This is a genomic window from Nocardioides marmorisolisilvae, from assembly GCF_031656915.1.
Classification (GTDB): Bacteria; Actinomycetota; Actinomycetes; order Propionibacteriales; family Nocardioidaceae; genus Marmoricola; species Marmoricola terrisoli.
Genome location: NZ_CP134227.1, coordinates 3,458,540 through 3,516,210 on the forward strand (window position 1 = coordinate 3,458,540; position 57,671 = coordinate 3,516,210).

Annotated in this window: 46 protein-coding genes (2 of these 46 running past the window's edge); 28 read left to right on the plus strand and 18 right to left on the minus strand. The window is 71.4% G+C overall.

Annotation, left to right across the window (positions count from 1 at the left end; genetic code table 11):
• Together Q9R13_RS16685 and Q9R13_RS16690 are read right to left on the minus strand one after the other, a co-directional pair.
• Positions 1 to 774: the 5' portion of an oxidoreductase gene (locus Q9R13_RS16685; protein WP_310962298.1), read on the minus strand. The gene continues 63 nt to the left of window position 1, outside the view; only the first 774 of its 837 coding nucleotides appear in the window; the start codon lies at positions 772 to 774; its stop codon lies off the left edge, out of view.
• 48 nt (positions 775 to 822) lie between these two features.
• Entirely contained in the window at positions 823 to 2,379 is a 1,557-nt protein-coding gene (locus tag Q9R13_RS16690; protein WP_310962299.1) for an FMN-binding glutamate synthase family protein, read from the minus strand.
• 83 nt (positions 2,380 to 2,462) lie between these two features.
• On the opposite strand from Q9R13_RS16690, the gene Q9R13_RS16695 reads away from it, so the two are divergent.
• The 3 genes from Q9R13_RS16695 to Q9R13_RS16705 all read left to right on the plus strand — a co-directional run bounded on the left by Q9R13_RS16695 (position 2,463) and on the right by Q9R13_RS16705 (position 6,338).
• Positions 2,463 to 3,746, plus strand: coding sequence for an alpha/beta fold hydrolase (locus tag Q9R13_RS16695; RefSeq protein ID WP_310962300.1), 1,284 nt, complete (start codon positions 2,463 to 2,465; stop codon positions 3,744 to 3,746).
• Positions 3,746 to 4,612, plus strand: coding sequence for an SGNH/GDSL hydrolase family protein (locus Q9R13_RS16700; protein ID WP_310962301.1), 867 nt, complete (start codon positions 3,746 to 3,748; stop codon positions 4,610 to 4,612). The genes Q9R13_RS16695 and Q9R13_RS16700 overlap by 1 nt, the downstream gene beginning before the upstream one ends.
• Before the next feature lie 76 nt (positions 4,613 to 4,688).
• Positions 4,689 to 6,338, plus strand: a complete 1,650-nt coding sequence (locus Q9R13_RS16705; RefSeq protein ID WP_310962302.1) for a serine/threonine-protein kinase — start codon at positions 4,689 to 4,691, stop codon at positions 6,336 to 6,338.
• A gap of 226 nt (positions 6,339 to 6,564) precedes the next feature.
• Here the strand turns inward: Q9R13_RS16705 and Q9R13_RS16710 are convergent, their stop codons facing one another.
• Complete coding sequence (locus tag Q9R13_RS16710; RefSeq protein ID WP_310962303.1) at positions 6,565 to 8,313, minus strand: hypothetical protein; 1,749 nt, start codon at positions 8,311 to 8,313, stop codon at positions 6,565 to 6,567.
• A gap of 218 nt (positions 8,314 to 8,531) precedes the next feature.
• On the opposite strand from Q9R13_RS16710, the gene ligD reads away from it, so the two are divergent.
• A complete protein-coding gene (gene ligD / locus Q9R13_RS16715) occupies positions 8,532 to 10,205 on the plus strand; it encodes a non-homologous end-joining DNA ligase LigD (protein WP_310962304.1) in 1,674 nt (557 codons plus the stop codon).
• Positions 10,206 to 10,221: 16 nt separating this feature from the next.
• Entirely contained in the window at positions 10,222 to 10,941 is a 720-nt protein-coding gene (locus Q9R13_RS16720) for a uracil-DNA glycosylase (RefSeq protein WP_310962305.1), read from the plus strand.
• Positions 10,942 to 11,002: 61 nt separating this feature from the next.
• Here Q9R13_RS16720 and Q9R13_RS16725 read toward each other — a convergent pair whose 3' ends face one another.
• Positions 11,003 to 12,442 (minus strand): MFS transporter, encoded by a 1,440-nt coding sequence (locus Q9R13_RS16725; RefSeq protein WP_310962306.1) that lies wholly within the window; start codon positions 12,440 to 12,442, stop codon positions 11,003 to 11,005.
• Between the two features lie 168 nt (positions 12,443 to 12,610).
• Here Q9R13_RS16725 and Q9R13_RS16730 point away from each other — a divergent pair, with 168 nt between their 5' ends.
• From Q9R13_RS16730 to Q9R13_RS16790, 13 genes are all read left to right on the plus strand, one after another.
• The gene (locus tag Q9R13_RS16730) at positions 12,611 to 13,180 is read left to right on the plus strand and encodes a TetR/AcrR family transcriptional regulator (RefSeq protein ID WP_310962307.1); all 570 of its coding nucleotides are present in this window, start codon (positions 12,611 to 12,613) and stop codon (positions 13,178 to 13,180) included.
• Positions 13,181 to 13,281: 101 nt separating this feature from the next.
• Positions 13,282 to 14,142: an ATP-grasp domain-containing protein gene (locus tag Q9R13_RS16735; protein ID WP_310962308.1), complete on the plus strand. Its 861-nt coding sequence runs from the start codon at positions 13,282 to 13,284 to the stop codon at positions 14,140 to 14,142.
• 127 nt (positions 14,143 to 14,269) lie between these two features.
• Positions 14,270 to 15,901: a chaperonin GroEL gene (gene groL, locus Q9R13_RS16740; RefSeq protein WP_310962309.1), complete on the plus strand. Its 1,632-nt coding sequence runs from the start codon at positions 14,270 to 14,272 to the stop codon at positions 15,899 to 15,901.
• A 126-nt stretch (positions 15,902 to 16,027) separates the two neighbouring features.
• Positions 16,028 to 16,549, plus strand: a complete 522-nt coding sequence (locus Q9R13_RS16745; RefSeq protein ID WP_310962310.1) for a hypothetical protein — start codon at positions 16,028 to 16,030, stop codon at positions 16,547 to 16,549.
• 20 nt (positions 16,550 to 16,569) lie between these two features.
• Complete coding sequence (locus Q9R13_RS16750) at positions 16,570 to 17,118, plus strand: nucleotidyltransferase family protein (RefSeq protein ID WP_310962311.1); 549 nt, start codon at positions 16,570 to 16,572, stop codon at positions 17,116 to 17,118.
• 116 nt (positions 17,119 to 17,234) lie between these two features.
• Positions 17,235 to 18,128 carry an AAA family ATPase gene (locus tag Q9R13_RS16755; RefSeq protein ID WP_310962312.1) on the plus strand — a complete coding sequence of 298 codons (894 nt, stop codon included), beginning with the start codon at positions 17,235 to 17,237 and terminating at the stop codon, positions 18,126 to 18,128.
• Positions 18,125 to 19,225 (plus strand): vWA domain-containing protein, encoded by a 1,101-nt coding sequence (locus Q9R13_RS16760; RefSeq protein WP_310962313.1) that lies wholly within the window; start codon positions 18,125 to 18,127, stop codon positions 19,223 to 19,225. Before Q9R13_RS16755 ends, Q9R13_RS16760 begins: the two co-directional genes overlap by 4 nt.
• Positions 19,218 to 20,366, plus strand: coding sequence for an XdhC/CoxI family protein (locus Q9R13_RS16765; RefSeq protein WP_310962314.1), 1,149 nt, complete (start codon positions 19,218 to 19,220; stop codon positions 20,364 to 20,366). The genes Q9R13_RS16760 and Q9R13_RS16765 overlap by 8 nt, the downstream gene beginning before the upstream one ends.
• A 68-nt stretch (positions 20,367 to 20,434) precedes the next feature.
• Complete coding sequence (locus Q9R13_RS16770) at positions 20,435 to 21,691, plus strand: transcriptional regulator (RefSeq protein WP_310962315.1); 1,257 nt, start codon at positions 20,435 to 20,437, stop codon at positions 21,689 to 21,691.
• A 121-nt stretch (positions 21,692 to 21,812) separates the two neighbouring features.
• Entirely contained in the window at positions 21,813 to 22,295 is a 483-nt protein-coding gene (locus Q9R13_RS16775) for a (2Fe-2S)-binding protein (protein ID WP_310962316.1), read from the plus strand.
• Positions 22,292 to 24,763, plus strand: a complete 2,472-nt coding sequence (locus Q9R13_RS16780; protein WP_310962317.1) for a xanthine dehydrogenase family protein molybdopterin-binding subunit — start codon at positions 22,292 to 22,294, stop codon at positions 24,761 to 24,763. The genes Q9R13_RS16775 and Q9R13_RS16780 overlap by 4 nt, the downstream gene beginning before the upstream one ends.
• Complete coding sequence (locus Q9R13_RS16785; protein WP_310962318.1) at positions 24,760 to 25,614, plus strand: FAD binding domain-containing protein; 855 nt, start codon at positions 24,760 to 24,762, stop codon at positions 25,612 to 25,614. Before Q9R13_RS16780 ends, Q9R13_RS16785 begins: the two co-directional genes overlap by 4 nt.
• A gap of 9 nt (positions 25,615 to 25,623) precedes the next feature.
• Positions 25,624 to 26,352, plus strand: a complete 729-nt coding sequence (locus Q9R13_RS16790) for an SRPBCC family protein (RefSeq protein ID WP_310962319.1) — start codon at positions 25,624 to 25,626, stop codon at positions 26,350 to 26,352.
• 156 nt (positions 26,353 to 26,508) lie between these two features.
• On the opposite strand, the gene Q9R13_RS16795 is transcribed toward Q9R13_RS16790, so the two are convergent.
• From Q9R13_RS16795 to Q9R13_RS16805, 3 genes are all read right to left on the minus strand, one after another.
• Positions 26,509 to 27,828, minus strand: coding sequence for a S53 family peptidase (locus Q9R13_RS16795; protein WP_310962320.1), 1,320 nt, complete (start codon positions 27,826 to 27,828; stop codon positions 26,509 to 26,511).
• A 159-nt stretch (positions 27,829 to 27,987) separates the two neighbouring features.
• The gene (locus Q9R13_RS16800; protein ID WP_310962321.1) at positions 27,988 to 30,471 is read right to left on the minus strand and encodes an ExeM/NucH family extracellular endonuclease; all 2,484 of its coding nucleotides are present in this window, start codon (positions 30,469 to 30,471) and stop codon (positions 27,988 to 27,990) included.
• Between the two features lie 109 nt (positions 30,472 to 30,580).
• Positions 30,581 to 31,213, minus strand: a complete 633-nt coding sequence (locus tag Q9R13_RS16805; RefSeq protein WP_310962322.1) for an alpha-ketoglutarate-dependent dioxygenase AlkB — start codon at positions 31,211 to 31,213, stop codon at positions 30,581 to 30,583.
• Positions 31,214 to 31,323: 110 nt separating this feature from the next.
• Between Q9R13_RS16805 and Q9R13_RS16810 the strand changes: the two genes are divergently transcribed.
• A complete protein-coding gene (locus Q9R13_RS16810) occupies positions 31,324 to 34,860 on the plus strand; it encodes an ABC transporter ATP-binding protein (RefSeq protein ID WP_310962323.1) in 3,537 nt (1,178 codons plus the stop codon).
• A 30-nt stretch (positions 34,861 to 34,890) separates the two neighbouring features.
• Here the strand turns inward: Q9R13_RS16810 and Q9R13_RS16815 are convergent, their stop codons facing one another.
• Both Q9R13_RS16815 and Q9R13_RS16820 read right to left on the minus strand, forming a co-directional pair.
• Positions 34,891 to 35,391, minus strand: a complete 501-nt coding sequence (locus Q9R13_RS16815; protein WP_310962324.1) for a DUF4234 domain-containing protein — start codon at positions 35,389 to 35,391, stop codon at positions 34,891 to 34,893.
• 132 nt (positions 35,392 to 35,523) lie between these two features.
• Positions 35,524 to 36,861 (minus strand): MFS transporter, encoded by a 1,338-nt coding sequence (locus tag Q9R13_RS16820; protein WP_310962325.1) that lies wholly within the window; start codon positions 36,859 to 36,861, stop codon positions 35,524 to 35,526.
• An 84-nt stretch (positions 36,862 to 36,945) separates the two neighbouring features.
• On the opposite strand from Q9R13_RS16820, the gene Q9R13_RS16825 reads away from it, so the two are divergent.
• Complete coding sequence (locus Q9R13_RS16825) at positions 36,946 to 37,725, plus strand: GntR family transcriptional regulator (RefSeq protein WP_310962326.1); 780 nt, start codon at positions 36,946 to 36,948, stop codon at positions 37,723 to 37,725.
• Between the two features lie 5 nt (positions 37,726 to 37,730).
• Here Q9R13_RS16825 and Q9R13_RS16830 read toward each other — a convergent pair whose 3' ends face one another.
• Complete coding sequence (locus tag Q9R13_RS16830; protein WP_310962327.1) at positions 37,731 to 38,084, minus strand: hypothetical protein; 354 nt, start codon at positions 38,082 to 38,084, stop codon at positions 37,731 to 37,733.
• A 1-nt stretch (position 38,085) separates the two neighbouring features.
• On the opposite strand from Q9R13_RS16830, the gene Q9R13_RS16835 reads away from it, so the two are divergent.
• A complete protein-coding gene (locus tag Q9R13_RS16835) occupies positions 38,086 to 38,838 on the plus strand; it encodes a copper homeostasis protein CutC (protein ID WP_310962328.1) in 753 nt (250 codons plus the stop codon).
• A gap of 124 nt (positions 38,839 to 38,962) precedes the next feature.
• Positions 38,963 to 40,585 (plus strand): alpha/beta hydrolase, encoded by a 1,623-nt coding sequence (locus Q9R13_RS16840; RefSeq protein WP_310962329.1) that lies wholly within the window; start codon positions 38,963 to 38,965, stop codon positions 40,583 to 40,585.
• Between the two features lie 35 nt (positions 40,586 to 40,620).
• Here the strand turns inward: Q9R13_RS16840 and Q9R13_RS16845 are convergent, their stop codons facing one another.
• On the minus strand, positions 40,621 to 42,261 hold the full coding sequence (locus Q9R13_RS16845; protein WP_310962330.1) for a DNA repair helicase XPB: 1,641 nt from the start codon (positions 42,259 to 42,261) through the stop codon (positions 40,621 to 40,623).
• 58 nt (positions 42,262 to 42,319) lie between these two features.
• Here Q9R13_RS16845 and Q9R13_RS16850 point away from each other — a divergent pair, with 58 nt between their 5' ends.
• Positions 42,320 to 42,856, plus strand: a complete 537-nt coding sequence (locus Q9R13_RS16850; protein ID WP_310962331.1) for a DinB family protein — start codon at positions 42,320 to 42,322, stop codon at positions 42,854 to 42,856.
• 254 nt (positions 42,857 to 43,110) lie between these two features.
• On the opposite strand, the gene Q9R13_RS16855 is transcribed toward Q9R13_RS16850, so the two are convergent.
• The 3 genes from Q9R13_RS16855 to Q9R13_RS16865 form a co-directional block, all read right to left on the minus strand.
• Positions 43,111 to 45,312: a helicase-associated domain-containing protein gene (locus Q9R13_RS16855; protein ID WP_310962332.1), complete on the minus strand. Its 2,202-nt coding sequence runs from the start codon at positions 45,310 to 45,312 to the stop codon at positions 43,111 to 43,113.
• Positions 45,313 to 45,403: 91 nt separating this feature from the next.
• Positions 45,404 to 46,156: a type 1 glutamine amidotransferase gene (locus Q9R13_RS16860; protein WP_310962333.1), complete on the minus strand. Its 753-nt coding sequence runs from the start codon at positions 46,154 to 46,156 to the stop codon at positions 45,404 to 45,406.
• On the minus strand, positions 46,153 to 47,400 hold the full coding sequence (locus Q9R13_RS16865; RefSeq protein ID WP_310962334.1) for a MurT ligase domain-containing protein: 1,248 nt from the start codon (positions 47,398 to 47,400) through the stop codon (positions 46,153 to 46,155). The genes Q9R13_RS16860 and Q9R13_RS16865 overlap by 4 nt, the downstream gene beginning before the upstream one ends.
• 68 nt (positions 47,401 to 47,468) lie before the next feature.
• Between Q9R13_RS16865 and Q9R13_RS16870 the strand changes: the two genes are divergently transcribed.
• Complete coding sequence (locus Q9R13_RS16870; protein WP_310962335.1) at positions 47,469 to 48,470, plus strand: ATP-binding cassette domain-containing protein; 1,002 nt, start codon at positions 47,469 to 47,471, stop codon at positions 48,468 to 48,470.
• Positions 48,470 to 49,279, plus strand: coding sequence for a hypothetical protein (locus Q9R13_RS16875; protein ID WP_310962336.1), 810 nt, complete (start codon positions 48,470 to 48,472; stop codon positions 49,277 to 49,279). Before Q9R13_RS16870 ends, Q9R13_RS16875 begins: the two co-directional genes overlap by 1 nt.
• Before the next feature lie 20 nt (positions 49,280 to 49,299).
• On the opposite strand, the gene Q9R13_RS16880 is transcribed toward Q9R13_RS16875, so the two are convergent.
• Together Q9R13_RS16880 and Q9R13_RS16885 are read right to left on the minus strand one after the other, a co-directional pair.
• Positions 49,300 to 49,767, minus strand: coding sequence for a hypothetical protein (locus tag Q9R13_RS16880; RefSeq protein ID WP_310962337.1), 468 nt, complete (start codon positions 49,765 to 49,767; stop codon positions 49,300 to 49,302).
• Positions 49,764 to 51,866: a CARDB domain-containing protein gene (locus tag Q9R13_RS16885; protein WP_310962338.1), complete on the minus strand. Its 2,103-nt coding sequence runs from the start codon at positions 51,864 to 51,866 to the stop codon at positions 49,764 to 49,766. Before Q9R13_RS16885 ends, Q9R13_RS16880 begins: the two co-directional genes overlap by 4 nt.
• 121 nt (positions 51,867 to 51,987) lie before the next feature.
• On the opposite strand from Q9R13_RS16885, the gene Q9R13_RS16890 reads away from it, so the two are divergent.
• From Q9R13_RS16890 to Q9R13_RS16900, 3 genes are all read left to right on the plus strand, one after another.
• Positions 51,988 to 53,631: an AMP-binding protein gene (locus Q9R13_RS16890; RefSeq protein ID WP_310962339.1), complete on the plus strand. Its 1,644-nt coding sequence runs from the start codon at positions 51,988 to 51,990 to the stop codon at positions 53,629 to 53,631.
• 83 nt (positions 53,632 to 53,714) lie between these two features.
• Positions 53,715 to 55,361 (plus strand): DUF885 domain-containing protein, encoded by a 1,647-nt coding sequence (locus Q9R13_RS16895; RefSeq protein ID WP_310962340.1) that lies wholly within the window; start codon positions 53,715 to 53,717, stop codon positions 55,359 to 55,361.
• A 125-nt stretch (positions 55,362 to 55,486) separates the two neighbouring features.
• Positions 55,487 to 55,882 carry a cold-shock protein gene (locus Q9R13_RS16900; RefSeq protein ID WP_310962341.1) on the plus strand — a complete coding sequence of 132 codons (396 nt, stop codon included), beginning with the start codon at positions 55,487 to 55,489 and terminating at the stop codon, positions 55,880 to 55,882.
• A 160-nt stretch (positions 55,883 to 56,042) separates the two neighbouring features.
• Here Q9R13_RS16900 and Q9R13_RS16905 read toward each other — a convergent pair whose 3' ends face one another.
• Together Q9R13_RS16905 and dapD are read right to left on the minus strand one after the other, a co-directional pair.
• Positions 56,043 to 56,885 (minus strand): hypothetical protein, encoded by an 843-nt coding sequence (locus tag Q9R13_RS16905; RefSeq protein WP_310962342.1) that lies wholly within the window; start codon positions 56,883 to 56,885, stop codon positions 56,043 to 56,045.
• A gap of 11 nt (positions 56,886 to 56,896) precedes the next feature.
• Positions 56,897 to 57,671: the 3' portion of a 2,3,4,5-tetrahydropyridine-2,6-dicarboxylate N-succinyltransferase gene (dapD, locus tag Q9R13_RS16910; protein ID WP_310962343.1), read on the minus strand. 212 nt of this gene lie beyond the right edge of the window; 775 of the gene's 987 nt are visible here — the last part of the coding sequence; its start codon lies off the right edge, out of view — the gene reads right to left on this strand; it ends in the stop codon at positions 56,897 to 56,899.

Consider the following 57,671-nt stretch of genomic DNA (forward strand, 5'->3'; position numbering starts at 1 on the left):
GCCGTTGGTGATCACGCTGGCGCCCTTGCCGACCCGGTAGCGCGAGAGCGGGTGGCTCGTGGTCGCTGCCTTGGCGATCTTGCGACCGACGACGTCGGGCGTCGAGGAGGTCGCTGGCCGGTCGATCCGCTTCATCACGTTGTAGGCGCGCTTGGCGTACGTCGCGTACGGCCCGTCGCCGCTGCGCTCGAGGAGCGAGTCGCGGGCGATGGTGTTCCACTCCGTGATGATCCCGGCGGGCTCGATGGTGATCACGTCGATCCCGAAGGGCTTCAGCTCGATCCGCAGGCTGTCGCTGAGGCCGTTCACGGCGAACTTCGTGGCGTGGTACCACGACCCGAACGGCTCGTAGAAATGTGCGCCGATCGAGGAGATGTTGATGATGCGCCCCGCCGCCTGCTCGCGCATATGCGGCGTGACCAGCTGGATCAGCCGGGCGAGGCCGAAGACGTTCACGTCGAACTGACGGCGGGCCTCGTCCATCGGCACGTCCTCGAGCGCGCCGTACGAGCCGTAGCCGGCGTTGTTGACCAGGACGTCGATGCGGCCCTGCTCATCGATGATCCGGCCGATGCCGGCGGTCATCGAGGTGTCGTCGGTGACGTCCATCGCGAAGGTGTGGACGCCGGCGTCGGCGAGATCCTGCATGCGATCGGTGCGACGTGCGACCGCGTAGACGGTGAAGCCCGCGCCGAGGAGCTCGCGAGCCGCGCACGCGCCGATCCCCGATGAGCCGCCGGTGACGAGGGCGACCTTGCCGTTGTGGGAAGTCATGGGTCTCCTTGGGTCTCGAGGCGCCCCGCTGGCGGCTCAGCCAGACGATCAGTTGTGTGGAGGAGTCTCGGAGGCGCCGGCAACGGGCCGCATCATCTCGCGGACGTCGTCACGGACCTCCTTGCCGAGCCTGCCCCAGGTCGGCTCGTAACCGTAGACCGATGCCAGCGACTGGGCCTGGTAGTCGCCGCAGAAGATGTCGACGTCGTCGGGGGTGATCAGGCCGGGGTGCGCGACCCCGACGGCCTCGGAGACCTTCAACAGCTCACGGCGCAGCGCCAGCACGTAGTTACCGCAGCGCACCGACTTCGACGCCGGGTCCAGGCCGTGCACGAGCCACGGATCCTGGGTGGCGACGCCGGTCGGGCAACGGTCGGTGTGGCAGCGCTGCGACTGGATGCAGCCGATGGAGAGCATCGCCTCGCGAGCCACGTTGACCATGTCGGCGCCGAGGGCGAAGGCCACCACTGCGTTGTCCGGCACCCCGCACTTGCCGGACCCGATGAAGGTCACCCGGTCGGTGAGCCCGGCCTTCGCGAACGTCCCGTACACACGGGAGAATCCCATCCGGAACGGCAGTGCGATCGAGTCGCTGAAGATGAGCGGCGAGGCACCGGTGCCTCCCTCGCCGCCGTCGACCGTGACGAAGTCGACGCCGCGCTCGCCCGACGCCATCAGCCGGACCAGCTCCTCCCAGAAGGTGATCTCACCGACGGCCGACTTGATGCCGACGGGCAGGCCGGTCTCGGCGGCGAGCATCTCGACGAAGTCCAGCATCGAGTCGACGTTGCTGAAGGCGGAGTGCCGCGACGGGGAGGCACAGTCCTGCCCCTCCTGGATGCCGCGGATCTCGGCGATCTCCTTGCTGACCTTCGCGGCCGGCAGGAGCCCGCCCAGACCGGGCTTGGCGCCCTGGGACAGCTTGATCTCGATCGCCCGGACCGGGGCGGACTCCACGACCTCCCTGAGCCGCGGCAGGCTGAACCGCCCGCTCTCGTCGCGGCAGCCGAAGTACGACGTACCGATCTGCAGGATCAGGTCACCACCCTGGCGGTGGTACGGCGACAGCCCACCCTCGCCGGTGTTGTGCATGCAGCCGGCCAGCTTCGCGCCGCCGTTGAGCGCCATGATCGCGTGGCTGGACATCGACCCGAAGCTCATCGCGGAGATGTTCACCACCGACCGGGGCCGGAACGCCTTCGCCCTGCCGCGCGGCCCGCCGAGCATCTTGGCGCTGGGCAGGTCGATGTCAGCAGCATGGTGGCCCAGCACCGGCGGCACCTCGTCGGCGAAGGTGCGGTGCTTGATGATCGCGTAGCCCGAGGTGTGCTCGGTGTCGTTGTCGGTGCCGAACCCGAAGTAGTTGTTCTCCAGCTTGGAGCTGGCGTAGATCCAGCGGCGCTGGTCCCGGCTGAACGGCCGCTCCTCGTCGTTGCCGGTCACGATGTACTGCCGTAGCTCGGGGCCGATCTCCTCCAGCCAGTAGCGCGCGTGCGCGAGGACCGGGTAGTTGCGCAACAGGGCGTGCTTCTTCTGCACCAGGTCGTGCACCGCCACCGCGCCGACGGCCGCGGCCGCCCCGCCCACCAGCTGCGTCATCCTCATGTGACCGTCATACCGACCTCGCGGGCTGCCGTCCACCACCCGGACCCGGTCCGTCGGTGGGGATTCGTTGGTAGTTTCGGCCCATGGACCTGCTGCCGAAGCCCGACCAGGTCGCGGCCGCGGCCAGCAACGTGGCGCACCTGATGCTGTACGGCGGCCTGGCCGACCTGCGGCCGATGCCGCGCACGCTCATCGACGAGGGGCCGCTGCGCGAGGTCTACCACTACCGTCCGGCCAAGCAGGTCAAGTCGACCGGTGACCCGGTCCTGCTGGTGACGCCACTGGCCGCGCCGTCGCTGTGCTTCGACCTGCGCCGGGGCTGCTCGCTGGTCGAGCACTTCGTCGAGCAAGGCCGCCCGACCTACCTCGTCGAGTACGGCGAGATCTCCTTCAAGGACCGCAACCTCGGGATGGAGCACTGGATCCGGGACGTCGTCCCCGAGGCGATCCGCGCGGTGCACGAGCACGGCGGCGGACGTCCGGTGCACGTGATCGGCTGGAGCCTGGGGGGCATCTTCGCCATCCTGGTGGCGGCGTCGCAGCCGAAGCTGCCGATCGCCTCGGTCACGGTCGTCGGGTCACCGTTCGACGTCACACAGGTGCCGCTGGTCGCACCGCTGCGACCGATCCTGCGGATCACCGACGGCGGCGTGGTGACCCCGATCTACCGGATGATGGGCGGCGCGCCCAAGCCGCTGGTGCGTCGGGCGTTCCAGCTCAGCTCCGGCACCAAGCTGCTCACCAAGCCGATCGCGAAGCTGCAGCATCTCGATGACCGGGAGTGGCTGGCGCAGATCCAGGCAGTCGACCGGTTCACTGCGAACATGATCGCCTACCCGGGCCGGACCTTCGGGCAGATGTACCACCGGATGGTGAAGAAGAACCAACTGCGCAACGGCGTGCTGGAGTACGACGGTCGCGAGATCCGGGTCGACTCGATCACGCTGCCGGTGCTGATCTTCGCCGGAAACACCGATGGCATCGCTCCGATCAACTCGGTCAAGGCGCTGGTGCGGCTGCTGCCCAACGCCCACGAGGTGCGCTTCGAGATCGTGCCGGGTGGTCATCTGGGGATGCTCACCGGCCGCGCGGCGCGGACCACCACCTGGGTGATCATGGACGAGTGGATCGAACAGCACTCCACGCCGGACGAGCCGGTGGGCAAGGGGAGCGCCCGCAAGCGGTCGGCGGCCAAGACCGCGAAGAAACCGGCGAAGAAGCCCGCGGCCAAGACCGCGAAGAAGCCGGCGAAGCGGGCCGTTGCTGCCGCGACGGCCGAGGTGGCTCCCCGTCGGACCGCGATCGGCTCCAACCCCGAGCGTCGCTTCGCCTCGGGGTCGTCCCGGAGCCTGGCCCCCAAGCGCTGATGCGTCGCGCGGTCCCGCTGTGGCTGCTCGGCCTGCTGCTCGTCCTCGTCTCCGGGTGTGGGGTGGACCAGCACCAGGCTCCGGCGCCCCGACCGACGTACCACCGCTACGTCGCGCTCGGTGACACCTTCACCGCGGCGCCGTACACGGGCACCACCAAGCGCGCCCACGGCTGCCACCGCTCGACCGCGAACTACCCGACCCAGCTCGCCGACGCGCTCGGCGCTCGGCTCACCGACGTCAGCTGTGACGGAGCGGACACCTCGTCGGTGCGCAAGCGACAGCACCTCGGCAAGCACCGGGTCGCGCCGCAGTTGGACGCGGTGCACCGCGACACCCAGCTGGTCACGATCAGTCTGGGCAGCAACGACGACAACCTGTTCACGCTCATCGGCAAGGCCTGCGGGCCCGCCGGAGCCGGCTGTCTGATGGAGCGCTACGAGCCGGCCCTGCTGCGGCTGATCGACCCGATCAGGCAGTCCCTCGATGACGCGATCAGGGCAGTACAGGACAAGGCGCCGGACGCACGCATCGTGGTCGTCGGCTACCCGCGACACGTCGCGGCGAAGCAGACCTGCAAGGCGCAGCCGAAGATGTCCAAGGCGGACCGCAAGGCGTGGCTCGAGGTCGACCAGGCGCTCGACCTCGCCGTGTCCCGCTCGGCCCGGGACACCGGTGCCGACTTCATCGACGTGTATGCCGCATCCAAGGGCCACGGCATCTGCGCCAAGGAGCCGTGGGTGCGCGGCGAGCGGACCCACAAGAAGCCCGGCAAGCACGGCGGGGTGGCCTTCGGCCCGACCGCCGCCGAGCAGTCCGCGGTCGCGGCGATGATCCGTTCCGAACTCAAGACGCAGAGCGACTGAACGCCCTAGACTCACCGATCCGGGGAGGACTTCGAGACGGGCGCGCAATCGCCTCCGAGCAGACGTCGAGGTGCAGATGGATCCCGAGCCCGGGGCAGTGCTTGGCCGTTACGAGATCATCCGGGAGATCGGTCGCGGCCCGATGGGTGTGGTCCATGCCTCCCGGCATGTCGACAGTGGCGAGACGGTCGCGCTGAAGCTGCTCCGTCCCGCCGTGCCGATCACCGATGAGGTGCGGCGGCGGATCCGCGACGAGCTCCGCGCGCTGGTCGCGCACGGGACGCCGCACCTGCTCGCCGCCCGGGAGTTCGGGATGCACCAGGGCCGGCTGTTCGTGGTCAGCCCGCTCAGCACAGCGGGCAGTCTCCAGCGTCGCCTCGACGAGCAGGGACCGCTCGCGCGCGGGGCGGCGATCATGCTCTGCCTGCGGGTGACCGACGCGTTGGCGATCGCGCACGACGCCGGGGTGGGTCACGGCGGTGTCAAGCCGACCAACGTGCTGCGCGGCACCAGCAACGGCCGCAGCCTCACCCAGCTCGCCGACTTCGGCGCGGTCCTGCGCAGCCAGGACTGGCTGGTCCCGGATGCCGCTTCGTCGTACGACGGCTACACCGCACCCGAGCTGCTCGCCGGCGGGTCCGTGGACGAGCGCAGCGACCTCTACTCGGTGGGCTGTCTGCTGCACGCGGCGTTGGTCGGCACGCCACCGACGCCCGGCGGGCCCAGCCTGGCTCGCGAGGACGAGATCGACGATGCGATCGCGGCGCTGGTGCGTCGGGCGGTGCGGGAGGCCCCTGCAGAACGCTTCTCCGGCTTCGCCGAGCTCACCGCCGAGCTCCGCGGCCTGGTCGTCGCGCTTCGGCCCCCCGGTGCCGGTGAGTCCGCCCCGATGCCGGTGCCGGAGGCCGGGCCAGCCGCGGCGCCGGTGGAGCCGGTGGGGCCGACGTCCGGTGGCGTCGACCCCGCGCCCGAGCACACGGCGCCGCTCGCCGTAGTTGCGGAATCCTTGGCAGCGCGCGGCGGGAGCGTCTCGGCGGATGCCGAAAAGGAGGCCAGGCCGAGTCGAGCCCGCGGCCGTCGTACCCGGGTGGTCATCGTGGGGCTCGCCGCGCTCGCACTGCTCACCGCCGCCGGCTCCTGGGCGTGGGGGCAGTCCCACGACCGTGGGGGCGACCCACCGCACCAGAAGGCGGTGACCACGCTGGGGGTTCCGACGGTCGCGGCGAGGCCGGCGTACCGGAGTGTGGTGTTCACCGTGGCCGCCGCGGCAGCCGACGGGGTCGTGGAGGTCAACCGCGGCTCCGGCTGGGAGCAGGCACCCTCCGGGACCGTCAAAGTGCCCACCGCGATGGGCGGACAGCGCGCCTGCCTGCGCGCCCGCATCAGCAACGGCGACGAGCACGGCGACGTCGCGCGGGCCTGCGGGAAGAGCGCGCCACCCACGCTGCGCACCGTCCGCGTGCACCCGGACTGCCTGATCGACGGCCAGTACACCCAGGTCTGCTACCAGCTCCAGGCCCGTGGGTACCGCCCGGGAAGCGACCCGGTGCTCTCGTTCGAGGTCGACGGCACGCTCGCAGGCACGGTGTCGGTGCCGATCGATCGTCGTGGCACCGGCGAGCTGCCGGATGGACAGCACTTCCACTTCGCCGACACCGACGCGGGCAAGACCGCCAAGGTCAGCCTCGGGGGGACGGACTTCAGCTGGACGGTCGCCAGCAGGTAGCGGCTCACCTGCGCCGGCCGCGGTATCGACGGATCGCGATCTGAGCCCATGGTCCTTCCAGATGGACCCGCACTCCGAGCGTCCCGAACATGTGCCTATACTATCGAACACACGTGCGATGTCCAAGACATTATCGAACCTGTGGACGGTGCCGCCGCAGCGGCAGCGCGCCTCCACGGGAGCGCGGCGCCCAGGCCGACCGCTCTCGCCCCTGTGACCCGAACGATCAGCCGATGCCGGTGCCTCCGCCACCACCGCCGGTCGAACCGCCACCAGACCCGCCGGTGGAACCGCCCGACGACCCGCCACCGGTGCTCGGCGACGGTGCCGGCTTGGGCTTGGGGCTGGGTGTCGGGGTCGGCGCAGGAAGCGGCTTGGGCTTCGGCTTGACCCGCAGTCTGAACGTCGGCGAGTGGCCGCTGAGCTGGTACCCGGACGCGACAACGACGACCCGCAGCTTCCACCTGCCCGCCTTCGTGGCCACAGCCTTCAGCCGGAAGGCGCCGTGCCGACCGGTGCCGGTGCGCTCGATCGTGCGCCAGTGGCCCCCGACCTTGTGCTGCAGCTTCACCAGCACGCCGCGCTGACGGACGCTTGCTGTGCCGGTGACCCTGAACCGCTTGCCCGCGACGATCGCGCGCTTCACCAGCCCGGCGGTCACCGCGGTCGGCTCGCGGACCACCAGCGTGCTGGCCCGCGCGCTGGCGCCGAGGTTGCCGGCGAAGTCGTCGACGCTGGCTCGCAGCAGCGATGGGCCGGTCGTGGTGGCGCGGCCGACGTAGCGGAAGGTGCCGTCGGCGGTGGTCGTGGCGCTGCCGATCCGCTGCCAGCTGCCCTTCACCAGACGTTGCACCGTGACGGCAGTGCTGGCTCGCGCGGGCAGCACCGTGCCGGTCATGGTGTAGCGCTGGCCCTTGAGGAGCTTGCGCTGCAGGAGCCGTCCGGTGATCGTGCCCTGCACGGTCACGGTGACCGGGCTGGAGACGCTGGGTGCCAGGTCGTCGTTGCCCGGGAAGGACCAGCGGTAGTCGGTCGTGCCGTCGGGTCGCACCTGCACTCCGGCCGGGTTGTCGAGCGGCACAGTGCCCACGGTGGTGAACGAGCTCGCGCCGTACGGACGCGCCTGCAGATTCACCGCTCCGGTCGTGATCGCGGCACCCGACGGAGTCGTCGTGACCGCGCCGGTCAGGGTGGTGCCCGACCCGGGGTCGACGACGGAGTCGGCGGCGGCCAGCGAGGTCGCGGTGAGGGTGTTCTCCAGGTCGTACGACGTGGTGGAGCCGCTCTCGGCCAGGCTGATGTGGTCCAGCTGGACGGGGCCGCCGGTGCACCCGAACTGGTAGGAGAGCAGCATCGGGGCGGCGTACGACCGCGCGTTGGTGAAGTTCGCGACGGACTGCGGCTGATTGGTCGGATCGAGGAAGCTCTTCGGGTTGACCGGCGTCCAGTCCTTGCCGAAGTACCGCTTGTGCTCCCACCACAGCATCGAGGCACTGGCGTCGATCGTGTGCCACGCGGCGTCGGCGTAGTTGAGCTCGGCCACCCCGACGTAGAAGTCGTCCGGGTTCGCCGGGTTGGGGTAGTAGGCGAGCAGCCGACCGGCCAGCCCCGCCGCCGTGGTGCCGCGTGCGTGGATCCCGAATCCGGTCAAGGTGCCCGGCGCGTTGGCGGTGAACACCGGGCCGCCCTGGACGCTCGACGGCGGCGCGTACTGCCAGGCGATGTCGCCACCCGACTCCCCGGGCACCATCGTGCGGGTGCCGGCGACGCTGGACGAGTCGTCGTCCAGCGCCTGGTGCACAGGGTCGGGCTCGGTGGTCGGGCAGGCGCTGCTCCAGAACCCGGTCCCGTCCGGCGGGGTCGCGGGCCGCCAGGTGATCGTCGTGCTGCCGGCGGCCAGGGCGGCGGGCCCGAGTGCGGCCTGCCCCACCAGTACGGCGGCGGCCGCCACCAGCCCGATCGCGGATCGACGCATCAGTCATGCCGTTTCGTCGCGGCTCCCCGTGAGCGCCCACCCTGGCGCGAGCCCGTACCCGGAACGCATCGAAGACCGCCGAGGTTACGGCTGTCGTCGCAGCGATGCATCACAGCGGGCGCGGTGGGAGGCGACGCGAGAGGCCCCGTGAGAGGCGCCCGTGGTCCCCGAACGTGGGGGCCGGGCGTGCGGGCCGACGCCCGGGGTACGCCACTCCCATGAGTCGCAAGCACGCCGACGACCGGCTCGCGGCGTACCGCGGCAAGCGCGACTTCGACACGAGCGCCGAGCCCTCGGGCGTTCGCGACGACCCCGGTGCCGTCGGACAAGCCCGCCCCGGTGCCCGCCAGTTCGTCGTCCAGCGGCACCGCGCGCAGAGCCGCCATTACGACCTCCGCCTGGAGATCGACGGGGTGCTGGTGAGCTGGGCGGTGCCCAAGGGCCCCACGCTCGACCCGTCGGTGCGCAGACTGGCCATGCATGTCGAGGACCATCCGCTGGAGTACGCCGACTTCGAGGGCGTCATCCCCCGCGGCGAGTACGGCGGCGGCGACGTCATCGTCTGGGACCGCGGCACCTGGGAGCCGCATGGCACCGACGACCCGGCCCGGGCGGTGGCCGACGGTGAGCTGCACGCGGACGTGCACGGCGAGAAGCTGCGCGGCCGGCTGGTCCTGGTCCGCCGGTCGGCGGCCGAGGACGGCAAGGAGCCGTGGTTCCTGGTGCACAAGCATGACGAGTTCGCGGTCGAGGGATGGGATCCCGAGGACCACCCCAGGTCGGTGACCAGCGGCCGCACCAACGAGGAGGTCCGGGTGGCCCCGGACAGCCGCTGGCACGGCGACCGGCCGGCGGCCCAGGCGGAGGAGAGGGTGGCCACGCAGCCACGTCAAGAAGCCGAGTCCGCAGCGGTGCCGCCGACCGCCGACGACCTCGCCGCACTCGACGATCTGGGTGACGGCGGCACCTGGGACGTGTTCGGGCGACGCCTGGAGGTCACCCACCTCGACAAACGACTGTTTCCCGGTCGGGATGGGGAGCCCCCGGTGACCAAGCGCGACTTCTTGAGGTACGTCGCTCAGGTGGCACCCGTGTCCGTCCCCCATCTCGAGGGTCGTGCGCTCAACCTGCATCGCTATCCCGACGGCGCGGATCCGGAGCGCGTGCGCGGCAAGGGGGACTCCGGAGGCGGCTTCTGGCACAAGGAGCTTCCCGACCACGCGCCGGACTGGATCGGTCGCTGGGACAACCCGCTCGCCGATGCGGGAACCACCCAGACCTACCTCGTGGTCGATGAGCCGGCGGCGCTGCTCTGGGCCGCGAACTTCGGCGCGCTCGAGTGGCATCCGTGGACCTCGCGCACCGACGAGCCGGAGTGCCCGACCTTCGCGCTGTTCGACATCGACCCGGGGGAGAGCACCAGCTGGGAGCAGATCCTGGAGCTGGCCCGACTCCACCGCACCGCCCTCGAGCAGCTCGGACTGCGGTCGTATCCGAAGGTCACCGGCTCGCGGGGCATCCAGGTGTCGGTGCCGATCCGGGCGAACGCCAGCTTCGAGGAAACCCGCGGCTGGGTAGAGCAGGTCTCGCGGACGGTCGGGAAGATCCACCCGGAGCTGGTCAGTTGGAAGTGGCAGCGCAAGGACCGTGGCGGCCGGGCACGTCTGGACCACACCCAGAACGCGATCAACAAGACCCTGGTGGCGCCGTACTCGACCCGGCCCCGGGCCCGTGCGCCGGTGAGCATGCCGATCGGCTGGCACGAGCTGGACGATCCGGAGCTGCGACCGGACCGCTGGACGATCCGGACCGCGCCCGCGCGGCTCGCCGAGGTCGGTGACCTGTTCCGCGGAGCACTGGTGCACGACCAGGCCCTGCCCGCCTTCCGCTGAGCACTAGCCTGCCCGTGTGAGTGCACTTGCCGGACTCGTGGCGAAGGGGCTCGTCGCCCCCGACTGGGCCGAGGCGCTCGCGCCGGTCGATGAGCAGATCGGTCTGATGGGGCAGTTCCTGCGCACCGAGCTGGCCGCCGGACGCGGCTACCTGCCGCACGGCGCCCACATCCTGCGGGCCTTCCAGCGACCGATGGCCGACGTGCGGGTGCTGATCGTCGGTCAGGATCCCTACCCCACGCCGGGGCATCCGGTGGGGCTGAGCTTCTCGGTCGCCGGCGACGTCCGGCCGCTGCCCAAGAGCCTGGTCAACATCTTCCGCGAGCTGGTCGACGACCTCGGCGTCCCGGTGCCACGCGACGGTGACCTGTCCGCCTGGGCCGACCACGGGGTGATGCTGCTCAACCGCAGCCTCACGGTCTGCCCGGGGCGTCCCAACAGCCACCGCGGCAAGGGCTGGGAGCCCGTGACCGAGCAGGCGATCAGGGCCCTGGTGGCGCGCGGAGGACCGCTCGCCGCCATCTTGTGGGGGCGTGACGCGCAGTCGCTCAAGCCGATGCTCGGGTCGGTGCCGTACGTCGAGTCGCCGCACCCCAGCCCGCTCTCGGCGCACCGGGGGTTCTTCGGCTCCCGGCCGTTCAGCCGGGTCAACCAGCTGGTCGTCGACCAGGGCGGCCAGCCGGTCGACTGGGCTCTGCCCGCGATGCGCCCCCAGCCCACCCTCCCCACGCAGTAGTCCCTCACGTCCGAGTGGGCGAGGCGAACGCACCACTCGGACGTGAGGACCGGTCGGCTGCTCAGGCAGCGAGCTCGAGCTCGTCGGGGGCCGGAGCCTCGTCGGCCGTGGACGGCCCGCGGCGCTGCCGGAGCAGGACGCCGGCGAGGCCGAGCGCGACGATCACGAAGGCCGCGGCGGTGAGGAAGGTCCCCGACAGGCCCGGGACGACCTCGCCGGGCACGCTGCCCGATGCGTAGACGGTGACCAGCACCGCCAGGCCGAGCGCGCCACCGACCTGCTGTCCCATCTGCAGCAGCCCCGAGGCCGAGCCGGCCCGATCGGGGTCGACGCCGGTGAGCATCGCCACGGTCAACGGCATGAAGCCCAGGCCCGCGCCGATGCCGGTCAGCACCATCGGTCCGAGCAGCCCGCCGAGATAGGTGCTGCCTGTGTCCACCCCCGCGAGCCACAGGTTCGAGACCGTCACCAGGCTCAGCCCGGTCATCACCAGGGGGCGTACGCCGAGCGCGCCGACCAGCCGCGGGGTGACCCTCGAGGTCGCGAAGATGAGCACCGTCAGCGGCAGGAAGGCGAAGCCCGACTCCAGCGCGCCGTACCCCAGCACGGTGTGCATGAACTGCACCATGAAGTAGAAGAAGGAGAACTGCGCGCCGACGAAGAGCGCCATCACCGTCACCGCGCCCGCGCGCATCGGGTTGCGCAGCAGGCCCAACGACAGCAGCGGAGCGGTGACCCGGAGCTCGGTGGTCACGAACGTGGCGAGCAGCAGGGCGGCCAGCGCAAACGCGCCGAGGGTCCCGGCCGAGGCCCAGCCGTGGTCGGGTGCGTGGATGAATCCGAACACCAGGCTGGCCGAGCCGGCGGTCGCGGTGAGCGCCCCGGTCAGGTCGAACCGTCCGTGCTGGCGGTGCGTCTCGTCGACGAACCTTGGCACCAGGACGAGTACGACGAGGGCGATCGGCACGTTGACGATCAGTGAGAACCGCCATGAGGCGTAGCCGGTCAGCGTGCCGCCCAGGATGAGGCCGAGCGAGCCACCGGCCGAGGAGACCGCGCTGAACAACGCGAGAGCGCGGTTCCGGGCGGACTGGTCGGGAGCAGACGTGGTGATCAGAGCGAGGACGTTGGGCGCGGCCACTGCGGCGCCGACGCCCTGCAGGGCACGCGAGACCACGAGCACGGTCGCGTCCGGGGCGAGGCCACTAACCAGCGAGCCGAGCGCGAACACCGCGACGCCGGCGAGGAAGGTGCGCCGCCGGCCGAACACGTCGCCGAGGCGGCCACCGAGCAGGAGCAGCCCGCCGAAGGCGAGCGTGTAGGCGTTGAGCACCCACGAGAGGGTGGACGGGGTGAAGCCGAGGTCGGCCCGGATCTTCGGGAGCGCCACGTTCACCACGGTCATGTCGAGGATCAGCATCAACTGGACGGCCAGGATCAGGCCGAGGCCGATGCCGGTGCGACGGCTGGGCGCGATCTGCACCGCAGCGGACTGGGACATCGAGACTCCTTGAGGTATGTTTAGCGGAGAGGTTCTCCGGTTGAGGATCAACGATACGGAGACTGTCTCCGTTTAGCAAGGAGTTTTTTCGCGATGCCTGACACGGCGCCGATCCACGCGGCGAGGCCCCCCGCCGCAGACGCCGCTGACGGGGCCGACGATCGGGCTGTGAAGCCGCTGCGTGCCGATGCCCAGCGCAACCGGGACAAGCTGATCGAGACCGCCCGGGAGGCGTTTCGTGAGCGCGGCTCGGCCGCGTCCCTCGACGACATCGCCAAGCGGGCCGGCGTCGGTCCGGGCACGCTCTACCGTCACTTCCCCACCCGCGACGACCTGATCGACGCGGTGATGCGCGACTGGGCCGACCGGGTCGAGGCCGACGCCCAGACGGTGATCGACGCCGGTCGGCCTCCGCGCGAGACACTGACCACGTGGTTCACCCGGTTCCTCGACAACGTCGGGATCTACCACGGCGCGGCCACGAAGGTGATGTCCGCGATGGACGACCCGGCCTCGCCGATCTACCGCAAGTGTCAGGTGCTTGCCGAGGCCAACCGCCGCGTGCTCGAGTCGGATGCGGTGCGTTCGGGCGTCCGCGAGGGCGTCGACCCTCGTCAGGTGATGCGCCTGGTCAGCGGGATCTCCGTCGCGGTCGACCAGGCCGGGCTCGCGCCGGAGCAGGCCGAGCCGATGCTGCGGATCGTCCTCGACGGAGTGCTCCGGCCCGACGCGGACTGAGCGCCGGGCTGCGCCGGGATCCATCGCTCGGCGGCTGAGCTGACCCGCTCCCGCCAGCACCCGAATGCCGCGGCGCATCGCGGCCGGATAGCGTCGCCCGGGTGAGTGCACCCGTCCTGCTGGCCACCTCGTCCGCGATGCCCGAGGGAGAGGAGTGGACCGGCACCTCGCATCTGCCCGAGGCGTTCGCCGCCCGCGGCATCGACGCGCGGTGGGTGGTCTGGGACGACCCGGCGGTGGACTGGTCGGCCGGGCTGGTCGCGGTGCGTTCGACCTGGGACTACGAGAACCGGCTGGCGGAGTTCCTCGCCTGGGCGCGGTCGGTCCCGCGGTTGCTCAACGGCGCCGACGTGTTCGCCTGGAACACCGACAAGGCCTACCTGACCCAGCTGGTCGACGCAGGTGTGCCCGTCGTACCCACGATCACGGTCGAGGAGGAGCAGGCGCTGGTGCCGGCGATCGCCGGCGTCGGCCGCTCGGTGGTGAAGCCGCGGGTCGGTGCGGGCGGTCGCGGCGTGGTGGTCGTCGACGTCGAGCCCGGCGGAGTGCCCGACCTGGACGGCGCCGAGCACGGTGCCGGCCCGTGGATCGTGCAACCGCTGGTCGAGTCGGTGCGGACCGAGGGGGAGACCTCGGTGTTCGTGCTGGCCGGTGAGCCGGTCTCGCAGGCGCAGAAGCAGCCCGCCGCCGGCGAGATCCGCGTGCACGAGCGGTACGGCGGCCGCACCATCGCCGTACCGCTGACCGAGGAGGCCACGGGTCTGGCCCGGATCGCGGTGGCCGCGGCCGAGTCGCACGTCGGGCACCGGCTCGACTACGCCCGGGTGGACGCGATGCGACTGGCCGACGGCACCCTGGTGGTCAGTGAGCTGGAGCTGACCGAGCCCGGGCTCTACCTCGAGGTGCTCCCGGGGAACGCAGCCGCCTTCGCCGCCCTGGTCGCGGACCGGCTGGCAGGCTGAGCCCGCGGCAGAAAAACCCGGGGGACCGTTTGCACTCGCTTGGGTCGAGTGCTAAACATGGCGTTGGCACTCTCGTCGGGAGAGTGACAGTTCATTCAATCGTCACGATGAGGAATCGCTGAGTCTGATGCCCAAGCTGATTGCTTTCAACGAGGAGGCCCGGCGCGGTCTCGAGCGTGGCATGAACACGCTGGCCGACGCCGTCAAGGTCACCCTGGGCCCCAAGGGCCGCAACGTCGTACTCGAGAAGAAGTGGGGCGCTCCCACGATCACCAACGATGGCGTGTCCATCGCCAAGGAGATCGAGCTCGAGGACCCCTACGAGAAGATCGGTGCCGAGCTCGTCAAGGAGGTCGCCAAGAAGACCGACGACGTCGCCGGTGACGGCACCACCACCGCGACCGTGCTCGCCCAGGCGATGGTTCGCGAGGGCCTGCGCAACGTCGCGGCCGGCGCGAACCCGATGGCGCTCAAGCGCGGCATCGAGGCCGCTGTCGAGGCCGTCTCCGAGCAGCTGCTCGGCATGGCCAAGGACATCGAGACCAAGGAGCAGATCGCCGCGACCGCGTCGATCTCGGCCGCGGACACCACGGTCGGCGAGAAGATCGCCGAGGCGATGGACAAGGTCGGCAAGGAAGGTGTCATCACCGTCGAGGAGTCCAACACCTTCGGGCTGGACCTCGAGCTGACCGAGGGCATGCGCTTCGACAAGGGCTACATCTCGCAGTACTTCATGACCGACCCGGAGCGCATGGAGGCCGTCCTCGACGACCCCTACGTGCTGATCGCGAACCAGAAGGTCTCCACGGTCAAGGACCTGCTCCCGCTGCTGGAGAAGGTCATGCAGGCCGGCAAGCCGCTGCTGATCATCGCCGAGGATGTCGACGGCGAGGCGCTGTCGACCCTGGTGGTCAACAAGATCCGCGGCACGTTCAAGTCGGTCGCCGTCAAGGCGCCGGGCTTCGGTGACCGTCGCAAGGCGATGATGCAGGACATCGCGATCCTGACCGGCGGCCAGGTGATCTCCGAGGACGTGGGCCTCAAGCTGGAGAACACCGGCATCGAGCTGCTCGGCCAGGCCCGCAAGGTCGTCATCACCAAGGACGAGACCACCATCGTCGAGGGTGCCGGCGACCAGGACCAGATCGCGGGTCGGGTCAACCAGATCCGTGCCGAGATCGAGAAGTCGGACTCCGACTACGACCGTGAGAAGCTGCAGGAGCGGCTGGCCAAGCTCGCCGGCGGCGTCGCGGTGATCAAGGTCGGCGCGGCCACCGAGGTCGAGCTCAAGGAGCGCAAGCACCGCATCGAGGACGCCGTCCGCAACGCCAAGGCGGCCGTCGAGGAGGGCATCGTCGCCGGCGGCGGCGTCGCCCTGGTGCAGGCGGCCGACAAGGCCTTCGAGAAGCTGGACCTGTCCGGCGACGAGGCCACCGGCGCGAACATCGTCCGCGTGGCGACCGAGGCGCCGCTCAAGCAGATCGCGATCAACGCCGGTCTCGAGGGTGGCGTCGTGGCGGAGAAGGTGCGCAACCTTCCGGCCGGCCAGGGTCTCAACGCGGCCAACGGCGAGTACGTCGACATGATCGCCGAGGGCATCATCGACCCGGCCAAGGTGACTCGCTCGGCACTGCAGAACGCCGCGTCGATCGCCGCGCTGTTCCTCACCACCGAGGCCGTCGTGGCCGACAAGCCGGAGAAGGCTCCGGCCATGCCCGGCGGTGGCGACATGGGCGGCATGGGCGGGATGGACTTCTGATCCCGCGCGCCTGATCTTGTGCAGGCGCCTTGAAGCAATGTTCAGGCGAAAGGGCCTCGGGTTCTCCCGGGGCCCTTTCGCTGTGCTGGCAGCGCGGTCCTTGGTCACCGTTGTAATGTTGATTACATGATTACAACTGAGGCTCAAGAGCGGGTCCGCGGCTGGTTCAACGGTCGACTGCCCGAGGACTGGAAGCAGACCGCTCCAGCCATCACGATCGACCGCGACGAGATCACCGTCCTGCTCACGCTTCCCGACGTGGAGATCGGTGCAGGGGCGAGCGCGGCCGGGGCCGCCGAGACCCGAGCCGGCCGCGCGAAGGCCTTCCGTGAGGACACCCGTGAGCAGCGGATCGCGATCGCCCGCGAGGCCGAGCACCGCTTCGAGCGCAAGGTCTCGTGGGGAGTCGTCATCGGCGACCGCTCCGAGCTGTTCACCCACCTGGCGAGCCCGGTGATGACCCGGCTCCGGCAGCCGCAGCGACAGGTGCTGGACACGCTCGTCGACTCCGGCGTCGCGCGCTCGCGCGCTGATGCCCTGGCCTGGTGCGTCCGGCTGGTCGCCCAGCACCAGGACGCATGGTTGGCCGAGCTCCGCGCGGCGATGGACCAGGTCGACCAGGTCCGCACCAAGGGACCGGTCGCCTGACCGCTGCTTAGGGTGAGGGCATGACGATCCACGGGCTGCTGCTCGCCGCCGGCGCGGGCCGGCGGATGGGCCGGCCCAAGGCACTGGTCGACGACTGGCTGGTGCGCAGCGTCGAGGTCCTGCGTGCCGGCGGCTGTGACCGGGTGACGGTGGTCCTCGGGGCCGAGGCCGAGTTGGCCCGCGAGATCGTGCCGGACCTTGCTGGCGTCGTGGTCGCCGACGACTGGGCGGAAGGTATGGGGGCCTCGCTGCGGGCGGGACTGGCGAGGATGTCGGAGTCCGCAGATGCCGATGCCGTCCTCGTGTCGCTCGTCGACCTTCCGGACGTCGATGCGGATGTCGTCCGCCGGGTGCTCGCCGCCGCGGTCGGGCCGGCCTCACTGTCGCGAGCGACGTACGCCGGCCGCCCCGGCCACCCGGTGCTGATCGGTCGTGACCACTGGGCCGGCGTACGAGCCGCCGCGGTCGGTGACCGGGGCGCCCGCGACTACCTGCGCGGCCACCCGCACGACCTGGTCGAGTGCGGTGACCTCGCGACCGGTCGGGACGTGGACCGCCCGATCGCCTGACCGTTGCCCGGAGAGGGGCGAACCGTCCGGCCCGGGGGCGAGCCCGACCAGATGAGGACTCCCCTGTGGGTCGACCCAACCTGGCGCCAACGTGGCGCCGAGTAGCCTCCATGGACATGGACACCGAGTCGCTCGACGCACTGGGCGAACGGCTGCGATCGACCGGCTACGTCTGCGACGACGCACTGGCCACCGTGGTGCACCTCGCCCTGGCGATGCAGCGTCCGCTGCTCCTCGAGGGCGAGCCCGGCACCGGCAAGACCAGCCTCGCCGAGTCGATCGCCGAAGCGCTCGACCTGCCGCTGGTGCGGCTGCAGTGCTACGAGGGCATCGATGCCAGCCAGGCCCTCTACGACTGGGACTTCCCCCGCCAGATCCTGCACCTTCGCGCGTTGGAGGCCGTCCACGAGTCGGGCTCGAACAGCGGCTCGGCCACCGTCGAGGAGGCCGAGAAGAGCCTGTACGACGAGCGCTTCCTGCTGGCCCGACCGGTGCTGGCGGCCCTGCAGCGCAGCCCCGCGGTGCTGCTGGTCGACGAGGTCGACCGGGCCGACGACGAGTTCGAGGCGTTCCTGCTCGAGGTGCTGTCCACCTACCAGGTGACCATCCCCGAGCTCGGCACCATCCGGGCTGCGGTGCCGCCGGTCGTCGTGCTCACCTCGAACCGCACCCGCGAGCTGCACGACGCGCTCAAGCGACGCTGCCTCTATCACTGGATCGAGCACCCGGGCCTGGAGCGGGAGGTCGAGATCGTCCGCTCCCGGGCCCCGGAGGTCGCCGAGCGGCTAGCCCGCCAGGTGGTCACCGCCGTGCAGCGGCTGCGCGAGGGCGAGCAGCTGCTCAAGCCGCCCGGAGTCGCCGAGACCCTCGACTGGGCGCGCGCCCTGCACACGCTCGGCGCCAGCGAGCTGGACCTGGCGACCGCCGCCCGCACCCTCGGCGCGCTGGTGAAGTACCGCGAGGACACCGACCGCGTGCAGCAGGCGCTCGACCGGATGCTCGCGACATGAGCGTCCACGCTCCCGAGGAGGTGCTGCTCGGCTTCACCCGCGCGCTGCGCGCCGCCGGCGTCCCCGTCACCCAGGACCGGGCGCAGGGCTTCCTCGAGGCCACCTCTCTGCTCGGCGCGGACGACCCGCTGGGCACCTACCGGGCCGGCGCGGCCACGCTCTGCGGCTCGCCGGAGGACCTGGCCCGCTACGACCAGGTCTTCGAGGCCTGGTTCCGCGCCCGCGACGGGCTGCCGCGCACCGTGGTCTCCGAGCCGGCGCCGGTGGTCTCGAGCTTCCCCGCCGAGGAGGGCGGGGACGGTGAGTCCGGCGAGGACGCCGGCGTGGTCCGGGCCGCCGCCAGCGCCACCGAGCGGCTCCGGCACCGTGACATCGCGGCGCTGAGTGCCGCGGAGAAGCACCGCTTGGCCGCCATGTTCGCCACCCTGCGGGTGCGGGTCCCCGCCCGCCGTACGGCGCGGCACGAGCGCTGGCACCGCGGCTCCGTGGACGGCCACGGCACCCTGCGCGAGAGCCTGCGCCGGATGGGGGAGCCGGCCGACATCGTGCGGCGGCGGCGGCGGACCCGCCCGCGCCGGGTGGTGCTGCTCGTCGACGTCTCCGGATCGATGAGCGAGTACGCCGATGCCGTCCTCAGGCTCGCCCACCGGGTGGTCAGCGCCGCCGGCACCGTCGAGGTCTTCACGGTCGGCACCCGGCTCACCCGGGTCACCCGGGCGATGCGCCTGCGCGATGCCGACCGGGCCCTGGTGGCCGCGGGTGAGACGGTGCCGGACTGGTCCGGCGGCACCAGGCTTGGTGAGACCCTGCGCGTCTTCCTGGACCGGTGGGGTGTCCGCGGCGTGGCCAGGGGCGCGGTCGTCGTGGTGTTCTCCGACGGCTGGGAGCGTGGCGACCCGGCCCTGCTGGCCGAGCAGATGCAGCGGCTGCACCGGATCGCCCACCGGGTGGTGTGGGTCAACCCCCATCGCGGCAAGGCGGGCTACGAGCCCATCCAGCAGGGCGTGGTCGCAGCCCTGCCCCACGTCGACGACTTCCTCGCCGGCCACTCGCTGGCGACCTTCGCCGAGCTGTTGGAGGTGGTCGGACGTGCGTGAGGTGCTCCCCGAGCTGCTCGAGTGGTGGCGGGCCGGTGAGACGGTCGGCATGGGCACGGTGGTGGCGACGTTCCGCTCCGCACCCCGGCCTCCGGGCGCGTCGATGCTCGTCGGCCCGTCCGGCACCGCGGTCGGATCGGTCTCCGGCGGCTGCGTGGAGGGCGCGGTCTACGAGCTCGCCACGGAGGTGACGGAGTCCGGCAGCCCGGTGCTCAAGCGCTACGGCATCTCCGACGAGGACGCCTTCGAGGTCGGGCTCACCTGTGGTGGCATCCTCGACGTCTACGTCGAGAGGGTGTCCCAGCAGGACTTCCCCGAGCTCGGGCAGATCGCCGACGACCTCGAGGCCGGCGTACCCGTGGCAGTGGCCACGGTGGTCGACCACCCGGACTCGTCGTACGTCGGGCGGAGGGCGATCATCCGTCCCGACCGGGCGGGACCGGAGGCGGGCGACGCGACGCTGTCGGCGTCCTTGGGCAGCGACCGGATCGACGCGGCGGTGCTCGACGACGCCCTCGGGCTGCTCGCCCAGGGCACCAGCGCGACCCTGGGCTACGGACCGGACGGCGAGCGACGCGGTGAGGGGATGCGGGTGTTCGTCTGGGCGTTCGCGCCCCGACCGCGGATGCTCGTCTTCGGTGCCATCGACTTCGCTGCGGCCGTGGCCCGGATGGGCAGCTTCCTCGGCTACCAGGTCACCGTCTGCGATGCCCGGCCGGTGTTCGCCACCGCGACCCGCTTCCCCGAGGCCGACGAGGTCGTCGTGCAGTGGCCGCACAAGTACCTGCGTGCCGAGCAGGCCGCGGGCCGGGTCGACGGGCGCACCGTGATCTGCGTGCTGACCCACGACCCCAAGTTCGACGTGCCGCTGCTGGAGGTGGCGCTGAGGCTGCCGGAGGTCGGCTACATCGGCGCGATGGGGTCGCGCAAGACGCACGACGACCGCCAGGACAGGCTGCGCGAAGCTGGCGTCACCGACGCGGAGATCGGCCGGCTGCACTCGCCGATCGGGCTGGATCTCGGCGCGCGCACCCCGGAGGAGACCGCGATCAGCATCGCGGCCGAGATCATTGCCGGCCGGTGGGGCGGCTCGGGCAACCGGCTCGCCCAGATGGCGGGCCGGATCCACCACCCCGACTGAGCTCCACGCCCCGCTGCACCCGTGCCCCCGACCCGGGCAGCGGCTACGGTGGGGCCAGGAGGCGTGGCATGGGCGTTGATGGTGAGCTGCGCGACCGCCGGCTGCACACCGTGCGGGCGTGGACGACGTTCGTGGAGCGCGGCGACGCGGCCCAGGCCCTGGTCCGGCCGGAGATCCTGCACAGCTGGCAGCGCTCGGAGCAGGCGATCCCGATCGACGTCGCCGCAGCGCCGCTGGCCGACGAGGACGACACCCGCAGCTTCTGGCGTGACTCGCCGCTGCAGGTCGCCGTCGGACGGGTCGAGGCGGAGCTGCGTCGTACGGCGGAGGACGGCGACCTGGTGCTGGCCGTCACCGACCGGCAGACCCGGATCCTGTGGACCTACGGCGGCCGAGTGATGCGCCGCAAGGCCGAGACCGTCAACTTCGTGCCCGGCGGCCGGTGGGACGACACCAGCGTCGGCACCAACGCGCTCGACCTCGCCCAGCGGCTGGCCAAGCCGTCGATGGTGTTCAGCGCCGAGCACTTCGCACCGATCGTGCACAACTGGGTGTGCTGGGCCGCGCCGGTGCACGACCCGGCCACCGGCGAGCAGCTCGGCGTTGTCGACCTCTCCACCACCTGGGACCGCAGCCACCCCATCGGGCTGGCCACCGCGCGGGTGCTGGCGCGGCTGCTCGAGACCGCGATGCCGCACACCAGCCTGGGCGCGCGGCCCGGGGGTGGCGGGGTCTGGCCCGGCGCCGAGCCCGAGGAGGCGCCCGGGCTGGAGCTCCGGCTGCTCGGCAATGCCGAGGCAAGGATCGACGGCCAGCGGCTGCTGCTGAACCGCAGGCAGACCGAGATCCTCGCGCTGCTCGCGCTGCATCCCGACGGGCTGTCCCTGGACCAGCTGCACGCCGCGCTGTACGGCGACCAGGCGGTCACGCTGACCACGGTGAAGGCCGAGGTCTCGCACCTGCGGCGTGCGCTCGGAGGCCAGCTGGCCTCGCGCCCCTACCGGCTGATGATGCCGATCCGCACCGACGTCGAGCTGGTCCTGGCACTGCTGGAGCGTGGCCGGGTCGCGGACGCGGTCGCGGCGTACGGCGGCGACCTGCTGCCGGGCACCAACTCGCCGGCGCTGACCGAGATGGCCGACTACGTCGCGGTCGCCGTACGCGAGGCGCTGCTGGACTGCCCGGAGCCCTCCGCGGTGCTGCGCTACATCGAGCTGGTGCCCTACGACACCGAGGTCATCGAGGTCTGCCTGGCTCGTCTCGGCGGCGAGCAGCACCCGGCACGGGCGATGCTGCGCGCTCGACTGGCCGCGGTCCAGCGCTGAGCCGGCGGCGTCGATCGGCCGGCGACGCGGTGCGTGGCCGGGCCGCCAACCTTTCGCCAACCGGGGGGTTCTACGGTGGGCGTGACGGCCGTCACATGTCCCCACGGAGGTCCTGCACGCCATGGCAAAAATCTCTCTCACCGTCGACGGAGCCCAGGTCACCGACGACGTCGAACCCCGGATGCTGCTGGTGCAGTACCTGCGCGAGACGCTCGGCAAGACCGGCACCGTGATCGGGTGCGACACCAGCAACTGCGGGGCCTGCACGGTCCTCTTCGACGGGGTGAGCGTGAAGTCCTGCAACGTGCTCGCGGTCCAGGCCGAGGGGCACGAGGTCACCACCATCGAGGGGCTGGCCAGCAACGGCGAGCTGCATCCGGTCCAGCAGGCCTTCCACGACTGCCATGCTCTGCAGTGCGGATTCTGCACCCCGGGGATGATCATGCGCAGCGTCGACCTCCTCAACGAGAACCCGCACCCGACCGAGGAGGAGATCCGGAACGGCCTCGAGGGCAACCTCTGCCGGTGCACCGGCTACCACAACATCGTCAAGGCCGTGCAGCAGGCGGCCGGCGCCCCGGCGACCACGGGAGGTGCGTCATGACCGTCACGGACGATGCTGCTCCCGCCGAGGGCGCCGTCAAGGAGATCGGACTGGCTCGGCGCCGCAAGGAGGACCAGCGGCTGATCACCGGTCGGACTCGGTGGACCGACAACCTGACTCTGCCCGGGATGCTGCACCTGGCCATGGTGCGCAGCCCCTTCGCACACGCGAAGATCACCTCGATCGACACCGCGGCGGCCAAGTCGTCCGTCAACGTGGTCGACGTGCTGACCGGCGCCGACCTGGGCGAGTCCCAGGGTGTGAACATCAACGCCTGGCCGATCACGCCGGACCAGAAGACGCCGGTGCACCTGCCGATGCCGGTCGACCGGGTCGCGTTCGCCGGCGAGATCGTCGCCGTGGTCGTCGCCCGCAGCGCCGCAGCCGCCCGCGACGCGGCCGAGCTCGTCGACGTGGAGTACGACGAGCTGCCCGCCGCGCTCGACATGATGGAGGCCCTGGAGGCGGACTCCTCCCACGGCGCCCTCGCGCATCCCGACCTCGGCACCAACAAGTCGGCGTTGTGGGTCTTCGACTCCGCCGAGGCCGGCACCGGCGGCAACGTCGAGGAGGCCATCGCCAAGGCCCGGACCGACGGTGTGGTGATCGAGCGGGACTTCCGCCAGCAACGGCTGATCCCGGCGTTCATGGAGCCGCGGTCGGTGGTCGTGGACCCGACCGGCGAGCAGATCACGATGTGGTCGGCAACCCAGATCCCGCACATCCTGCGCTTCGCCCTGGCCGCCACCACCGGGGTGCCGGAGTCGAAGATCCGGGTGATCGCGCCCGACGTCGGCGGCGGTTTCGGCGGCAAGCTGCAGACCACCCCGGAGGAGTGGCTGGCCTGGGCGATCGCGCGCCGGATCGGCAAGCCGGTCAAGTACACCGAGACCCGGTCCGAGTCGCTGATGTCCGGCCACCACGGCCGCGACCAGTGGCAGAAGCTCACCCTCGCCGCCGAGAAGGACGGCACCGTCACCGGCTTCAAGGTCGAGCTGACCGCTGACCTCGGTGCCTACGTCTCCCTGGTGGGCGGCGGGGTACCGGTGCTCGGGGCGTTCATGTTCAACTCCATCTACAAGTTCCCGGCCTACCACTTCGCCTGCCAGACGGTGCTGACCAACAAGACCTGGACCGACGCCTACCGCGGCGCGGGTCGGCCCGAGGCCACCTTCGGCATCGAGCGGATGATGGACGAGCTCGCCGCCGAGCTCGGCGTCGACCCGCTCGAGTTGCGGGAGAAGAACTGGATCCGGCACGAGGAGTTCCCGTTCACCACCGTCGCCGGCCTGGAGTACGACTCGGGCAACTATGAGCAGGCCACGGCTCGGGCCAAGGAGCTCTTCGGGTACGACGAACTGCGGGCCGAGCAGAAGCGGCGCCGGGAGGCGAACGACCCGGTCCAGCTCGGCATCGGGGTCTCGACGTTCACCGAGATGTGCGGGCTCGCGCCGTCCCGGGTGCTCGGCAGTCTCGACTACGGCGCCGGCGGCTGGGAGCACGCCGAAGTGCGGATGCTGGCCACCGGCAAGGTCGAGGTGGTCACCGGCACGTCGGCGCACGGCCAGGGCCACGAGACGGCGTTCAGCCAGATCGTCGCCGACCGGCTCGGGGTCCCGTTCGAGGACGTGGAGGTGCTGCACGGCGACACCCAGGTCTCCCACAAGGGTCTGGACACCTACGGGTCCCGGTCGCTGACCGTCGGCGGTGAGGCATTGGTGCGGGCCGCGGACAAGGTGATCGAGAAGGCCAAGCCGGTCGCGGCCCACCTGCTGGAGGCCTCCGTCGACGACCTGGAGTTCGCCGACGGCCGGTTCACGGTGCGCGGCACCGACAAGGGCGTCGGGATCACCGATCTCGCCGCCGCGGTCTTCGCCGCCCACGACTACCCCGAGGGGATGGAGCCGTCGCTGGACTCCGAGGCGACCTACGACCCGGTGAACTTCAGCTTCCCGCACGGCACCCACCTGTGCGCGATGGAGGTCGACACCGAGACCGGTGCCACCCGGATGCGGAAGTACACCTGCGTCGACGACATCGGCACGGTGATCAACCCGCTGATCGTCGAGGGCCAGGTCCACGGCGGGCTGGTGCAGGGCATCGCGCAGGCGCTGTGGGAGGAGGCGGTCTACGACGACAGCGGCACCCTGGTCACCGGGTCGTTCGTGGACTACACGCTGCCGACCAGCGCGGACACGATCAGCTTCGAGACCGACCACCGCAGCACCGCCTCGACCACGAACACCCTGGGCACCAAGGGGGTCGGCGAGGCCGGCACCATTGCGTCGACGCCGGCGGTGGTGAACGCGGTCGTCGACGCGCTGAGGCCGTTCGGGGTCGACGACGTCACGATGCCCTGTACGCCGCAGCGTGTCTGGCAGGCGATCCATCGGGGCGGCGGAGGCGGGTCCGAGGCCGTTACCGAGGCGACACAACCCCACTTCGAGGGCGAAGGGAACCCGTCATGATCCCCGCACAGTTCGACTACCTGGCTCCGACCTCGGTCGACGAGGCGCTGGCCGCGCTCGCCGAGCACGGCGACGATGCCAAGATCATGGCCGGCGGGCAGAGCCTGCTGCCCGTCCTGCGGATGCGGCTGAACGCGCCCGAGGTGGTCATCGACCTCGGCCGCATCGAGGGCCTGCGCGGCATCCGCGAGGACGGCGACGACCTGGTGATCGGCGCCATGACCACCCACAGCGACGTGGGCGGCAACGCACTGGTCGCCCAGCACGCCGCCCTGATCACCAAGGCCGTCGAGCACCTGGCCGACGCCCAGGTGCGGCACCGCGGCACCTTCGGCGGCGCGCTCGCGCACGCCGACCCCGCCGGCGACCTCGGTGCACCGGCACTGGCCCTGGGCGCGTCCTTCGTGATCGCGGGATCCGGCGGCACCCGCACCGTGGCCGCGGCGGACTTCTTCACCGACGTGTTCACCACCGCGATCGGCGACGACGAGATCCTCACCGAGGTGCGGATCCCCAAGCACACCGGCTGGGGCGCGCACTACGAGAAGTTCGTCCGGGTCTCCCACCAGTGGGCGATCGTGGCGGTCGCGGCCACTGTGCGTGCGGAGGGAGGGACCATCGCCGAGGCGGCGGTCGGACTGACCAACATGGGCTCCACCCCGTTGCGGGCCTCCGCGGTCGAGCAGGCGCTGGTGGGCCAGCCGGCGACCGAGGACGCCGTACGACGTGCCGCGGAGCGTGCCGCCGAGGGCACCGAGCCACCCTCGGACCTCAACGGGGACGCCGACTACCGTCGCCACCTGGCCGGGGTGCTCACCCGGCGGGCGGTTCTCGCCGCGGCAGCAGGGTAGGGGGACTGCATGCAGCTCACCCACGACTTCACCGTGCCCGCCTCGATCGAGGAGACCTGGGCCGCTCTGAACGACATCGAGGGGGTCGCGGGGTGCTTCCCGGGCGCCACCGTGACCTCCGCGGAAGGCGACACGTTCAAGGGCTCGTGCAAGGTCAAGCTCGGTCCGATCGCGCTGGTCTACAACGGCTCCGGGCGGTTCATCGAGAAGGACGAGGGCGACCGCCGGATGGCCATCGAGGCCAAGGGCAAGGACAAGCGCGGCAACGGCACCGCCGGCGCCGACGTGGTCGCGACGATGACGCCGAGCGCCGACGGCACCCGGGTCACCGTGGTCACCGACCTGAAGATCACCGGCAAGCCGGCGCAGTTCGGCCGGGGGGTGATGCAGGACGTCAGCGACAAGCTGCTCGGCCAGTTCGTCGAGTGCCTGGCCCGGCGGCTCGAGTCGCCAGAGCCGGCGGTCGATCAGGACAGCGGACCGGCGTCGCAGCCCACAGGCGCGGCCGCCGAGGACAGCCCGGCTTCCGACCCCGATGCCGGCCCGGCCTCCGCGCCGCAGCCCGAGCCCGTGCGCGACCCCGCGCGCACCGCGCCGGCCCCGCAGTCCACCGACGACGCGCTCGACCTCGGCGCCACCGTGCTGCCGGTGCTGGCCCGCACCTACTGGCGCCACGCGCTCGCGGGCGTCCTCGCCCTGCTGGTGCTGCGCCGGGTCGTCCGCCGCAAGCGCCGCTGACGTCGCCCCTCCCCGAGCCGGCACCACCGCCCACGCCAGGTGCAGTGCTCGCCAAGATGTCCCGTACGTCCGTGAACGAGTTCTCGTACTCGTCCGGCTCGACGCCCGGGACTAGCGAGCCCGGGGGCCGACGCCGACGACCAGCGCGGCCGGACCCTACTGCGCGAGCTGCGGGACCAGCGCGTCCGCCTTCGGGGAGCCCAGGCCGGTCACGGCGTCCCAGCCCGGACCCGCGGAGTAGCCCGCGATGCTGCCGAAGTCGTTGTCGCCCGCGGTCACGTCGTGGAACAGCCGGTCAGCGAGCCGGGCACCCCGGCCCCAGGCGTAGAGCCGGTCGTTCAGGTAGCCCACGCGCCCGCCGTTCATCTGGGCCGCGTCGGCCACCAGCCCGGCCCACTGCGGGCTCCCAGCGCTGGTGCCGCCGAACCGGAAGAACGCCGGCTGGCCGAGGGGAACGCTGAACACGGCCAGCACGCCGCCGTCGATCCCCGCGTTGTAGGCGACGTCCGGGACGGCCCGGCTGGGCAGGTGCAGCTTCTTCTGGAAGCGGGGCGTGCCGTAGAGCGTGCTGAAGCCGCCGCCGGCGTCGCCGAAGGTCGACACCTCGTCCCAGGCCTGCTCCGACTCGTAGGAACCACTGCTGTCGGCGACCAGTCGGGTGCCGCCCACGGCCGTCACGTAGGGGTCGGTGGCAGGGGTGCTCGCCGACTTGAAGTACCCGGGGCCGGTGCAGTTCTGCTGGGCAGCGCCCTGGTCACCCGACGACGCGAGCAGGGTGATGTCCTGCGACACCGCCTGGCGGAAGACCGCGTGCTGTGCCTTGACGAGAGCCGGGTCCATGCACGTCTCGCCCTCGCCGAAGCTCTGCGAGATGACATCGCCGAGGTCGTGGTCCACGGCGTACCGGGTGGCGGAGAGGATGTCCGCGTCATTGTTGGACCTGGCGAGGACGAGGTCGATCGTCGCGCCCGGCGCGATGGCGTGGGCCCACTCCACGTCGAGCGTGATCTCGCCGGCCCAGCCCACCTGGTTGGTGTCGTTGTCGTCGAAGGGCGTCAGTCCGTCCGGTGCGATGACGTTCAGCGTGCTGTCGGGGAGCCCGAAGACCTGGTCGAACAGGGCCAGGTCCTGGTTGATCGTGGGGCTCTGGAAGGCATCCACGATCACGATCGTGCGGCCGGTGCCGTCGACGTCCAGCTTGTTGAAGCCGTACGCCGCGCGCATCTGTGCCGGCGAGTAGCACCCGGCGTCGTCCTGGCAGGAGAAGTGGGTGTCGGGGTCGGTGGTGTCGACCAGCCCGACGAAGCGCCCGTGCGGACCGGTGGAGATCGCTGGTGAGAACCCGCCGGAGCCACCGGATGCGGGGGACGAGGCGGCGACGGCACTGGTGGCAACGGGGGCCGCCGCGAGCGAGATGGCGGTGGCGGTGGCCGCGAGAGCGGCCGCGAGTGCCGACCGGCGAGGAGGGAGAGCCACGAGAATCTTCCTTGCTGTCAGGAGCGGGCACCGGTTCGCGGGCCCGAGCAGGTGGTGGACAGGAGCAACCAACGGGTCGGACGCTACGCCCCGGCGCGGGTCCGGGTGAATAGTCCGCCCGTGCCATTGCGCCGACCCGACGCCGGGCTCAGCGCCGGCTCAACGCGAACCGGAGTCGATGCCGACCACCAGCGGGTCGTGGTCCGACGCGCGGAACGGGTCGGGGGCGTAGAAGTCGGTGGCGTTGTCGTTGTAGCGGCTGTACTCCAGTGCCACCGGCTCCACGGAGTTGATGTTCCACACGTGCGCGCCCCTCACCATGCCGAGTGCGGCGCGGTTGGCGAGCACGTGGTCGAGTGAGCCGACCATGCCGTCGAACTGGTAGGTGTACTCGCCGGGCGCCTCGGTCGATCCGATGTCGGTGTAGCCGGCGGCGTAGAGGTGCCGCATCGGGTCCTCCTGCGTATAGGAGTTGAAGTCGCCGGACAGGAAGACCCGCGGGGTGTGGTACGTCGCCTGCACCCGGTCGGCGAACTGGGTGAGCTCGTCGGCCTCGGCGATCCGCTGCGGGTTGGAGTTGCCCTGCCCGGTGCCGTCGTCGGGCCCGGAGCCCTTGGACTTGAAGTGGTTCACGATCACGGCGAAGCGCTGGTCGAGTCCGCCACGCCGCGGCGCGAACGCCTGGGCCAGCGGGTCACGGGCGACGTCGAAGGCCGGCGCGTCGTCGATGATCGACGGCCCGACCGCCTTCACCCTTGCCGGCTTGTAGATGAACGCCGTGCGAATGACGTCCTCGTCGCTCTGGTCCCCGGCCGTCGGCGGCGTCGGCACGTAGCGCCAGGTGTGAGCGCCGGCCTCTGCGTTGAGCGCGTCCACCAGCTTGGCGACCGCCCAGTCGCGGGAGTGGGCGAACTTCGCGGAGTTCTCGATCTCCTCCAGCGACACGATGTCCGCGCCGAGGTGGTTGATCGCGTGCACGATCTTGATCTGCTGACGCTCCAGGTTGGCCTGGTCGGCGGCCCCGCGCGGGCCGTCGTCGCCGGCGGCGTCGGTGCAGTTCTTCACCGTGATGTGGTTGCCCTCGCGGTCGTCGTACCAGGTGCAGGTGCCGCCCGAGGCGACCCAGTCCGCACCGGTGGTCGGGAAGTAGTTGAGCACATTGAACGAGGCCAGGTGCAGATTGCCGCCGGTCGGCGCCGGAGCGTCCTGACGGGTGTGCCCGAACGTCGCCGGAGCGGCGTCCGCTGCGGTCAGCTGGCCCGTCGGCTGCAGCTTCCACAGGTTGTTGCGGTAGTCGACGACCATCGGGGAGGTGAAGCGGACCGGCGCTCCGACTCGGAGCTCGTGGTCCTGGGTCAGCCACGGCAGCGGGACGTCCTTGCCCGAGGTGAGGAAGTTGGTGGACGCGCCGTCGTCGAGGGTGATCAGCCGCGCGGCGTTGTCGGTCTCGACCGCGGCGATCGCGGCCGCGTCGTGCGGGTCCGCGACGTCGGTGGGTGTGGGCAGCGGGTGGTCGCCCGTGGCCAGGCCGATCTCGGCGTACTGGTTGGTGGCGTAGTTGTCGCTGACCGTGTAGTCGCCCTGGGGGTCGATGAGCATGCCCTCGAGCGACTCCCGCTCGGCATCGGTCCGCGGCCACACCACCGTGGCCGGCTTGACCGCAGGGGCGGCGTCCGGGTCGGTCGTCACGTCGTCGGCATCGAGCTCGGTGAGCCCGCGGAACTCGCTGACCGTGCCGGACACGGTGACGTGGCTGCCCACCGGGGGTGCGGAGTCGGCGCGGGCGCCACCGAGGTAGACGAAGACCGCGTCGGAGGCGTGGTGCGTGGCCAGGTCGATGTCGCCACCCGTGCCGGGCGTCTGCAGGTAGAACCCGTTGAACCCGCCGGTGCGGTAGGACGCGGTCACCAGTCCGGACGTCACGACCGACATGCCGCTCATCGGGCTGCTGTCCCCGGTGCCCTGGATCTGCTCGATGGTCGCCGTACCGCCCTCTCCGGGGGGCTCGCTGCCGCCGCCGGCCGCCGCCGGACTGGGCGCTCCGGCGCTGAGGTCGGCAGCGTTGTCGTCGGTGTCGGTGCCCTCGGCAGCGCGCGAGATCGAGCTGGTGCTGCTCGGTGCCGGTGCCGCGGCGGTCTCGAAGGTGTTGGTCGCTCCGAAGCCCACCAGGTCGAGGACCTGCGGGTCACCGGTCAGCGAGCCCGTCGGGGGAGCGGACAACGCGCCGGTGCGGTCGGCGAGGAAGACGGTGCCCTTGCTGGCGGAGATGTTGATGCCGGTGGCCTGCACGTCGGGAGCCACCGGGAGGTCCGCGCCGGTGCCGCCCTTGGCCAGACCGACCAGGAAGTGCCCGCCAGCCGCGATCGTGCCGGTCAGGTCGGCGACACCGGTCGGATCCGAGATGCCGGTGGCGGAGCGGTACTGGATCGAGGTGCCGGCGAGGTCGACGGCGGCCGTGGTCGGATTGAAGAGCTCGACGAAGTCCTGGTCATAGCTGGCCCCGGCGTTGGCGCCGGCGCCGTACACCTCGCTGATCACGACTGTCGAGCCGTCCGGCGTGGCGCTCGCCGGGATGGCGGTCAGCAGGCTGGCCGGAACCGCCAGGGCGGACGCGGCGGCTGCCGCGACCATGGAGTGCTTCATGGGTGTCCCCTCCCGAGATGATCAACAACCCGGCCACTCAACACTGCGGCACCGACAGCTGGGAAGGGCCGGAACGTGCATGTTCCTGCAGCGACGGGTGGTGCAGAAGTCAGAAGACGTTGCGCGGGCGGAACTGGACGCTGATCCGTGGACCGACGGGACGCGCCGTCTTGGGCACGGCGTGCTCCCAGGTGCGCTGGCAGGAGCCGCCCATCACCACCAGGTCACCGTGCCCGAGGGCGAAGCCGTGCTCGACCCGGCCGCCGCGGGGCCGGAGCAACAGGTTGCGCGGCGACCCGAACGACACGATCGCGACCATGGTGTCCTGGCTCCGACCGCGGCCCACCGTGTCGCCGTGCCAGGCCACCGAGTCCGAGCCGTCGCGGTAGAAGCAGCAGCCGGCGGTGACGAACGGCTCGCCCAGCTCGCCGGCGTAGTGCCGGGTCAGCTGGGCGCGGGCCCGGGCCAGCGACGGATGGGGCAGAGCGTCGCCGACCCCATAGGTGTGCACGAGCCGGGGCACGTCGACCACCCGGTCGTACATCGACCGGCGCTCGGCCCGCCATGGGACGTCGTCGAACAGGAGCGGGAAGAGGGCGTCGGCACCGTGGAACCAGCCGGGCAGCACGTCGACCCAGGCGCCGGCCGAGAGCGTCGTACGGCGCAGGTCGGCGAGCGCGCCGGGCCCGGGCTCGGGTGCGTCGATGCCGTCGAGGAGGGACGGCTGGAAGGCGACCGTCATGAGGGCACCCTAGCACCACGGTCGAACAGACGTTCGAGGAGCCTGGCCGTGTCGGACCGCCGGAAAACCAGAGGCGCACCGGGGGTGCTGGCACGTACGGTCGATGGATCGTGAGCACCACCGACCTCCCCACCACCGTCGTGACTGCGCCCTCGACCATCGAGCCGGCGGCGCCCCAGCGCGTCCCCGTGGACTGGCGCCGGATGCGACGCCCGATCGCCGGCCTCGCCCTGGCGTGCTCGTTCGTGGCAGCGGTCGGCACGTCCGTCGGGTCGGTCGTCGCTGGGCGGCTGGCCACGGACGCGACGTCCACCCTGGTGGCGCTGCTCGCGCTGTGCGTGCTGGGCGCGGGCGTGCTGGACACCGTGGGCCGGACGATCTGGGCGGGCGTGGTGGACCGAGCCGAGGGCCGGCTGCGGGCAGACCTGCTCGCTGCGGCGATGGCGCAGCCGCTGTCGACACTGACCGAGCAGGCGGTCGGCGAGATCCTCGACCGACTGGACGACGACACCCACGAGGTGGGCGTGCTGCTGCGGCAGAACGTGTGGCAGGCCGCGCGGACCGTGCTCGCCGTCGGACCGTTGTGGCTCGTCGCCGGGCTGACCTGGTGGCCGGCCTTCGTGCTCTTCCCGGCCTCGGGTGCGGCGGCCTTTTGGGTGGTCCGGCCGATCCTGCCTGTGCTGTCTGCGCGCAAGGTCCTCGAGGAGATCGCCTGGACCGACCATGCGGCCGCGCTGGAGGAGGGCGTCGCCGCGCGTGACGATCTGCGCACCGCGCTGGGCCAGGCCTACGTCGTCCGCCGCAGCGCGGAGCTGGCCGCGGCGATCCACACCCGGTTCGACCAGGTGCTGAGCCTGGAGAGCCGGATCACCCGACGCACCGGGATGCTGCTGCACGCGGTCCTCGCCGGCACCGCGCTGGTCGGTGTCGCGCTGGTCCTCGACCACCGGCTGTCCACCGCGGCTCTGGTCACCCTGTTCCTGGTGACCACCACCTTCGTCGGTCAGGTCGACCAGCTGGCCCGGCACCTGCCCGACCTGCAGGCCGGCTTCGGCGCGGTGCTGCGGTTGCGCGCCCTGATGGCCACCCCGGCTGAGCCGTACGGCGGCCGTCCGCTCCCCGACGGCCTGCTCGACATCGAGATCACCGACCTGCACTTCGCCTACGAGCACGGCCGGTTCGCCCTCGAGCACGTCGACCTGACCGTGCCCGCGGGCTCCACCTGTGCGCTGGTGGGTCGCACCGGATCGGGGAAGTCCACCCTGGCCGCGCTGCTGTCCCGGGCCGTCGAGCCCGAGCCCGGCTCGGTACGGCTCGGTGGCGTCGACGTGCGCGAGGTCGACCTGCAACAGCTGCGCTCGGCGATCGGCGTGGTCACCCAACGCACCGAGATCCTCTCCGGGACGCTGGCGGAGAACATCACGCTGTTCGCCGACCTGCCCCGCGCGAGGGTCAGCGAGGCGGTCGACCAGCTCGGCCTCTCCGCGTGGGTCGCCGGTCTGCCGCAGGGGCTCGACACCCCGCTGGGTCCCGGCGGCACCACGTTGTCGGCCGGCGAGGAGCAGCTCGTCGCGTTCGCCAGGCTGCTGGTCCGCGACGTGCGCGTGGTCGTCCTCGACGAGGCCACCGCGCGGATGGACCCGCTGACGGAGGCGAGGGTGGTCCGGGCTGCCGATCGCCTGCTGTCCGGGCGCACCGGCATCCTGGTCGCGCACCGGCTGTCCACCACCGAGCGTGCCGAGCGGGTGGCCGTGCTGGAGGCCGGGCGGATCGTCCAGCAGGGTCCACGCGCGACCCTGGCCCGCGCTGACGGTGCCTTCCGCGACCTGCTGCTCGCCTCGGACGGCGAGCAGGTGCCACCGGTCGGCCCCACCGCCACGGGGGTCGACACCCACCCTGGCTCGGACACGGTCGGGACGGTACGCCGTTCCGGCGTACCGCCGACGCGCCCGCGGCTCGGCCGGATCCCGAGCCTCTCCCGGGCCACGCTCAGCGCGCTGCTGATCGAGCCGCAGTGGGGCCTGGTCGGGTTGGCGCTCTTCCTGGTCTCCGCGCTGACCGGTGCCTTCGGTGCACTGACCGGCTGGGTGTGGGGCCACCTGGTGGCGGACCTCCAGGCGGGTGGCCGGCCGGTGGGTCTGACTGCGGTGCTGGCCGTGTCCCTGGTGGTGGCGCCGCTGCTGCTGTCGCTGGCGATCCGGGTCTACCCGCGGTGGTGGGTCGCGGTGATGCTCCGCGCACGGACAAGCGTGCTGGTCGGCCAGACCGCCGACCACCGGTTGGCCCGGACGCCCGCGGGCGAGGTGGTGGGCCGTGCGATGGACGCGGACCGGCTGGCCCGCTACGCGGACAGGTGGGTGGACTTCCTGAACGGGCTGGCCATCGCGGCGGTGACCGCGGCCGTGGCGGGCAGGCTGCTGGCTGGTGCTGTGCTGCTCGCCGTCATGGTCGTCTCGGCGGTCGCCTCCTCGTTCGGACGGAGGGTGGCCGGCCGGTCCGCCGCTGCATCCTCGACGGCGAGGGCTCGGTTCGGACGCTCCCTGGTCTCGGGCCTGGACTCGATCCGGACGGTCAAGCTCGCCGCGGCCACGCCGGACCTGCACGCGCATCTACGCAAGGTCGACGGCGGACGGGTGGACGCCGCAGTCCGCGAGCACCGTGTGCAGGCCATGCTCGACGGCGTGCCGATCGTGATGGTCCAGGCGGGCGTCGTCGCTGCCTGGGCGATCCTCGTCGCCGGTGGCTGGGGTGTCGCCACCGCGCTGCTGGTGGCCGGCGCGGTCAACGGCTTCGACTGGTTCGGCCGGGTCGCCGGCTCGGTGATCACCGAGGCACCCGGCACCCGCGCCTGGATGCGGGCGACCAGCCGGCTCGCCGGTGGCACGGACCTGATGCGGCTCCCGGCGGGGATCGACCTGGTCGGCGGCTCCGCACCGCCTCCTGCGTCGGCGGTCCGGGAGCGGCTGGACGAGCTGCGGGTCACCGGGCTCAGCGCGGTCCACGATGACGGCACGATCGGCGTGGACGGCGTCGACCTCGTCGTCCGGCGCGGGGAGCTGGTGCTGCTGGTCGGAGCGGTGGGGTCGGGCAAGTCCAGCCTGCTCGGTGCGCTCGCCGGTTTGGTGAGCAGCCGGGGTGAGATCAGCTGGAACGGACGGCTCGTCACCGATCCTCAGGTCGCGCTGCGCCCGGGACGAGTGGCGCACGTCGCCCAGGTCCCGCGGGTGCTGTCGGGCACCTTCGCGGGCAACGTGGGCCTCGACCACCCCGACCGTGCGGTGCTGCCTGCACTGACGGCTGCGCGGATGGCGCGCGACGTCGATGACGCGGGCGGCCCCGACGCACTGGTCGGCCACCGCGGGGTGCGTCTGTCCGGCGGCCAGGTGCAACGGCTCGCGCTGGCCCGCGCGCTGGCCTGCGACGCCGAGCTGCTGCTCGCCGACGACGTCTCGTCCGCCCTTGATGCCGCGACCGAGATCGAGCTCTGGGCCGCGCTCCGCGAGCGCCGGGCCACCGTGGTCGGCGCCACGTCGAAGGCGGCGGCGCTGGAGCAGGCCGACCGGGTCGTCGTGCTGCACGGTGGCCGGGTGGTCGCTTCGGGCCCCTGGCAGCAGCTGGCTCCGGCCTGGCGCCACCTCGCCGGCTGACGGGGCGGAGCCTGGTGCGGCCCGCCGACCTCAGCCCTGGACGCCCACCGAACGCCAGTAGCTGTTGAGCGCGCCGTTGGTCTTCACGAACCACACGATCGGACCGACCAGGATCAGCGTGCCGAGGGTGCCCCACAACCCGGTGAGCGCCGAGACCGGCTCGGGCTGTCCCCTGCGGGCGTAGAGCCGGCCGACTTCGTAGGGAGTGAGGAACGCCATCACGATGCTCACGAAGATGCCCAGGATCAGGCCGACCGCGCCGCCGATCCCGTCGCCGGTGTGCCGCTTCATCTCCTCGTGGACGTTGTAGTACCAGAACCATCCGTAGATGCCGAGCGTCACCACGAACAGCAGCATGCAGACGCCGGTGGAGCGGATCCGACCGGTTGGGCCGGCGGCGGACGGAAGGCCGACCCCGGCGTACGTCGGCGCCGCGACCGCCGCGCCCTGGCCGAAGGCGGGGGGCGGGGGAGGTGGGGGAGGCGGGTAGTTGTGCGGCTGGTCGGCGGCCGGCGGCGTGGGATCACTCATGGCCGTCAAGGTAGGCGTCTTCGTCGATGTGGGAGGGGTTTTCACCAACCCGCGCTCCGGCCGCCACCCAGCTGCACAGGCGCAGGGCGCGGGACGCGCCGCCGGGCGACCTACCGGGCGACATCGGGACCACTACTCGGGGGTGCTGACCGCCGGGCCGGTCAGGACCATGGCTCCACGCTCGGCCATCGCATCCGTCGAGGCGTCGGTGTGTACGCCGTTGGCGCGGGCGCCGAGCTGCGGCTCCAACCGGAACAGGGCCAGCGCGGCGCATGCGGCGCAGCCCACCAGCAGCAGGACGATGTACGCCGCGCCCAGCTGGTGGCCGATCAGCCAGCCCGAGATCGGTGGCGCGACCACCGCGGGCAGCTGGAACGCGGCCGAACCGAGCGCGTTGGTGCGGCCGCGCAGCCGGTCGGTGGTCAGATCATTGGTCATCGCCGGCACGGTCGGCTGCAACAGCGTCTCGCCGAGCGCGAACACCGAGGCGCAGGCGGCGATCAGCAGCGTCGCGCCCCACGTGCCGGGCACCAGCCCGGCCGCGCCCATGCACAGCCAGGCGACCGCCCAGATCGCGGTCATCACCGCGATCACCCGGGTGCGTCGACGGCCCTCGATGCGCTGCAGCACCACCAGCTGCAGCAGCACGATCACGAAGGTGTTGGCCGCGAACGCGATGCCTAGCCCGCCCGTCGATACCTGGCCGAGGGCGCGGGCGAAGGCAGGCATTCCGGTGTTGAGCTGCGCGTAGCCGACGAAGGAGGTCAGGAAGGTCAGCGCCAGCATCGTGGGCAGAGCCGGCAGCCGCAGCACCTCCCGGTAGCTGCCGGCACCGTGGGTGGCCAGGTCGTCGCGCTCTGCGCGGCCGGCGACGTGGCGCAGCGGCACCAGCAGGAGAAAGAGCCCGGGGAGGAAGCTCGCCGCGTCGGCGAGGTAGATCGTCTGGAAGGTCCAGAGTCGATGCACGTCAAGGAAGGCTCCGCCGACCAGCCCGCCGATGCCGATGCCCAGGTTGAGCAGGCTGAAGTTCACCCCGAAGTAGCGCTGTCGGATCTCGGTCGGCACGACGTGCGCGATCATCGTCTGCGAGGCCGGCCACGAGGCGCCGAAAGCGATCCCGCCCAGCGCCATCCCGAGCGCGGCCACCCCGACGGACGAGGCGACCGACATGACCAGCTCGCCGGCGATCACGCAGATCAGCGAGCCGATCAGCACCACTCGGCCTCCGACCCGGTCGATCAGCGTCCCGCCGGGACCGACGACGAGCAGACCCGCCAGCGGCTGGAGCCCGAGGAGCACTCCGGTGACGGCCAGCGAGAAGCCGCGGACCTCGTGCAGGTAGACGACCCAGAAGGGCAGCACCAGCCCCGTCCCGACGAACTCGAACACGACGACCGAGAGCAGGAGGCGCCCCTCGCGTGGCAGGTCACGCCAAAAGGAGCTCAGCGTGGGGCGGGGTGAGGGGTTCATGGCCGGTCGAGTGTGTCACCGCCCCTTGCTCGCACGCATCGGGTTTTCCGGACCGTCGGGGTGCGGGGTCTAGGCTGGCTCGGGATGACACCCCGAAGCCGCGGGCCCGCCACCGGGCCCGAGTTGCCCGACGACACCGCCGGACGGATGCGGATGCGGCGGGGCCACAAGCACGTCGTCGTCCGCGACTACGTCCGCAGCTTCGCCGAAGGCTCAGAGCCCGGTACGCCGGCACCGTCCGAGCGCGACCTCGCCCGCCAGTTCGGGGTGGCCCGGATGACCGTCCGGCACGCCATCGACGGGCTGGTCGCTCAGGGCCTGCTCGAGCGGGTCGCCGGTCGCGGCACCTTCGTGGCCAGGCCCCAGGTCGACCTGCAGATGCGACTGTCGTCGTACACCGAGGAGATGCACCGGCGCGGCAAGCAGCCCGAGGCGCGCACGGTGATGGCCCGCCGCGAGTCCGCCGGCCCGGGGGTGGCGCGCGCGCTCGAGGTCGACGAGGGCGCTCCGGTCGTGCACTGGGAGCGGCTGCGCCTGGCCGACGGTGAGCCGATGGCGGTGCAGCACGCCTACCTGCCGCTCGAGCCGTTCGCCGCGCTCCTGGACGGGGAGCTCCCGAAGAGCCTCTACGCGTGGCTCAAGGAGCGGGATCTGATGCCCACGTGGGGCGAGGACGCCGTGCACGCCGGGGTGGCCTCGGAGGAGACGGCGGCGCAGCTCGGCCTGGAGCCCGGCGCGGCGGTGCTGCACGTCGCGCGGCGGGCGTTCTGCCGCGAGATCGCCGTCGAGGTGACCAGGTCGGTCTATCGCGCGGATCGGTACACCCTGTGGGTGCCGGTGCTCCGGCCGCCGCACGAGTCCTGACCGGGTCAGAGCTCGCCGACCGACGCCACCCGGATGCCGGCGCGCTCGCACACCCAGGCGGGGTCCGGCCCGCCGAGGTCCGGATCGACGTGCAGCGCATGCGGGTCGTCGCTGTCGCACACCGGGCACAGCGGCCAGCGTCCGCGCGTCTCCAGCAGCGCATCCTGCACGTCCTGGGCCACCAGGCCCACGACGTAGTCACGGCCCTCGGCCCACTGGGAGACCCACCAGGTCCGGTCCGAGACAGCGTCCTCGAGCAGCGACACGATCGACGGTTCGGCCACGCCGGTGGCCTCCAGATCGTGCAGCACCCGGGCGCGGGCGTGGAGCGTCGCGGATTCGGGGCCGTCTGCTGTCACGATGTCGATTGTGACTGGTCAGACCCAACCCGAGGAGCAGACGCTGCTCGAGGTCGTCGTACTCCACCCTCGCGATGCGGCCGCGGCGACCGACGGGGGCGCCGACCGGCTGCTGTTCCTGGTCGGGCCCGAGGACGTCGGACGCTCGCCCGATCCGGCCGCCGTCTCCGCCGTCGTCCGGGAGACGTCGCTGCCGGTCCGGGTGCTGTTGCGCGTCGAGGACGGGTATGCCGCGTCGGCCGAGGGGCTGCGTCGCCTCGCCGGCCTGGCCGGCGATCTGCGCCAGCTCGGGGCCGACAGCTTCAGCTTCGGCTTCCTCGATCACGACCTCGAGATCGACCGGGCCGCCTGCGCGGCCCTGGCAACCGAGGTCGGCACGGCGTGGGGCTTCCACCGTGGCTTCGACGCGGCGCTCGAGCCCGGACGCGCCTGGCGCGACGTGGTCACCCTGCCCGGCATCGACGCGGTCGCCTCGGCCGGGTCGTCGCGTGGGATGGCCATGGGCGGCGACGAGCTCACGGCGTACGCCTCGGCGCTCCCGGAGGTCGCCCGGCTGGTGCTCGCCTCCGGCGGCCTGGTGCCCGACCAGGTGCCGTGGCTGGTGCGCGCCGGCGTACGTCAGTTCGGCATCGGCGCCTCGGCTCGCCAGGACGGCTCCTGGACCAAGGCGTACGTCGACCCCGGTCGGGTTCGGGCCTGGCGGATGCTCCTCGACGATGCGCTGTCCAGGGCGCTCGGCATCCCCGTGGACTGACGGCAAGAACCGAATGTCGCGCGACACGTGCGCGAAAGGTCTTCGCGACCGCGATGGGTTGGATAGAAAGTCCTCCTGTCGCGGCGACGGGTCGCGTCCACACAGTGCGGAGGATTCCCTTTCGATGAAGCGCCTCATCATCGTCGGCATGGCCGGCGCTCTCGGGCTGAGCCTCGCGGGTACGTCCGCGGGCCAGGCAGCCCCGGCCCCGACGGGACTCGACGCAGTCGCCGTGGCGTCCTCCACGGCGCCCAGCGTCCACTGGGGCAGCTGTCCCACGGGCAGCTACGACTACGCGTCCTACGGGATCCAGTGCGGCACGTTGCGGGTGCCGCTCGACTACCGGCACCCGCACGGGCGCCAGATCACCCTGGAGGTGAGCCGGCGCAAGCACGACCCGAAGGCCGGCCCCTCCAAGGGCATCATCCTGATCAACCCCGGGGGTCCGGGCGGATCCGGCCTGATCATGCCCTACCTGCAGCAGTACGTTCCGCACAGCGTGGGGATGCGCTACGACTGGATCGGCTTCGACCCTCGCGGGGTGGGGGCGAGCAGGCCGGCGCTGCACTGCAACAGGGAGCTCTTCGGCACCGACCGTCCGTACTACGTGCCGAACAGGAAGCGCACGAAGTACTGGCTCGGCATCACCAAGCGCTACGCCCACGACTGCGCCACGTCGAAGGCGAGCCGGCTGCTGCCGCACATGACCACCGCGGACAACGCCCGTGACATGGACCGGATCCGGGCCGCGCTCGGGCAGTCGAAGATGAGCTACTACGGGTTCTCGTGGGGCACCTACCTGGGCGCGGCGTACGCCAAGCTCTTCCCGCACCGGGTCAAGCGGATGATCCTCGACGGCGTCGTCAACCCGAACCGGGTCTGGTACGGCGCGAACCTCGACCAGGACAGGGCGTTCGACCGCAACATGGACGTCTACTGGCGCTATCTGGCCAAGCACGACGACTCCTTCCACCTGGGCACGGACTGGAAGACCATCAAGACGGGCTACTACGCCGAGGTGCAGAAGCTGCGCGGTCACCCGCGAGCGGGCGGCAGGCTCGGACCTGACGAGCTCGGTGACGCGATGCTCGACGCCGGCTACTACGTCTACGACTGGGTCGACATCGGCAACGCCTACTCCGCGCTGATCAACAAGGGCGAAGGCAGGGCGCTGTTCAAGATGTACAAGTCCAGCAGCATGGGCGCCGACGCCGAGAACGGCTATGCGGTGTACGACGCCGTGCAGTGCACCGACAACCCGTGGCCGGGGTGGAAGAAGACCCGGAGCGACAGCTGGCGTGTCTACCAGAAGGCGCCGTTCCTGACCTGGGGCAACACCTGGTACAACGCGCCGTGCCTGCACTGGGGCGTCCCTGCCCAGCACCGGCTGCACATGAGCGGCAAGAGGCTCAAGCACCACGTGCTGATGATCAGCGAGACCAAGGACGCGGCGACCCCGTTCAGCGGGGCGTTGGAGCTGCGCAAGCTGTTCCCGACCGCGTCGCTGATCGCCGGCCGCAACGGCACCACCCACGCCGGCTCCCTGTCCGGTGTCGCCTGCGTGGACAACAAGATCGCGAGGTACCTCGCGAACGGGTCGGTGCCCCGCCGGGTCGCGGGCAACCGGGCGGACGTCTACTGCCCCCACGTGCCCGCGCCGCAGCCGACGAGCACCAGCACGTCCGGTCGGCGGATGCTCGACCTGCGCGCGGTCCTGATGCGGGCGCAGCAGAGCATGCTGCGCTGAGCGGAGCCGGTGGCACCGCGGCGCCGAGGACCTGCTCAGGCAGGCAGGTCCTCGGCGTCCACGATCCGATAGGCGTAGCCCTGCTCGGCAAGGAAGCGCTGCCGGTTCTGGGCGAAGTCGGCGTCCACGGTGTCGCGGGACACGATGGCGTAGAAGCGGGCCGTCCGGCCGTCCCGTTTGGGTCGCAGCAGCCGTCCCAGCCGCTGGGCCTCCTCCTGTCGGGAGCCGAAGCTGCCGGAGACCTGGATCGCCACCGCGGCCTCGGGCAGGTCGACGGAGAAGTTCGCGACCTTGCTGACCACCAGGAGGTCGATCTCGCCGTCGCGGAACTGCTGGAACAGCTCCTCACGCTCCCTGACCGGGGTACCGCCCTTGATCACCGGAGCCCCCAGGTGGTCGCCGAGCTCGTCGAGCTGGTCGAGGTACTGCCCGATCACCAGGGTCGGCTCGCCACGGTGCTGCTCGACGAGCTGCTCGGCCACCTTGCTCTTGGCGAACGTGCACGACGCCAGCCGGTAGCGCTCCTCGGGCTCGGCGGTCGCATAGGCGATCCGCTCACCCTCCGGCATGGTGACCCGCACCTCGACGCAGTCCGCTGGCGCGATCCAGCCCTGGGCCTCGATGTCCTTCCAGGGCGCGTCGTACCGCTTGGGGCCGATCAGGCTGAACACGTCGCCCTCCCGCCCGTCCTCCCGCACGAGCGTGGCGGTCAGGCCGATCCGTCGACGGGCCTGCAGGTTCGCGGTCATCCGGAAGATGGGCGCGGGCAGCAGGTGCACCTCGTCGTACACGATCAGGCCCCAGTCCCGCGCGTCGAGCAGTTCGAGGTGGGAGTAGACGCCCTTCCGGCGCGTGGTCAGCACCTGGTAGGTCGCGATCGTGACCGGCCGGACCTCCTTGCGGGAGCCGGAGTACTCGCCGATCTCGTCCTCGGTCAGGTTCGTGCGTTGGAGCAGCTCGTGCTTCCACTGCCGGGCGCTGACGGTGTTGGTGACCAGGATCAGCGTGGTCGCCCTCGCCTGGGCCATCGCCGCGGCGCCCACCAGGGTCTTGCCGGCGCCGCAGGGGAGTACGACGACTCCGGACCCGCCGTGCCAGAACGACTCCACGGCCTGGCGTTGGTAGTCGCGCAGCGCCCAGCCGTCCTCGACGAGGTCGATGGCGTGCGCCTCGCCGTCGACGTACCCGGCGAGGTCCTCGGCCGGCCAGCCGAGCTTGAGCAGCGCCTGCTTGAGGTTGCCGCGCTCGCTGGGGTGCACCGCGACCGCGTCCGGGTCGATCCTGGCGCCGAGCATCCCGGCGATCTTCTTCGCACGCACCACTTCCTCGAGGACTGCGCGGTCGGTGGTCGACAGCACCAGCCCGTGGACCGGGTGCTTCTCCAGCCGGAGCCGGCCGTAGCGGGCCATCGTCTCGGCGATGTCGACCAGCAGGGCGTGGGGTACGGCGTACCGGCTGAAGGTCAGCAGCACGTCGACCACCTGCTCGGCGTCGTGGCCGGCGGCCCGGGCGTTCCACAGGCCGAGCGGGGTCAACCGATAGGTGTGGATGTGCTCGGGTGACCGCTCGAGCTCGGCGAACGGCGCGATCGCCTTGCGGCAGGCATCGGCGAGTTCGTGGTCGACCTCGAGCAGCAGCGTCTTGTCCGACTGGACGATCAGGGGGCCGTCGCTCACTGCTTGAGTGTAGGAGGCGAGCCGAAAGGACTGGACGACGATGGCAGGCTGGGGGTCCATGAGCGGAATGTGGATGCCCTGGGACGACGATCCCCGCAACACCGGACGCCAGCCGGTCGGCGAGCGCGAGGTGCTCTTGGACTATCTCGCGCACTATCGCACGACGTTGGAGCTGAAGTGCGAGGGTCTCGATGCCGAGCAGCTCGCCCAGCAGTCGGTGCCGCCGTCGAACATGTCCCTGCTCGGCCTGGTCCGGCACATGGCCCGGGTGGAGCACAGCTGGTTCCGCCGGGTGATGGAGCACCAGCCCGATCTGCCGCTGCTCTATCGCAGCAAGGAGGACCCAGACCTCGACTTCAACGGCGCCGTACCCGACGAGGCCTGTGTCGCCGATGCCTGGTCGACCTGGCGCGCCGAGGTGGCACACGCCGAGGAGTTCGTCGCCGGCGCGCAGTCGCTCGACATCGAAGGCTCACACCGCGACGGCCCGATCACGCTGCGCGAGCTGCTGGTGCACATGATCGAGGAGTACGCCCGCCACTGCGGCCACGCCGACCTCCTCCGCGAGTGCATCGACGGCCGCACCGGCCAGTAGCCGCCCGCCCCCGCCCCGCCCCGCCCTGCCCGCGAGTGGTCCCATATTGCGCGCGAGTGGTCTGTCATTGCGCGCGAGTGGTCCCATATTGCTCGCGAGGTGTCTGATATGACGCGCGAGTGGTCGCATCTGGCGGCGTCAGGCATCGCAATTCCTGGCCACTCGGCGGGCAATATGAGACCACTCGCGCGTCGTACGGGACCACTCGCGCGGCATTTTCGACGTCTCGCGAGCAATTTGGGACCACTCGGCGGTCAGGTGATCGCGGCGGTGGTGATCCGATGCAGGGCGAACTCGCGGTCGTCGTCGGTGCGCTCGTCGTACGCCGAGAGCCGGCCGCCCTCGACCTGTCGGGGGGTGACCAGGCGCTCGGCGACCGTCCCGTCGGATCCCACATAGGCGATCAGCACGGTGTCGCCGGACTCGACGGCCGTGCGGAGCAGGGACACGACGTCGGCGGGGGAGCTGACCGGCGCCCGGGCCGGGCGGGAGGCGGCGGCGCGGTCGCCGGCGCGGATGGCCGCGATGACGGCCGCTGTCCGAGCACCGGCTCGCGCCTCCCCCGCGGCGGGCGACCGGCCCCGCGGCACCTTCGCCCGGAAGACGTCGGGACGGGCCACCCGCACGGTGCCGTCCGGCGCCTCCACCACGGGGGCCAGACCGAGGTCGCGGATCCGGGGCAGCAGCGTGTCGAGGGGTACGTCGGAGACCAGCACCGTCGGGGCCAGCCGGCGCAGTCGCAACCCGGCCGCGTCCCGGTGGTGCAGCAGCTCGGTCAGTGCGGTCTCGTCGTCGGAGCGCAGGAACGACTCCGCGTGCCCGGCCCGCAGGACGCCGAACCGCCGGGAGACGTCGTCGACGAGATAGCTCAGCGCCTGGGGGACCGGCGTCCGCGAGACCGACCCGACGAAGTCGTGCACCTCGGTCGCCGACCAGCCGGCATCGAAGGCACGGCGCACCGATCCTGCGGTGAACCGGTAGACCGTCGCGCCGCCCCGTGACTCGATGTCGGCCAGCAGCGCCAGCCGGCGAGCCAGCTCCGACTCCAGCGGCCCGGGTGCGACCGCGGTCAGGTCCGCCTGGACGAGCACATGGTCGACCGGCGCCGGCAACAGCGCGGCAAGCACCTTGGAGGGGTCGCTGCCGGCAAGCAGGATCCGACCCTGGTCGGACATGCCACCGCGGCCGGTGACGCCGAGTACCGCCGCTTCGGTGACCACCGACTCGATCGCGCTGCGCCGGCTGGCGGGCTGGCGGGGCTGCTGCCAGCGCAGCCGGTCGAGCAGGCTCGGCAGACCGGTGCCGGCGGCCAGCACGTCGCCGGGCGGCAGGGCCGCGAGCGCAGCCAGGACGGTACGGCGCAGCGTCGGCAGCCAGCTGCGCTCCAGCCCCTCGCCGAGCGCGTTGACCGGCTTGTCGGCCCGGCGACTGCCCACCAGTGAGACCAGCCGCGGGTTGCCCAGCCAGGCGGTGGCAAGCCGGGTCCACCGTTGGGCGGGCTCGGCGGCCAGCCACGCGTCGTACCGCTCAGTGGGCAGCCAGGCCGCATCACTGTCGTCGGTCATCCCCACCGCGAGCAGGCCGGCTGCGGCCGCGGTCTCGACGACGAGCGCGGTCTCCGCGGGTTCCAGGTGAAGCAGGGTGGCGGTGGCCCGCAGGTCTCGTACGCCGAGGCCGCCACCGCGCAGCGCCCCCGGCGGATGGGTGCCCCACCGGTCGAGCAGCACCTCGGTGCGGCGGACCACCTCGAAGGCCGCGCCGGCCGCACTCCGGTCGACCAGCGCCGGCTCGGCCCTCGACACCGCCAGGTCCGGGATCGCGTCCACCGGCTCGCGGGTGGAGCGGCCGCCGCGCTGCACCAGCCGGACCGACCACGGCAGGGTGACGTGCCGGGCGTCCCGCGGCGCCAGCAGGCCGCGCACCAGGAGTTGCTCGGTCGGCGTGCTCGCGGAGTCCCTGGTCAGCCGGGCCGGTACGGCGTCGACGGTGCCGTCTGCCCCGGTCTGGTCGAGGTGCTCGACGATCGCGCGAGCCCGGTCGTCGACCTCCGCGAGCAGCTGCGGCACCCGCTCGACAGGTGGGCCCTCCGGGACGGCGAGCAGCTCGGCCGCCGCGGTCACCGCCCGCAGCCCGTGCCCGTCGTCCCACACCAGCAACCGCGCCCGCAGCACGTCGAGCGCCGCGTCGACGCGGGTCGCATTGACGACCCCGGCCAGCTCGGCGACCGGTACCGGCCCAAGGGTGGCCACCGCCTCGAGAACGGTCAGCTGGAACAGGTCCAGGTGGTCCAGGGCACGCTGCACCGAGGCCCGAGTGGCGGCCCGGGCGGCGAGCTGGGCCGAGTCGTGCGGGGCAGGGACCGTCAGGTCCGGCCGGGCTTCCAGGAGCGCCGCGAGCTGCTCGCCGGACCAGCTGCGCAGCTGGTCGGCGAGGGTACGGAACGCTCCGGTGGACATCCGCACGATTCTACGGCCGGGGAGAGTGCGCCCACCCCGGGCGCCTTCCTCACCGGCCGGCCCTCACCGGCTGATCTTCACTGACACACCCTCACTGGCAGGGTTCGAGCAGCCTCCGCAGCAGGCCTCGGCGGTCGGCGGCCCGCAGCCGCTCGCGGCGCAGCCGCTCCACTGCGGGGTCGACCCAGTCACCCAGGGGCGAGCCCAGGGCGCCCTCGAGGAGGTGATCGGCCAGGTCGGGGTTGCGGGCCAGCACCGGCCCGTGCAGGTAGGTGCCGAGGACCCCGAGCTGCCGGGCGCCCTCGTTGCCGGCGTGACCGTTGCCGACCCCGCCGAAGACCTCGCCCAGGGGTACGGCGTCCGGGCCGAGCCGGGCGTCGCCCTGGTGATTCTCGTAGCCGGTGATCAGCCCCCAGCGGTCGTCGTACGGGCGGGCCACCACCTCGCCGACGGCACGGGATCCCGGCAACCGGCCGCACTCCACGTCCAGCACACCGAGCCCTGCGTGCGTGCGACCGTCCGGCCCGGTATAGCCCTGGGAGAGCAGCTGGAATCCGGCACACACCGCGAGACAGCAGGCGCCGGACCGCAGCGCCCGGACGAAGGCGTGCTGCTCGGCGAGCAGCTCACCGGCCACCAGCATGCTGGCGTCCTCGCCACCGCCCAGCAGGTAGATGTCGGCCTCCGCGGGGACCGGCTCCCCGGCACCGACCCGGAGCACCCGGACGCGATGCCCACGGGCCCGCGCACGGTGCGCCAGTGCCATCGCGTTGCCCCGGTCGCCGTACAGCCCGAGCAGCTCGGGGTAGACGAGGACCACGTCGAGCGCGTCCGGGGTGGTCACGCCGCGAGCTCCCGGAACGCGTCGCGGAAGGCGGTGTAGTTGGCGACCAGGTCGACCGGCCCGGCGGGGAGCCGGTGCAGGGCGCCGTCCAGCCGCTCGAACTGGCCGACCTGCGGCACACAGTCGACGAGCAGCCGGACCGACATATCGCTGCCCCGACGTCCGAACACCGCCACCGGACGATGCCTCAGCGCGGCGAAGTTCACGTCGTAGAGCCACGAGGGGTCGCGCCCGTCGACCCCCTCGGCGTTGAAGCCCAGCACGACCGGCCGCTGCGAGGCGCCGATCATCCGCAGGGCGCTCTGCCAGCCGGCCGGGTTCTTCGCCAGCAGCAGCCGGACCTGGTGGTCGCCCCGGGTGAACACGGCGTACCTGCCCGAGACCTGCTCGAGGCCGGCGAGACTGCGAGCGCCCTCGGCGACCGGCACTCCCGCAGCGGTGGCGGTCGCGAGCGCCATCGCCGCGTTGGCCAGGTTCACCGGGCCGGGCAGGTCCAACGTGACGGCCAGCGGGTGCCCGTGCCACGCAACCTCCGAGCCGCGCGCCGTCCAGGTCGGCTCCGGGCGGGCGAGCCCGCACCGGCAGGACCAGTGGTCACGATCGCGACGGAGCAGCGCGCCGCACGCCGGGCAGACCACGGCGTCGTGCTGCCAGGACTGGCCCGCGCCGACCCAGATCTGTCGCTGCGCCGCCGACGCCGCCCACACCACCGCAGGATCGTCGGCGTTGGCCACCACCAGTGGCACCTCGGCGAGAGCGGAGCGCCAAGCGGCAGCCAGGCCCTGCACCTCCGGGTGCCGGTCCAGCTGGTCACGGCTGAGGTTCAACAGCACGGCGATCGCGGGTCGAGTACGGCGGACCGCCCAGGGCAGCCAGCCCTCGTCAGTCTCGAGCACCGCGTGGCTGCCCACGTCTGCGAGCGCGGTGACCAGGCCCGGTCCGGTGTTCGCGCCGTCCAGGTTGCTCGTCGTCGGGTAGCGGCCCGCCAGAGCGCTGCGCAGCATCGCCGTCGTCGTCGACTTGCCGTTGGTGCCGCTGACCAGCACCACCGTCCGGTCGCGGGACAGCCGCTCGGGCGCGTCCGGCACCATCCGCAGCACCACGCGTCCACCGATGACCCCGCCACCGCCGCCGGCGAGGCGCCGCGACAGCCAGGCCGCCGAGCGTCCGGCGGTCAGCGCCGTGCGCAGCCGTGCGTCGAAGGGGCTCGGGGCCGGGTGGGGGACGAGGATCGGTGCTTCCATGCCGACAGCAGACCGCGGGTCCGTGACGTCAGGCTGATCGATATGTGACGGGCAGGTGAGGGGAACCTGTGAACTACATCCGGGCCGACCGCCGCTCTGATTGGATGCTCGGCATGGCACTGGTCGAGGCGCGGGGACTTGCGAAGAACTACGGAGGCAAGCCCGCGGTCAACGACCTGTCCTTCGAGGTGAGACCGGGGTCGGTCACCGGCTTCCTCGGGCCGAACGGCGCCGGCAAGTCGACGACGATGCGGTTGATGCTCGGCCTGGACAGCGGCGCCGGTACGACGACCTTCGACGGCCGACCGTTCACGTCGCTGACCCAGCCGATGCGTCATGTCGGCGCGTTGCTCGAGGCCAAGCCGTTCCACCCCACCCGCAAGGCTCGCAACCACCTGCGGATGCTGGCCGCGGCCAACCGGATCCCGGTCAGCCGGGTGGACGCGGTGCTCGACCAGCTCGGCCTCGCAGAGGTCGCCCAGAAGAAGCCACGGACGTTCTCCCTCGGCATGGGGCAGCGGCTGGGCCTGGCGGCGGCGCTGCTCGGCGACCCGCACACCCTGATCCTCGACGAGCCTGCCAACGGCCTCGACCCCCAGGGGATCCAGTGGATGCGCCAGCTGCTCAGACACCTCGCCGGCGAGGGGCGGTCGGTGTTCGTCTCCAGTCACCTGCTCTCGGAGATGGCCCTGATGGCCGACGAGCTCGTGGTGATCGGTCGTGGCCGGCTGATCGCCAGCGGTCCGGTCGCGGACTTCCTCAAGACCTCGCGCGGCAACGCCGTACTCGTCCGCACGCCGCAGGCCACCGAGCTCGCCGGTCTCCTCACCGGCCGTGCCGGCGTGCATGTCAGCGGTGGGACCGGCGAGCTGCGCGTCACCGGCGCGACCACCCAGGAGATCGGGGACCTCGCCTTCGAGCACCGGATCCGGCTGCATGAGCTGGCCGCCCAGACCGCGACCTTGGAGGAGGCGTTCCTGGAGGCGACCTCCGGCTCCGAGGAGTTCCAGGCCCACGAGGTCCACCAGGCGACATCTGCCGGCACCACACCGGGAAGCGAGTCTCGCTGATGAGGGATGCTCTCGCCTACGAGCTGGTCCGGATCCGCACCATCCGGTCGACCTGGTGGCTGACCGGCACCGCCATCGTGATCGGTCTGGCGATCACCACCCTGATGAGCTGGGCGATCGGGCACGACTTCGGCCAGCACGGCACGTCAGCCGACGACCTGAGGGGACTCGGCCCGATCGTGGTGACCCAGCTCGCCGCCACCGGACAGCTGCCCAGCCTGGTCGCCTTCCTGATGGCGATGGTCGGGATCTTCGCGTGGGGGCACGAGTACCGCCACGGCATGATCCGGGCGTCGCTGACCGCGTTGGACTCGCGGACCGCGTTCTGGATCGCCAAGTACGCCGTGTGCGTGGCGTGGGCGGTGGCCGTCTCGCTGGTCACCATGCTGCTCGCGGGGCTGATCGCGACCGCGTTCCTGCACGACTACGTGACGATCTTCTCCGGCCAGACCTGGGGCGTGATCGGCCGCCAGCTGGTCTACGTGGTGATCCTGACCTGCCTCGGGATGGCGTTCACCTCGCTGACCCGCTCACAGGCGTTCGCGCTGGTGACGCTGTTCTTGTGGCCGCTGCTGATCGAGTCGATCATCTCGCTGATCTTCCACCTCGTCCCTGGTCTGCGGGACCACTCCGAGGTGACCCGGTTCCTCCCGTTCGGCGCCGGCCGGCGGCTGGTGGACGTCCTCGACCACGGGCACTCCACCTTCGGCGACCCGCTGTCCGCGCTGGGTGGCGGGATCATCTTCGGGCTGGTCGCGGTGGTGCTGATGGCCGCGTCGTACCTGCTCTTCCAACGGCGCGACGCCTGAGCCTCACCGCGGTGTCGGCTTCACTTCGGCGCGGCGAGCACCTGCACCACGGTCTGCCTCGGACAGGTCGCCGACTCCCGGATGGCCCATCGACCGTGGAAGCCGTTGCCTGTCCAGTTCGCCTCGGCGTCGTGCGACTCGGTCTCGCCGTTGGTGACCTTGAAGCCGGCGCGTTGGGCGGGACCATTCAGCGCGGCGAGCACCTGCTTGAACGGCAGCAAGGTCACCCCGGAGACGATCACGCCGTCAGCGCCCCTGTCCTCCGCGTGATAGACGACTGTCCGGGGTGGGAACGGGAACTCCTGCGGGAACCGGGCCGGGTACGACGAGATGGGCTTCGCGTCCGCGACGCAGACCGAGGTGTCGGCCCCCGCATCGATCTCGTGGTGGGCGTCGTCGCTTTCAGAGTGGCTCCCACAGCCGGTGAGCACGACGGCCAGGGCGACCGATAGGACAGGCCACCACAGCCACCACAGCCGCCGCGTCACTGGGTGACTACCTGGACCTGCTTGTTGTCCGACTCGTCGGACTCGGTGACCAGGTTCAGCGGGTCGACCACGGCGGTTACCGTGTGGCCACCGCCGGTCGCCTTCCACCTGAAGGTCAGGGTGGTGGACCTGCCCGGGTCGAGCGAGGTGCCGACATCGCCGACAGGCTTGCGGTTGTCGAGGACTTGAACGTCGAATGCGTCGACCGGCTGGTTCCCGGAGTTCGTCACCCCGACCTTCGCCACGAACTGCCCCGATTGGTCGGACACGTTCAGAGAGCTCAGGGTGAGGTTCGTGGTCGGGTCGTACTGGGAGAACAGGGGCATGCCGCTGCTCTGCCGGGCGATCGTCGCATAGGCGGCTTGGGCGTCGGCGGGCCCGGCGCCGCTGGTCTCGCTCGCGTCGGTCACACAGGTCTTGATGCACCCGTCGGCGTACGCGACCTCGATGTGCCCGGTCCTATCGACCGTGGCGTCGATGAAGTCCAGCAGGTTGCGGTCGCTGCCGCAGGTGGTCCCACCGGTACAGATCGAGCCGCGCTGCACCGGGTCGTTGGGAGTCGCGTCCGAGGTCTGCCAGGTCTTGCCGCCGTCGTAGGTGGTGGCCACGTAGAGGTGCCACACCCCGTCGAAGTTGGCGGCGTCCTGGTAGTTGCCGTCGGTGGGTGTCCCGATGAAGGCCAGCGCCGCCCTGTCGTCGTCGCCGGCAACCATCGCCGGGAACACGGCGTTGTTGATCCCGAACTCGGTCCCCACATGCTGCGGGGTCGACCAGGTCTCGCCGCGGTCGTGGCTGACCGCGACCGCGGGCCGGCCGTCGGAGCCGACGTATCCGAAGTACGTGGTGCCATTGGCGCCGATGCCCACCGAGGGGTCGGCGTCACTGGTCGAGCTGCCCGGCACCTTGTGGACCGTCCAGCTGGAGCCGTCGTCGGTGGAGGTCACCACCGCCGCGTTGTTGCCGCACCCCTTGTTGGGCAGGTAGGCGGTGCCGTCCGGGGCGACCTTCACGTGCCCGTGCAGGCCGCCGCAGTCGAGCAGGCTGTAGGTGGACACGCCAGGACCGAAGGTGGTCCCGCCGTCTCGTGAGGTGGCACAGAACGCCGTTGCGATGTCCTGGCTGCAGTAGTAGACCGCGTTCGGGTAGGTGGAGGTCGGCAGCGCACCCACCCCGCCAGCGCTGAAGGGGCCGCCACCGATGGTCTGGTGGTCGACGCCGCTGGGGATGCCACCGCCTTGCGAGGGGAACCAGGTCGCACCGTCGTCGTCGGTCCAGCAGGTCAGCGAGTCCTGGCCGGAGAGCTGGGACTCGAAGGTCCGGCCGGTGGCGTGGTCGGTGAACAGGATCGGGTCCAGCGACGTCGTGCCGCCCTGGGGGCAGCCGTTCGACGCGGTCGCGCTCACGTCGCTCCAGGCGGCCCGTGCGGGGGACACGCTGTCGTCGAAGTCGACCTTGTATGTCGAGAGGTAGGACTGGAAGAGGGTGGCGTCCGACTTCCAGTTGGTGCCGATCGACGGTTCCCCGGCGTTGTTGGCGTCGGTGAAGGACGACGGCGCGGTGTAGTTGTGGAACCCCGGAGGCGTGTCGGTGCCTGGCGGGGAATCGGCCGGCGTCGCGACCAGCGCGGCCGTGGCGGAGTAGGACTCACCGAGGGGCGCGAACGGGACGACCCGGACGGTGTAGGTGCCGGTGGTCGGCGGCAGCACGACCTCCTCGGGGTCCGCGCTCGAGGCCGCCGTCCCGACCAGGTTGCCGCTCGCATCGAGCACGTAGACATCGAAGTCCGCGGCACTATTGGTCCATGAGACGTCGATCTTCAACTCATGGCCGGTGTCGTAGCCGGCCGGCGTCGACACGTGCAGAGTGAAGTCGTCACAGGACTGTGGCACCGAGCAGTCCGGGGTGCCGTTGACCTGCGCGGTGACGTTGGCGGCCACGAAAGGCCCCCCACCCCAGCTGGTCACGGTGCCGGTGTCGGACACGGAGCCCTCTTCCGGAGTGCTCGCCTGTGCGGCGGTGATGGCGAGGGTGGCTGCCGTGACAGCGCCGATCGCCAGTGCCAGTGCGCGCGTGGCGCGCCGAGTTGAAGCAGGAAACATGCCCGAGTCCTTCCGTTTCCCCTGTGTCCCCGTCCCAGGCCACAACGACGACCCCACCGTGAGGTCACGGTCGTGTCCGAAGGGTGCCCGGACCCGGGGGCCCAGGAGTAACTTTCGCGTCATGGAGTCCTATGCAGCCGGTGAGACCGAGCCCGCCCTTCTCGAGGCGACCATCGGGGCCAACTTCGAGCGCGCCGTCGCGGCGTACGGCGGCAGCGAGGCGCTGGTCGAGTGCGCCACCGGCCGACGCTGGACCTACACCGAGCTGGACCGGGCCGTCGACGACGTCGCCCGGGGGCTGATCGCCGCCGGTCTGCGCAAGGGTGACCGGGTCGGGATGTGGGCGCCCAACTGCGCCGAGTGGACGATCACCCAGTACGCGACGGCAAAGATCGGCGCGATCCTGGTCAACGTCAACCCCTCGTACCGCACCCACGAGTTCTCCTACGCGGTTAACCAGTCGGGCATGCGGATGTTGGTCAGCGCCTCGGCGTTCAAGACCAGCGACTACCGCAAGATGGTCGAGGACACCTCCGCGGAGACCCCGAACCTCGAGCGCGTGGTGTTCTGCGACACCGACGACTGGGCGGCGCTCATCGAGGAGGGAAGGGGGCTGGCCGAGGACGCGGTCGCGGAACGGATGGCGCAGCTGGCGCCCGATGAGCCGATCAACATCCAGTACACCTCCGGCACCACCGGCTACCCCAAGGGCGCCACCTTGAGCCACCGCAACATCTTGAACAACGGCTACAACGTGACCGGTCTGATGGGCTTCACCGACGCCGACCGACTTGCGATCGCGGTGCCGTTCTACCACTGCTTCGGCATGGTGATGGGCAACCTGGGCTGCACCTCGCGGGGCGCGACCATGGTCATCCCCGCGCCGGGCTTCGACCCCGAGCTGACGCTGCGTGCGGTCGAGGATGAGAAGTGCACCGCGGTGTACGGCGTGCCGACGATGTTCATCGCTATGCAGAACCACCCGAAGTTCGCCGACTTCGACCTGTCGACGCTGCGCACCGGTTGCATGGCCGGTTCGCTGTGCCCGGTGGATGCGATGAAGCGCTGCATCGACGATATGAACATGGGCGAGGTGTGCATCGCCTACGGGATGACCGAGACCTCACCGGTGTCCACCCAGACCAGGGTCGACGACGACCTCGACCGGCGTACCGCCACCGTCGGTCGCGTGCACCCGCACGTGGAGATCAAGGTCGTCGACCCGGCCGGCGGGGAGACGGTCGAGCGCGGCGAGGCCGGCGAGTTCTGCACCCGCGGCTACAGCGTGATGCTGGGCTACTGGCCCCTCGACGCCGAGGAGGGCCGCGAGAAGACCCGGGAGGCCATCGACGCGGATGGCTGGATGCACACCGGCGACCTCGCGGTGATGCGCGAGGACGGCTACTGCACGATCGTCGGCCGGATCAAGGACATGGTGATCCGCGGTGGGGAGAACATCTACCCCAGCGAGGTCGAGGCCTTCCTGTACAGCCACCCCGACGTCGAGGACGTGTCTGTGATCGGGGTCCCCGACGAGAAGTACGGCGAGGAGTTGTGCGCCTGGGTGCGGATGCGTGCGGGTGCCGAGCCGCTGGACGCGGACCGGGTCCGGGAGTTCGCCATCGGCAAGATCGCGCACTACAAGATCCCGCGCTACGTGATGGTGGTCGAGGAGTTCCCGATGACGGTGACCGGGAAGATCCGCAAGGTGCAGATGCGCGAGGAGTCCACGGCCGCGCTCGGGCTGACCGCGCCTGCCTCCTGAGGCGCTGCGAATATCAGCACGCGCCGTGGGCTCGACCGTGCGTAGGTTGGTCACCCACCCGCCCCACGAGAGGACCTGGGGCAGTGACCGACGAGATCAACGCGCTGGCGGCCGATTACTTCGAGGCGATGATGGTCGCCGAGCCGACCTGGGCGCACCTGCTCGGCGACTACCGGTACGCCGACCGCTTCGAGGACGCGACCCGGGCCCACGAGGACGAGCGCATCGCCGAGCTGACCGCCTTCGCCGAACGGGTGCGGGCGGTTCCCGAGGAGGCCCTCGACGCCGATGGGCGGATCACCCGTGGCGTGCTGCTCAGCGACGCGACGACCCGGGCCGACCTGGCATCGGCCCGACTGGCCGAGGTGGCCGCCGACCCCATCTTCGGGCCCCAGGTGATGGTCTCGGTGTACGCCGGGATGCTCGGGGTCCCCGACGCGGAGGTCGCGGAGAAGGTGCTCACCAAGGTGGCGGCCATCGGCGAGCACTTCGCGCAGTTGGCGCAGCGGCAGCGCGAGGGGGTGGACTCCGGTCGGGTCTCCGCCCGGTTCGCCGTCGAGGGCACCATCGCCCAGATCGACGCCGCCCTCGTCGTACCGGCGGACCAGGACCCCCTCGTCGGCGCCGTCCAGCTGCCCGGAGACGTCGACGCAGATCGGTGGCGCGCGAGGGCCGCCGAGGCCGTGCAGCGCTCGCTGCGTCCCGGGATGACCGCCTTCCGCGACGTGCTGCGCGACGAGGTGTCCCCGCACGCACGCTCGGACGACGCCGCGGGACTGTGCCACCTGCCCGACGGTGCGGCGGCGTACGACGCGGCGCTGCGCTACTTCACCACCACGTCGCTGTCGGCCCAGCAGATCCACGACGTCGGGCTCGCCCAGATCGAGAAGCTGGCCGAGGAGTACCGCGAGCTCGGCGGCAGCGCGCTCGGCACCAGCGACCTGGCAGAGGTGCTCGACCGGATGCGCACCGACCCGGCGCTGCACTTCGAGAGCGCCGACGAGATGGTCCGGGCCAGCGAGGTCGCGATGCGGCGCGCCTGGGAGGCGATGGGCGACTGGTTCGAGGTGCTGCCGCAGGCACCGTGTGCCGTCGAAGGCGTGACCAGCGGCCCGAAGGCCTACTACTTCCCGCCGGCCAAGGACGGCAGCCGCGGGGGCACGTTCTTCATCAACGTCGACGACCCGACGTCCTGGGGCACCTTCGAGCTGGAGTCGATGGCCTTCCACGAGGGCATCCCCGGCCACCACCTGCAGCTCGCGATCGCCGACGAGCTGCCCGACTCGGTGCCCGCGATCCGCAAGTACGCCGAGACTGCGGCGTACGCCGAGGGCTGGGGTCTCTACACCGAGCGGCTGGCCGACGAGATGGGCCTCTACTCCTCACCGATCGACCGACTCGGCATGCTCGCCGCCGACTCGATGCGTGCCTGCCGGCTGGTGGTCGACACCGGCCTGCACGCCCTCGGCTGGAGCCGGCAGCAGGCGGTCGACTACATGGTCGCCAACTCCCCGCTGCGCGAGACCATGGTCCGGCCCGAGATCGACCGCTACATCGTCCATCCCGGGCAGGCCACGTCGTACATGATCGGCCGGCTGGAGATCCAGCGGATGCGCCGCGAGGCCGAGGCCCGGCCCGGCTTCGACATCAAGCGGTTCCACTCCGCGGTGCTCGACTCCGGCACCCTTCCGCTCGAGGTGCTCGACCAGGTGGTGCGGGCCCGGCTCTGAGCCCGGCCGGCCCCCGGTCCGAGGACTGAATGCGGTCGCGAGGGGGCACACTGGGCCGTAGGCTGTGCGATCGCGCGACGCCGCGCGTCACCTGTATCGACTCGCCCATCAGAAAGGCCAGGACAGTGCCCACCGGAAAGGTCAAGTGGTACGACGCGGAGAAGGGCTTCGGCTTCCTCTCCCGCGAGGACGGCGACGACGTCTATGTCCGCGCCTCGTCGCTCCCCGAGGGCGTGACCACGCTGCGTGCCGGCACCCGGGTCGAGTTCGGCATCCTCTCGGGCCGCAAGGGCGACCAGGCTCACCAGGTGCGGGTCCTGGACGCCCCGCCCTCGGTGGTGGCCGCCCAGCGCGCCGCGACCCGGAAGAAGCCCGAGGAGATGGTCGGGATCGTCGAGGACCTGATCCGGCTGCTCGAAGGTGTCCAGCACGCCTACCGCGCCGGCCGACACCCCGACCCGAAGACCGCTCGTCCCACCGCCAAGCTGCTCCGCGGCCTGGCCGATGAGCTCGACGGCTGATTCCCCCGGCTGGCGCGGGTCGCCCAGGCGGACTTTCCCAGGTTAAGAACCCAAGCGTCGCCTTCACACATCAGAGTCGGTGTGTGAAGAACGACCTTCCTGGGTGAAGTACGACGGCCCCGACGACCCAGACCGCCCCGACCGATCAACCCCCGATCGATCAGCCCAGCGAGACGACCACGCGGGTGGGTACGGCGGCGCGGGCTCGGGTCCAGCCCTTCTCCGACGCGCGACCGATCTGCCAGTGCCGGTGATCGAAGGAGATCTCCTGGACGTGCAGCCGCTTGGCGTGGGCCACGACGTACTGCGCGACGGCCCAGCCGGTACGCCGGCCCGCGGGGCCGGCGGGGATCGCGACGGTGACGTCCTGGCGGGGCCCCCGCGCGGTCGGGATCGGCCCGAACGCGCCGGTGATGGAGTCGGTCACCGCCACCGCGGTGCCGTGCGCCTGGCTGTCGTGGACCACGCAGCTGAACCGGCCGCCGGGGCTGTAGCCGGTCAGCGCCGATGCCAGCGCGCGGGCGTCGGGCGCGTGCTCCGCGTAGGCGTCGGGGTAGCCGCTGCGCTGCACCCGCTGGGCGGCCACCGTGATCTGCATCGTCTGGTAGCCGTGCACCTTCTGCAGGGCGTCATAGAACGCGTTGATCGCGTAGACCGGGTTGCGGATCTGGGCCCGGCTTCCCCAGCCCTGGGACGGCCGTTGCTGGAAGACGCCGACGGAGTCCCGGTCGCCGCCCGGAAGGTTGCGCAGCTTGCTCTCCTGGAACCCGGTGGCCAAGGCGATCGAGACCGCCCGCGCCGGCAGGCCCCGGCGTACGCCGACGGCTGCGATCAGGCTGGCGATCTCGCCCTGCCCGGTGTCGACCGCGACATGGTGCCCGGCCACCGTCGCCGAGCAGCCCTCGGGGTTGGGCAGAGGACCGGCGCCACGCCAGATCGCGAAGCCGACCCCGACGACCACGGCCACGACGACCAGGAAGGTGACTGTTCGAAGGAAGCGCATCGTGGAGCCGACTAGTTGGCGTGCAGGTCGGCGTTGAGCTCGATGCCGCCGCCCTTCCACGGAACGGCCTCGACGGTGCCGGTGATCGAGTTGCGCCGGAACAGCACGTTGTCGGAGCCGGCGATCTCCAGCGCCTTGATGACCTTGGGCTTGGAGTCCATGTCGAGCACGGTCACCTTGGTGCCGGCGGTGACGTAGAGGCCGGCCTCGACGACGCAGTCGTCGCCCAGCGGGATCCCGACCCCGGCGTTGGCGCCGAGCAGGCAGCGCCTGCCGACCGAGATGACCTGGGTGCCGCCGCCGGAGAGCGTGCCCATGATCGAGGCGCCGCCACCGACGTCGGAGCCGTCCCCGACCACGACACCTGCGGAGATCCGGCCTTCGACCATCGAGGCGCCCAGGGTGCCGGCGTTGTAGTTGACGAACCCTTCGTGCATCACGGTGGTGCCCTCGGCGAGGTGCGCGCCGAGGCGGACCCGGTCGGCGTCGGCGATGCGTACGCCGGTGGGCAGCACGTAGTCGGTCATCCGCGGGAACTTGTCGACACCGAGCACCTGGACCGGCCCTCGGGCACGCAGCGCGGCACGCACCTCCTCGAACCCGTCCACGGCGCAGGGCCCGTGGTTGGTCCACACGACGTTGGTGAGCGTGCCGAAGATGCCGTCGAGGTTGGTCCCGTGCGGGCGGACCAGCCGATGGCTGAGCAGGTGCAGGCGCAGGTAGGTGTCCGACGCGTCCGCCGGCGGCTCGGCCAGGCGGATGACCTTCCGGACCACCTCGGTGCAG

What these genes read in the sequence shown, in the direction of transcription:
- Q9R13_RS16710 (WP_310962303.1), bottom strand. Translation starts at nt 8,313, where the DNA reads ATGCGTCGATCCGCGATCGGGCTGGTGGCGGCCGCCGCCGTACTGGTG.
- Q9R13_RS16725 (WP_310962306.1), bottom strand. Translation starts at nt 12,442, where the DNA reads ATGTCCCAGTCCGCTGCGGTGCAGATCGCGCCCAGCCGTCGCACCGGC.
- Q9R13_RS16840 (WP_310962329.1), top strand. Translation starts at nt 38,963, where the DNA reads ATGAAGCGCCTCATCATCGTCGGCATGGCCGGCGCTCTCGGGCTGAGC.
- Q9R13_RS16800 (WP_310962321.1), bottom strand. Translation starts at nt 30,471, where the DNA reads ATGAAGCACTCCATGGTCGCGGCAGCCGCCGCGTCCGCCCTGGCGGTT.
- Q9R13_RS16785 (WP_310962318.1), top strand. Translation starts at nt 24,760, where the DNA reads ATGATCCCCGCACAGTTCGACTACCTGGCTCCGACCTCGGTCGACGAG.
- Q9R13_RS16750 (WP_310962311.1), top strand. Translation starts at nt 16,570, where the DNA reads ATGACGATCCACGGGCTGCTGCTCGCCGCCGGCGCGGGCCGGCGGATG.
- Q9R13_RS16815 (WP_310962324.1), bottom strand. Translation starts at nt 35,391, where the DNA reads ATGAGTGATCCCACGCCGCCGGCCGCCGACCAGCCGCACAACTACCCG.
- Q9R13_RS16865 (WP_310962334.1), bottom strand. Translation starts at nt 47,400, where the DNA reads ATGGAAGCACCGATCCTCGTCCCCCACCCGGCCCCGAGCCCCTTCGAC.
- Q9R13_RS16790 (WP_310962319.1), top strand. Translation starts at nt 25,624, where the DNA reads ATGCAGCTCACCCACGACTTCACCGTGCCCGCCTCGATCGAGGAGACC.
- Q9R13_RS16770 (WP_310962315.1), top strand. Translation starts at nt 20,435, where the DNA reads ATGGGCGTTGATGGTGAGCTGCGCGACCGCCGGCTGCACACCGTGCGG.
- Q9R13_RS16835 (WP_310962328.1), top strand. Translation starts at nt 38,086, where the DNA reads ATGTCGATTGTGACTGGTCAGACCCAACCCGAGGAGCAGACGCTGCTC.
- ligD (WP_310962304.1), top strand. Translation starts at nt 8,532, where the DNA reads ATGAGTCGCAAGCACGCCGACGACCGGCTCGCGGCGTACCGCGGCAAG.
- Q9R13_RS16890 (WP_310962339.1), top strand. Translation starts at nt 51,988, where the DNA reads ATGGAGTCCTATGCAGCCGGTGAGACCGAGCCCGCCCTTCTCGAGGCG.
- Q9R13_RS16885 (WP_310962338.1), bottom strand. Translation starts at nt 51,866, where the DNA reads ATGTTTCCTGCTTCAACTCGGCGCGCCACGCGCGCACTGGCACTGGCG.
- Q9R13_RS16745 (WP_310962310.1), top strand. Translation starts at nt 16,028, where the DNA reads ATGATTACAACTGAGGCTCAAGAGCGGGTCCGCGGCTGGTTCAACGGT.
- Q9R13_RS16855 (WP_310962332.1), bottom strand. Translation starts at nt 45,312, where the DNA reads ATGTCCACCGGAGCGTTCCGTACCCTCGCCGACCAGCTGCGCAGCTGG.
- Q9R13_RS16755 (WP_310962312.1), top strand. Translation starts at nt 17,235, where the DNA reads ATGGACACCGAGTCGCTCGACGCACTGGGCGAACGGCTGCGATCGACC.
- Q9R13_RS16695 (WP_310962300.1), top strand. Translation starts at nt 2,463, where the DNA reads ATGGACCTGCTGCCGAAGCCCGACCAGGTCGCGGCCGCGGCCAGCAAC.
- Q9R13_RS16705 (WP_310962302.1), top strand. Translation starts at nt 4,689, where the DNA reads ATGGATCCCGAGCCCGGGGCAGTGCTTGGCCGTTACGAGATCATCCGG.
- Q9R13_RS16780 (WP_310962317.1), top strand. Translation starts at nt 22,292, where the DNA reads ATGACCGTCACGGACGATGCTGCTCCCGCCGAGGGCGCCGTCAAGGAG.
- Q9R13_RS16825 (WP_310962326.1), top strand. Translation starts at nt 36,946, where the DNA reads ATGACACCCCGAAGCCGCGGGCCCGCCACCGGGCCCGAGTTGCCCGAC.
- Q9R13_RS16690 (WP_310962299.1), bottom strand. Translation starts at nt 2,379, where the DNA reads ATGAGGATGACGCAGCTGGTGGGCGGGGCGGCCGCGGCCGTCGGCGCG.
- Q9R13_RS16905 (WP_310962342.1), bottom strand. Translation starts at nt 56,885, where the DNA reads ATGCGCTTCCTTCGAACAGTCACCTTCCTGGTCGTCGTGGCCGTGGTC.
- groL (WP_310962309.1), top strand. Translation starts at nt 14,270, where the DNA reads ATGCCCAAGCTGATTGCTTTCAACGAGGAGGCCCGGCGCGGTCTCGAG.
- Q9R13_RS16805 (WP_310962322.1), bottom strand. Translation starts at nt 31,213, where the DNA reads ATGACGGTCGCCTTCCAGCCGTCCCTCCTCGACGGCATCGACGCACCC.
- Q9R13_RS16875 (WP_310962336.1), top strand. Translation starts at nt 48,470, where the DNA reads ATGAGGGATGCTCTCGCCTACGAGCTGGTCCGGATCCGCACCATCCGG.
- Q9R13_RS16775 (WP_310962316.1), top strand. Translation starts at nt 21,813, where the DNA reads ATGGCAAAAATCTCTCTCACCGTCGACGGAGCCCAGGTCACCGACGAC.
- Q9R13_RS16850 (WP_310962331.1), top strand. Translation starts at nt 42,320, where the DNA reads ATGAGCGGAATGTGGATGCCCTGGGACGACGATCCCCGCAACACCGGA.
- Q9R13_RS16760 (WP_310962313.1), top strand. Translation starts at nt 18,125, where the DNA reads ATGAGCGTCCACGCTCCCGAGGAGGTGCTGCTCGGCTTCACCCGCGCG.
- Q9R13_RS16820 (WP_310962325.1), bottom strand. Translation starts at nt 36,861, where the DNA reads ATGAACCCCTCACCCCGCCCCACGCTGAGCTCCTTTTGGCGTGACCTG.
- Q9R13_RS16700 (WP_310962301.1), top strand. Translation starts at nt 3,746, where the DNA reads ATGCGTCGCGCGGTCCCGCTGTGGCTGCTCGGCCTGCTGCTCGTCCTC.